The 55208-nt window shown below is 72.5% G+C and carries 59 protein-coding genes, 1 tRNA gene and 1 pseudogene (1 of these 61 only partly in view); 40 read left to right on the top strand and 21 right to left on the bottom strand.

Going from position 1 to position 55208, the window contains the following annotated elements; translation table 11 throughout:
* The 4 genes in view from IEX42_RS09985 to IEX42_RS09970 are tightly spaced (at most 57 nt apart) and all read left to right on the top strand, a layout consistent with a single transcriptional unit that may run on beyond the window.
* A protein-coding gene (locus IEX42_RS09985) for a circularly permuted type 2 ATP-grasp protein (RefSeq protein WP_188779642.1) crosses the window boundary here: on the top strand, positions 1-670 show its end. The gene continues 1793 nt to the left of window position 1, outside the view; only the last 670 of its 2463 coding nucleotides appear in the window; the start codon falls outside the window, past its left edge; the stop codon is at positions 668-670.
* Positions 667-1551 carry a transglutaminase family protein gene (locus IEX42_RS09980; protein WP_188779641.1) on the top strand — a complete coding sequence of 295 codons (885 nt, stop codon included), beginning with the start codon at positions 667-669 and terminating at the stop codon, positions 1549-1551. The genes IEX42_RS09985 and IEX42_RS09980 overlap by 4 nt, the downstream gene beginning before the upstream one ends.
* Before the next feature lie 57 nt (positions 1552-1608).
* Positions 1609-2625 carry a zinc-binding metallopeptidase family protein gene (locus tag IEX42_RS09975; protein WP_188779640.1) on the top strand — a complete coding sequence of 339 codons (1017 nt, stop codon included), beginning with the start codon at positions 1609-1611 and terminating at the stop codon, positions 2623-2625.
* Positions 2626-2642: 17 nt separating this feature from the next.
* The gene (locus tag IEX42_RS09970; RefSeq protein ID WP_188779639.1) at positions 2643-3569 is read left to right on the top strand and encodes a hypothetical protein; all 927 of its coding nucleotides are present in this window, start codon (positions 2643-2645) and stop codon (positions 3567-3569) included.
* A 2-nt stretch (positions 3570-3571) separates the two neighbouring features.
* Here the strand turns inward: IEX42_RS09970 and IEX42_RS09965 are convergent, their stop codons facing one another.
* Positions 3572-4717, bottom strand: a complete 1146-nt coding sequence (locus IEX42_RS09965) for a glycoside hydrolase family 3 N-terminal domain-containing protein (RefSeq protein WP_188779638.1) — start codon at positions 4715-4717, stop codon at positions 3572-3574.
* Positions 4718-4754: 37 nt separating this feature from the next.
* On the opposite strand from IEX42_RS09965, the gene IEX42_RS09960 reads away from it, so the two are divergent.
* Positions 4755-5732, top strand: coding sequence for a glutathione S-transferase family protein (locus tag IEX42_RS09960; RefSeq protein ID WP_188779637.1), 978 nt, complete (start codon positions 4755-4757; stop codon positions 5730-5732).
* An 8-nt stretch (positions 5733-5740) separates the two neighbouring features.
* Here IEX42_RS09960 and IEX42_RS18160 read toward each other — a convergent pair.
* The 3 genes and pseudogenes from IEX42_RS18160 to IEX42_RS09950 all read right to left on the bottom strand — a co-directional run.
* Positions 5741-6070, bottom strand: a pseudogene (locus IEX42_RS18160) (ester cyclase); the annotation flags it as partial.
* A gap of 15 nt (positions 6071-6085) precedes the next feature.
* Positions 6086-6292 carry a hypothetical protein gene (locus tag IEX42_RS18155; protein WP_229660758.1) on the bottom strand — a complete coding sequence of 69 codons (207 nt, stop codon included), beginning with the start codon at positions 6290-6292 and terminating at the stop codon, positions 6086-6088.
* Positions 6289-6996 (bottom strand): SDR family oxidoreductase, encoded by a 708-nt coding sequence (locus tag IEX42_RS09950; RefSeq protein WP_188779636.1) that lies wholly within the window; start codon positions 6994-6996, stop codon positions 6289-6291. Before IEX42_RS09950 ends, IEX42_RS18155 begins: the two co-directional genes overlap by 4 nt.
* Before the next feature lie 107 nt (positions 6997-7103).
* On the opposite strand from IEX42_RS09950, the gene IEX42_RS09945 reads away from it, so the two are divergent.
* A complete protein-coding gene (locus IEX42_RS09945; protein WP_188779635.1) occupies positions 7104-8009 on the top strand; it encodes a LysR family transcriptional regulator in 906 nt (301 codons plus the stop codon).
* 3 nt (positions 8010-8012) lie between these two features.
* Here the strand turns inward: IEX42_RS09945 and IEX42_RS09940 are convergent, their stop codons facing one another.
* Genes IEX42_RS09940 through IEX42_RS09930 form a run of 3 tightly spaced genes read right to left on the bottom strand, consistent with a single transcriptional unit; the run spans position 8013 to position 10499 of the window.
* Positions 8013-8348 carry a VOC family protein gene (locus IEX42_RS09940; protein ID WP_188779634.1) on the bottom strand — a complete coding sequence of 112 codons (336 nt, stop codon included), beginning with the start codon at positions 8346-8348 and terminating at the stop codon, positions 8013-8015.
* Between the two features lie 50 nt (positions 8349-8398).
* Entirely contained in the window at positions 8399-8785 is a 387-nt protein-coding gene (locus tag IEX42_RS09935; RefSeq protein ID WP_188779633.1) for a PPOX class F420-dependent oxidoreductase, read from the bottom strand.
* Complete coding sequence (locus tag IEX42_RS09930) at positions 8769-10499, bottom strand: MFS transporter (RefSeq protein ID WP_188779632.1); 1731 nt, start codon at positions 10497-10499, stop codon at positions 8769-8771. Before IEX42_RS09930 ends, IEX42_RS09935 begins: the two co-directional genes overlap by 17 nt.
* Positions 10500-10584: 85 nt before the next feature.
* Here IEX42_RS09930 and IEX42_RS09925 point away from each other — a divergent pair, with 85 nt between their 5' ends.
* The 3 genes from IEX42_RS09925 to IEX42_RS09915 are packed head-to-tail and all read left to right on the top strand — an operon-like array spanning position 10585 to position 12826.
* A complete protein-coding gene (locus tag IEX42_RS09925; protein WP_188779631.1) occupies positions 10585-11469 on the top strand; it encodes a MarR family winged helix-turn-helix transcriptional regulator in 885 nt (294 codons plus the stop codon).
* A gap of 25 nt (positions 11470-11494) precedes the next feature.
* Positions 11495-11878: an iron chaperone gene (locus tag IEX42_RS09920; RefSeq protein WP_188779630.1), complete on the top strand. Its 384-nt coding sequence runs from the start codon at positions 11495-11497 to the stop codon at positions 11876-11878.
* Positions 11879-11902: 24 nt separating this feature from the next.
* Positions 11903-12826, top strand: coding sequence for a DMT family transporter (locus tag IEX42_RS09915; RefSeq protein ID WP_188779629.1), 924 nt, complete (start codon positions 11903-11905; stop codon positions 12824-12826).
* Positions 12827-12866: 40 nt separating this feature from the next.
* Here the strand turns inward: IEX42_RS09915 and IEX42_RS09910 are convergent, their stop codons facing one another.
* The gene (locus IEX42_RS09910; RefSeq protein ID WP_188779628.1) at positions 12867-13868 is read right to left on the bottom strand and encodes a hypothetical protein; all 1002 of its coding nucleotides are present in this window, start codon (positions 13866-13868) and stop codon (positions 12867-12869) included.
* Positions 13869-14181: 313 nt separating this feature from the next.
* On the opposite strand from IEX42_RS09910, the gene pdhA reads away from it, so the two are divergent.
* The 3 genes from pdhA to IEX42_RS09895 are packed head-to-tail and all read left to right on the top strand — an operon-like array spanning position 14182 to position 17742.
* Positions 14182-15342 (top strand): pyruvate dehydrogenase (acetyl-transferring) E1 component subunit alpha, encoded by a 1161-nt coding sequence (gene pdhA / locus IEX42_RS09905; RefSeq protein WP_188779627.1) that lies wholly within the window; start codon positions 14182-14184, stop codon positions 15340-15342.
* Positions 15342-16319 carry an alpha-ketoacid dehydrogenase subunit beta gene (locus IEX42_RS09900; protein ID WP_188779626.1) on the top strand — a complete coding sequence of 326 codons (978 nt, stop codon included), beginning with the start codon at positions 15342-15344 and terminating at the stop codon, positions 16317-16319. Before pdhA ends, IEX42_RS09900 begins: the two co-directional genes overlap by 1 nt.
* A gap of 10 nt (positions 16320-16329) precedes the next feature.
* Positions 16330-17742, top strand: coding sequence for a dihydrolipoamide acetyltransferase family protein (locus tag IEX42_RS09895; protein WP_188779625.1), 1413 nt, complete (start codon positions 16330-16332; stop codon positions 17740-17742).
* A 12-nt stretch (positions 17743-17754) separates the two neighbouring features.
* Here the strand turns inward: IEX42_RS09895 and IEX42_RS09890 are convergent, their stop codons facing one another.
* Positions 17755-18462, bottom strand: a complete 708-nt coding sequence (locus IEX42_RS09890) for a FadR/GntR family transcriptional regulator (protein ID WP_188779624.1) — start codon at positions 18460-18462, stop codon at positions 17755-17757.
* 77 nt (positions 18463-18539) lie between these two features.
* Between IEX42_RS09890 and IEX42_RS09885 the strand changes: the two genes are divergently transcribed.
* From IEX42_RS09885 to IEX42_RS09850, 8 genes are read left to right on the top strand one after another with little or no spacing between them, the layout of a single operon-like run.
* The gene (locus tag IEX42_RS09885; protein WP_229660757.1) at positions 18540-19634 is read left to right on the top strand and encodes a mandelate racemase/muconate lactonizing enzyme family protein; all 1095 of its coding nucleotides are present in this window, start codon (positions 18540-18542) and stop codon (positions 19632-19634) included.
* 12 nt (positions 19635-19646) lie between these two features.
* Positions 19647-20675, top strand: coding sequence for a C40 family peptidase (locus tag IEX42_RS09880; protein WP_188779623.1), 1029 nt, complete (start codon positions 19647-19649; stop codon positions 20673-20675).
* A gap of 8 nt (positions 20676-20683) precedes the next feature.
* A complete protein-coding gene (locus IEX42_RS09875) occupies positions 20684-21847 on the top strand; it encodes a DUF819 family protein (RefSeq protein ID WP_188779622.1) in 1164 nt (387 codons plus the stop codon).
* Between the two features lie 9 nt (positions 21848-21856).
* The gene (locus IEX42_RS09870; protein WP_188779621.1) at positions 21857-22534 is read left to right on the top strand and encodes a CDP-alcohol phosphatidyltransferase family protein; all 678 of its coding nucleotides are present in this window, start codon (positions 21857-21859) and stop codon (positions 22532-22534) included.
* A complete protein-coding gene (locus IEX42_RS09865) occupies positions 22531-23004 on the top strand; it encodes a hypothetical protein (protein ID WP_188779620.1) in 474 nt (157 codons plus the stop codon). Before IEX42_RS09870 ends, IEX42_RS09865 begins: the two co-directional genes overlap by 4 nt.
* On the top strand, positions 23001-23420 hold the full coding sequence (locus IEX42_RS09860; RefSeq protein ID WP_188779619.1) for a GNAT family N-acetyltransferase: 420 nt from the start codon (positions 23001-23003) through the stop codon (positions 23418-23420). Before IEX42_RS09865 ends, IEX42_RS09860 begins: the two co-directional genes overlap by 4 nt.
* Before the next feature lie 10 nt (positions 23421-23430).
* Positions 23431-23997: a DUF305 domain-containing protein gene (locus IEX42_RS09855; protein ID WP_188779618.1), complete on the top strand. Its 567-nt coding sequence runs from the start codon at positions 23431-23433 to the stop codon at positions 23995-23997.
* Positions 23998-24046: 49 nt separating this feature from the next.
* Positions 24047-25918, top strand: coding sequence for a TolB family protein (locus tag IEX42_RS09850; RefSeq protein ID WP_188779617.1), 1872 nt, complete (start codon positions 24047-24049; stop codon positions 25916-25918).
* A 4-nt stretch (positions 25919-25922) separates the two neighbouring features.
* On the opposite strand, the gene IEX42_RS09845 is transcribed toward IEX42_RS09850, so the two are convergent.
* Positions 25923-26735: a maleylpyruvate isomerase family mycothiol-dependent enzyme gene (locus tag IEX42_RS09845; protein WP_188779616.1), complete on the bottom strand. Its 813-nt coding sequence runs from the start codon at positions 26733-26735 to the stop codon at positions 25923-25925.
* Positions 26736-26817: 82 nt separating this feature from the next.
* Here IEX42_RS09845 and sfnG point away from each other — a divergent pair, with 82 nt between their 5' ends.
* The 7 genes from sfnG to IEX42_RS09810 all read left to right on the top strand — a co-directional run bounded on the left by sfnG (position 26818) and on the right by IEX42_RS09810 (position 32763).
* Positions 26818-27915, top strand: coding sequence for a dimethylsulfone monooxygenase SfnG (sfnG, locus tag IEX42_RS09840; RefSeq protein WP_188779615.1), 1098 nt, complete (start codon positions 26818-26820; stop codon positions 27913-27915).
* Positions 27912-29141: an SfnB family sulfur acquisition oxidoreductase gene (locus IEX42_RS09835; RefSeq protein ID WP_188779614.1), complete on the top strand. Its 1230-nt coding sequence runs from the start codon at positions 27912-27914 to the stop codon at positions 29139-29141. The genes sfnG and IEX42_RS09835 overlap by 4 nt, the downstream gene beginning before the upstream one ends.
* A 30-nt stretch (positions 29142-29171) precedes the next feature.
* Positions 29172-29723 (top strand): NADPH-dependent FMN reductase, encoded by a 552-nt coding sequence (gene ssuE, locus IEX42_RS09830; protein ID WP_188779613.1) that lies wholly within the window; start codon positions 29172-29174, stop codon positions 29721-29723.
* Positions 29720-30901, top strand: a complete 1182-nt coding sequence (locus IEX42_RS09825; RefSeq protein ID WP_188779612.1) for an LLM class flavin-dependent oxidoreductase — start codon at positions 29720-29722, stop codon at positions 30899-30901. The genes ssuE and IEX42_RS09825 overlap by 4 nt, the downstream gene beginning before the upstream one ends.
* A gap of 90 nt (positions 30902-30991) precedes the next feature.
* Complete coding sequence (locus IEX42_RS09820; protein ID WP_188779611.1) at positions 30992-31453, top strand: MarR family winged helix-turn-helix transcriptional regulator; 462 nt, start codon at positions 30992-30994, stop codon at positions 31451-31453.
* 60 nt (positions 31454-31513) lie between these two features.
* On the top strand, positions 31514-31966 hold the full coding sequence (locus IEX42_RS09815; protein ID WP_188779610.1) for a group I truncated hemoglobin: 453 nt from the start codon (positions 31514-31516) through the stop codon (positions 31964-31966).
* Between the two features lie 29 nt (positions 31967-31995).
* The gene (locus tag IEX42_RS09810; RefSeq protein WP_188779609.1) at positions 31996-32763 is read left to right on the top strand and encodes an SGNH/GDSL hydrolase family protein; all 768 of its coding nucleotides are present in this window, start codon (positions 31996-31998) and stop codon (positions 32761-32763) included.
* 63 nt (positions 32764-32826) lie between these two features.
* On the opposite strand, the gene IEX42_RS09805 is transcribed toward IEX42_RS09810, so the two are convergent.
* Positions 32827-34719 carry an acyl-CoA dehydrogenase gene (locus tag IEX42_RS09805; protein ID WP_188779608.1) on the bottom strand — a complete coding sequence of 631 codons (1893 nt, stop codon included), beginning with the start codon at positions 34717-34719 and terminating at the stop codon, positions 32827-32829.
* A gap of 220 nt (positions 34720-34939) precedes the next feature.
* Between IEX42_RS09805 and IEX42_RS09800 the strand changes: the two genes are divergently transcribed.
* From IEX42_RS09800 to IEX42_RS09765, 8 genes are all read left to right on the top strand, one after another.
* Positions 34940-35629, top strand: coding sequence for a GAF and ANTAR domain-containing protein (locus IEX42_RS09800; RefSeq protein WP_188779607.1), 690 nt, complete (start codon positions 34940-34942; stop codon positions 35627-35629).
* A 176-nt stretch (positions 35630-35805) separates the two neighbouring features.
* Positions 35806-36120, top strand: a complete 315-nt coding sequence (locus tag IEX42_RS09795) for a response regulator transcription factor (protein ID WP_188779606.1) — start codon at positions 35806-35808, stop codon at positions 36118-36120.
* A gap of 34 nt (positions 36121-36154) precedes the next feature.
* Positions 36155-37294, top strand: coding sequence for an acyl-CoA dehydrogenase family protein (locus tag IEX42_RS09790; protein WP_188779605.1), 1140 nt, complete (start codon positions 36155-36157; stop codon positions 37292-37294).
* 40 nt (positions 37295-37334) lie between these two features.
* Positions 37335-37637, top strand: a complete 303-nt coding sequence (locus IEX42_RS09785) for a metal-sensitive transcriptional regulator (RefSeq protein ID WP_268236437.1) — start codon at positions 37335-37337, stop codon at positions 37635-37637.
* A 25-nt stretch (positions 37638-37662) separates the two neighbouring features.
* On the top strand, positions 37663-37866 hold the full coding sequence (locus IEX42_RS09780; RefSeq protein WP_188779603.1) for a heavy-metal-associated domain-containing protein: 204 nt from the start codon (positions 37663-37665) through the stop codon (positions 37864-37866).
* Positions 37867-37869: 3 nt separating this feature from the next.
* A complete protein-coding gene (locus IEX42_RS09775) occupies positions 37870-40077 on the top strand; it encodes a heavy metal translocating P-type ATPase (RefSeq protein WP_188779602.1) in 2208 nt (735 codons plus the stop codon).
* Between the two features lie 11 nt (positions 40078-40088).
* Positions 40089-41297: a YibE/F family protein gene (locus IEX42_RS09770; RefSeq protein ID WP_229660756.1), complete on the top strand. Its 1209-nt coding sequence runs from the start codon at positions 40089-40091 to the stop codon at positions 41295-41297.
* 26 nt (positions 41298-41323) lie between these two features.
* Positions 41324-41782, top strand: a complete 459-nt coding sequence (locus IEX42_RS09765; protein ID WP_188779601.1) for an RrF2 family transcriptional regulator — start codon at positions 41324-41326, stop codon at positions 41780-41782.
* A 16-nt stretch (positions 41783-41798) separates the two neighbouring features.
* Here IEX42_RS09765 and IEX42_RS09760 read toward each other — a convergent pair whose 3' ends face one another.
* The 5 genes from IEX42_RS09760 to IEX42_RS09740 all read right to left on the bottom strand — a co-directional run bounded on the left by IEX42_RS09760 (position 41799) and on the right by IEX42_RS09740 (position 45989).
* Positions 41799-42860, bottom strand: coding sequence for a hypothetical protein (locus tag IEX42_RS09760; protein ID WP_188779600.1), 1062 nt, complete (start codon positions 42858-42860; stop codon positions 41799-41801).
* 63 nt (positions 42861-42923) lie between these two features.
* On the bottom strand, positions 42924-43418 hold the full coding sequence (locus IEX42_RS09755) for a hypothetical protein (RefSeq protein WP_188779599.1): 495 nt from the start codon (positions 43416-43418) through the stop codon (positions 42924-42926).
* Positions 43419-43425: 7 nt separating this feature from the next.
* Positions 43426-43905 (bottom strand): XdhC family protein, encoded by a 480-nt coding sequence (locus IEX42_RS09750; RefSeq protein WP_188779598.1) that lies wholly within the window; start codon positions 43903-43905, stop codon positions 43426-43428.
* A gap of 15 nt (positions 43906-43920) precedes the next feature.
* Positions 43921-45309, bottom strand: a complete 1389-nt coding sequence (locus IEX42_RS09745) for a sensor histidine kinase (protein WP_188779597.1) — start codon at positions 45307-45309, stop codon at positions 43921-43923.
* Positions 45306-45989 carry a response regulator transcription factor gene (locus IEX42_RS09740; RefSeq protein ID WP_188779596.1) on the bottom strand — a complete coding sequence of 228 codons (684 nt, stop codon included), beginning with the start codon at positions 45987-45989 and terminating at the stop codon, positions 45306-45308. Before IEX42_RS09740 ends, IEX42_RS09745 begins: the two co-directional genes overlap by 4 nt.
* 133 nt (positions 45990-46122) lie before the next feature.
* Here IEX42_RS09740 and IEX42_RS09735 point away from each other — a divergent pair, with 133 nt between their 5' ends.
* Positions 46123-46656 carry a hypothetical protein gene (locus IEX42_RS09735; RefSeq protein WP_188779595.1) on the top strand — a complete coding sequence of 178 codons (534 nt, stop codon included), beginning with the start codon at positions 46123-46125 and terminating at the stop codon, positions 46654-46656.
* A 27-nt stretch (positions 46657-46683) separates the two neighbouring features.
* On the opposite strand, the gene IEX42_RS09730 is transcribed toward IEX42_RS09735, so the two are convergent.
* The 3 genes from IEX42_RS09730 to IEX42_RS09720 all read right to left on the bottom strand — a co-directional run bounded on the left by IEX42_RS09730 (position 46684) and on the right by IEX42_RS09720 (position 49050).
* The gene (locus IEX42_RS09730; protein ID WP_188779594.1) at positions 46684-47664 is read right to left on the bottom strand and encodes an esterase/lipase family protein; all 981 of its coding nucleotides are present in this window, start codon (positions 47662-47664) and stop codon (positions 46684-46686) included.
* Between the two features lie 64 nt (positions 47665-47728).
* Positions 47729-48358 (bottom strand): DUF2461 domain-containing protein, encoded by a 630-nt coding sequence (locus tag IEX42_RS09725; RefSeq protein ID WP_188779593.1) that lies wholly within the window; start codon positions 48356-48358, stop codon positions 47729-47731.
* Positions 48355-49050 (bottom strand): TetR/AcrR family transcriptional regulator, encoded by a 696-nt coding sequence (locus tag IEX42_RS09720; RefSeq protein ID WP_188779592.1) that lies wholly within the window; start codon positions 49048-49050, stop codon positions 48355-48357. The genes IEX42_RS09725 and IEX42_RS09720 overlap by 4 nt, the downstream gene beginning before the upstream one ends.
* Before the next feature lie 91 nt (positions 49051-49141).
* Between IEX42_RS09720 and IEX42_RS09715 the strand changes: the two genes are divergently transcribed.
* A complete protein-coding gene (locus IEX42_RS09715) occupies positions 49142-50638 on the top strand; it encodes an MFS transporter (protein ID WP_188779591.1) in 1497 nt (498 codons plus the stop codon).
* Position 50639: 1 nt separating this feature from the next.
* On the opposite strand, the gene IEX42_RS09710 is transcribed toward IEX42_RS09715, so the two are convergent.
* Positions 50640-50715: transfer RNA gene (locus IEX42_RS09710), tRNA-Gly, on the bottom strand.
* Positions 50716-50774: 59 nt separating this feature from the next.
* On the opposite strand from IEX42_RS09710, the gene dcd reads away from it, so the two are divergent.
* From dcd to IEX42_RS09695, 3 genes are all read left to right on the top strand, one after another.
* Positions 50775-51353, top strand: a complete 579-nt coding sequence (dcd, locus tag IEX42_RS09705; RefSeq protein WP_188779590.1) for a dCTP deaminase — start codon at positions 50775-50777, stop codon at positions 51351-51353.
* Positions 51354-51771: 418 nt separating this feature from the next.
* Positions 51772-53181, top strand: coding sequence for an HNH endonuclease signature motif containing protein (locus IEX42_RS09700; RefSeq protein ID WP_188779589.1), 1410 nt, complete (start codon positions 51772-51774; stop codon positions 53179-53181).
* A 10-nt stretch (positions 53182-53191) separates the two neighbouring features.
* A complete protein-coding gene (locus IEX42_RS09695; RefSeq protein ID WP_188779588.1) occupies positions 53192-54157 on the top strand; it encodes a hypothetical protein in 966 nt (321 codons plus the stop codon).
* A gap of 58 nt (positions 54158-54215) precedes the next feature.
* Here IEX42_RS09695 and IEX42_RS18150 read toward each other — a convergent pair.
* The coding region (locus IEX42_RS18150) for a prolipoprotein diacylglyceryl transferase (RefSeq protein WP_229660755.1) at positions 54216-55208 on the bottom strand (993 nt) is incomplete at its 5' end.

Genomic DNA, 55208 nt, shown 5'->3' with positions numbered 1-55208 from the left:
GGCGGACGTCTGGCGCGCCTTCGGGGTGCTCGACCGAGCTGCGGAGCTGGTCACGGACTCGCCGTACCGGCACCAGCTCGGTGAGGGCGCCGGCCGGATGCTCACCGGCGTGCTGTCGGTCGACGGCGTCGTCGCCAGCATGATGCGCGACCAGACGTGGCACGTGATCGAGGCCGGACGGTGCCTGGAGCGGGCCCTGCAGCTGGCCCACCTGCTGCGCGCCACCACGTGCGTACGACGTGGTCTCGACGTCGACCGGCGGGTCCTCGACGCGGTGCTGGTCGCGACCGAGTCGTCGGTGACGCACCGGCGTCGCTTCCGGGGCCACGTCCGTCCGGCGAGCGTCGTCGACCTGCTGCTCCTCGACCGTGCCAACCCCCGGTCGCTGCGGTTCGCCCTGGTCGCGCTGGCCGACCACCTCTCCGGGCTGGCCGGGTCCACGGGGTCGACCCGCCCCGAGCGGCTCGTGGCCGACCTGCTCACCCGCGTCGAGGAGACCGACACCGCGACCCTGGTGGCCATCGGCGGCGTCGACCGACCCCACCTGGCCGACCTGCTCGACGAGGTCCTCGCCCAGCTGTCCCGGACGGCCGACGCGATCGCCGAGCTGCACTTCTCCACCGGGCCCGCGCCGCGACCGTTCCCGCACCTCGTGGTGGCCGGACCATGAGGTGGGCCCTGTGGCACCGGACGACGTACACCTACGACGACGAGGTGACCGACAGCCTCGGTGTCCTGCACCTGAGGCCGCGGTCGCTGCCGTACCAGCGGGTGCTCGACCACGAGCTGTCGCTCACGCCGGTGCCGGGCGACGCGGCACCCGACGTCGACCACTTCGGCAACGAGACGACGTTCTTCCAGGTGCGCACCCCGCACACCGAGCTCGTCGTCCGTGCGGACAGCACCGTCGAGGTCGAGGACCGCGTCCACGACGACGCCGTGCTCGCCGTGCCCTGGGAGCGGGCCCGACCGGCCGAGCGGCGCGACCTGCCCGACGCCTGGCGCGCGATCGAGCTGGCGCTGCCGTCGCCGCGCGTCTCCCGCCACGCGGGTGCGGCGTCGTACGCCGCCGCGTCCCTCGCTCCCGGGCGACCGCTCGGCGAGGCGTCGTACGACCTGATGCACCGCATCCACGAGGACTTCGCGTACGACAAGACCGCGACGACCGTGACCAGCACGCTCGACGACGTGCTGGCCGAGCGCGCCGGCGTCTGCCAGGACTTCGCGCACCTGTTCCTGGCCGGCTGGCGCGCGCACGGCCTCGCGGCGAGGTACGTCTCCGGCTACCTCGCCACCACCCCACCCCCGGGCAAGGAGCGCGTCGTCGGCGCCGACGCGTCCCACGCGTGGGTGGAGGTCTGGCTGCCCGGCTCGGAGGGCGGCGGCGACTGGCTCGCGCTGGACCCGACGAACGACCAGCCCGCCGGCGAGCGCTACGTGACGGTCGCCTGTGGCCGCGACTACGGCGACGTGCCGCCGGTGCGCGGGATCATCTTCACCGAGGCCAGGTCCTCGAGCCTGAAGGTCGAGGTCGACGTCGCCCCGGGCTGAGGCTCCGGGCCAAGGCCGACTGGCTCACCCGGAGGGGTCGGGTGAGAGGGTCGCGGCATGAAGGCCTTCCGCTGCCGGGTCTGCGACTCGGCGCTGTACTTCGAGAACTCCCGCTGCATCCACTGCGGCACCCGGCTGGGGTTCTCCCGCGAGGAGCGGGCGATCGTCCCGGTCGACGACGAGGGTCGCTACGTCGACGCCGACGGGGGCGAGTGGCGGGTCTGCCGGAACCTCACGCTGTCCGGCTGCACCTGGCTGACCCGGGCGGAGACGGGCTACTGCTTCTCCTGCGAGCTGACCCGGACGCGGCCCAACGACGAGGACGCGATGGCGCTGGAGCAGTACCACCGCGCCGAGGAGGCCAAGCGCCACCTGGTCTTCGAGCTCGACGGTCACGGCCTGGACCTGCGCAGCAAGAAGCAGGACCCGGAGAACGGGTTGTGCTTCGACCTGATCTCCAGCATGTCCGAGGCCACCGACAACGTGGTGATCGGGCACGCCGACGGGGTGATCACGATCGACCTGGCCGAGACCGACGCGGCCTACCGCGAGCGGGTGCGCGCCAAGCTCGCCGAGCCGTACCGCACGATGCTCGGCCACTTCCGCCACGAGGTCGGGCACTACGTCGAGTGGCAGCTGGTGACCGACGACGAGACCGTGGCGCAGGCGCGCGAGCTGTTCGGCGACGAGACCGCCGACTACCAGGCCGAGATCAAGCGGCACTACTCCGAGGGCCCGCCCGCGGACTGGAAGAAGTCGTACATCTCGGAGTACGCCACCATGCACCCCTGGGAGGACTTCGCCGAGACCTGGGCGCACTTCCTGCACATCTCCGACACTGTCGAGACCGCGGCCGAGTTCGGCCTGACCGCGGTGAACCCGACCGCCTTCCGCAGCTTCCGCGACCTCGTCTCCGGGGTGTGGCTGCCGACCTCGACGGCGCTGAACCAGATCAACCGCTCGATGGGCAACGACGACCTCTACCCGTTCGTCATCCCCGCGCCGGTGCTGACGAAGCTGGACTTCGTCTCGACCCTGGTGACGAGAGCGCGGATCGCCCGAGACGCGGTCTGACGTGGTCTGATGTCGGGGTGGGTCTCTTCTCCCGCCGGCCCCGGCCGGACAGTCGCCCCGACGACGCCTTCCCCTTCCTGAGCACCGAGGAGGCCTCGCACCTGCGCGGTCTGGTCCTGACCACCTTCGCGGAGCGCGGCATCGAGGTGTCCCTCCACCCGGACTACGTGGAGGACGACGCCGGCACGCAGTACGGCCTCGCCAACCTCGCGGCCACCTGCCACCAGGAGGAGGCCGGGCGCTGGCCCGGGCTCGTCGCCGACCACGTCCGTCGGATCGTCGCGCGCATGAGTCAGCCCAGCGAGCTCGACACGATCGTCCCCGAGGAGCTGCGCCGCCGTGTCTACCCGCGCCTCGTCGGACGCGACCGGGCCGACCCGCGTCTGTTCTCCTACGCACGCGAGGTCGCCGACGACCTGGTCGAGGTGCTGTGCCTCGACCAGCCGGACACGGTCGCCTACCTGACGGACAAGGTCTTCCCGCGGCTGGGGCCGGCCGGGCCGCTCTACGACGCGGCGCGACAGAACCTGCGCGAGATCACGTTCGACGAGGCGGAGGTGGTGCCGGCCCAGGACTCGTCGTTCCACTGCGTGTTCGGGGACTCGGTGTTCACGGCGACCACCGCGCTGCAGCTGGGATCGATCGCCGACGCCGTCGGGGACCCGATCGACCCCGAGCGCGGAGCGTTCTTCGTGGTCGCCTGCCGCAACCAGGTCGCGTTCCACCCGTGGCGAGGCGACGACGCCTGGGCCACGGTCTTCTCCGGTCTGCTGCGCTGGGCCGAGCTCGGCTTCTCCGACGGCGCCGGCCCGGTCTCTCCCGAGCTGTACTGGTGGCGCCCCTCAGGCATCGAGCAGCTCTCGCGCCGCAACGACGTCGGCGAGGTCTCGGTCGAGCTGTCCGGCGACCTGGCCGAGCTGATCGAGGCCGCCGGGGGCGGCTGAGCTCAACCGATCAGCCCGAACCGCTCCTTGGCCTCGAGGACCCGCAGGACGTTGGCCTTCGTGGTCTTCGCGAACGCGGGGTCGTCCTGCGTCTCGCGCAGCACCGCGCGGGCCATCGGTCGCAGGTCGTCGGAGTTGGTGTCCAGCAGCAGCGTCCCGCCGGCACGGAAGAACCTCAGCGCGCGCTTGCCCGGCGGGTCGCCGGCCACGCTCGCGGACCCGAAGGAGTCGGAGACGATCACGCCGTCGTAGCCGAGGTCGCCGCGGAGCATCCCCTTGATGATCGTGGGGTTGAAGCAGGCGCGGGGGCCGTCGCTGATCTTCGGGTAGAAGCCCGAGGAGACCATCACCATCGCCGGGTCGCCGGCGAGCGCACCCTCGAAGGACCCGAGCAGCGGGTCGTTCCGCGTGGTCGGGTCGCTCACCTGAGGGTCGGAGTCGGTGTTCCCCGAGGCCCGGCCGATGCCGGGGAAGTGCTTGACGGAGGTGGCGACACCGGCGTCGGCCATGCCGCGCACGAACGCGGCGGCGTGCCGGCCGACGGGGGTCGGCTCGCTGCCGAGCTGCCGCTCGAAGTAGCCGATCGGGTCGTTGTCGGTGCCCACGTCGGTGGGCACGACGTCCGCGACCGGCGCGAGGTCGAGCGTGACGCCGGCGGCCTTCAGCTCCTCGCCCCAGGTCTTCGCCTCGCGGCGCAGCCGGGCCGGGCGCAGCTCGCCCTGCTCCAACCCGTCGGGCATGGCGGAGAAGCCGTCGCCGTCGAGGCTCTGCGCGTTGGCGCTCTCCTGGTCGGCGGAGACGAAGGGCCGCACACCGGCGTACGTCGTCACCTCGGCGATCGCGTCGCTCACCGCACGGGTGTCCTCGACGCTCAGGTCGGTCGGACCGCGCAGGAACGCGTTGCCCGCCGAGTCCTGCTGCAGCTGGCGCAGCTGCTCCTCGGTCGCGCCGGTGGACATCACGCCCAGGACGAAGAGCTGGCCGACGCGCTGCTGCGGCGTCATGCGGTCGTACGCCGCCTCCGCTGCGGACGGTGCCTGCGACTGAGCCGACGGGGCCGAGGACGAGGGTGACGAGCCGGTCGGTGCGGTCTCGCCTGCGCAGGCGGAGAGCAGCAGCAGCGGCACCAGGAGCAGAGGACGTCGCACCCCGCCAGCGTGCCAGGCGGCCGCCTAGGCTCGGCCCATGGCCTACGTCGAGAAGAGCTCGTTCGAGCGCGACATGAACTACATCCCCGACCGGATCACCGCCGAGCCCGGGAAGTCGCGCGACACGCTGGCTCACCAGGGCGTCGCCGGACCCGACGTGGAGCACACCACCTGGCCGGTCGAGCCGGGCCGCTACCGGCTGGTCGCGGCGAAGGCGTGCCCGTGGGCCAACCGGGCGATCATCGTGCGCGCGCTGCTCGGGCTCCAGGACGTCATCTCGCTCGGGATGCCGGGTCCGACCCACGACGAGCGGAGCTGGACGTTCGACCTCGACCCCGGTGGGGTGGACCCGGTGCTGGGCTACGAGCGGCTGCAGCAGGCGTACTTCGAGCGGATCCCCGACTACCCCCGCGGCATCACCGTGCCGGCGATGGTCGACGTGCCGTCCAAGGCGGTCGTGACCAACGACTTCCCGTGGATCACCCACGACCTCTTCTTCGAGTGGACCGAGCACCACAAGGAGGGCGCGCCCGACCTGTGGCCGGCCGAGGTCCGCGAGGAGATGGAGACCGTGATGAAGCGGGTCTTCACCGAGGTCAACAACGGCGTCTACCGCTGCGGCTTCGCCGGCACCCAGGAGGCGTACGAGGACGCCTACGACCGGCTGTGGACGGCGATGGACTGGCTCGAGGAGCGGCTGAGCGACCGCCGCTACCTGATGGGCGACGCGATCACCGAGGCCGACGTACGCCTGTTCACGACGCTGGCGCGCTTCGACGCGGTCTACCACGGCCACTTCAAGTGCAACCGGCAGAAGCTGACCGAGCTGCCGGCGCTGTGGGGCTACGCGCGCGACCTCTACTCGATCCCGGAGTTCGGCGAGAACACCGACTTCGAGCAGATCAAGCAGCACTACTACGTCGTGCACAAGGACGTGAACCCGACCGGCATCGTGCCCAAGGGCCCGGACCCGGCTGTGTGGCTGGAGCCGCACGACCGGGCCTCGCTCGGGTAGGTGCTGGGTCAGCTCTTCACGATCCCGGCCTGCTGGAGGAAGGTCAGGTTGTCCTCCAGGTGCCAGTCCTCGGTGATGGTGCGGCCGTTGCCGACGTGCTGGATGTCGATGGCGTCGAACCGGATGTCCTGGCCCTTGCCCTGCGTTCCCTGGTAGGTGCCGGTGAAGTGGCCGGTGAACACCAGCCGTGCGGTGAAGGTGTCGCCGGCGACGTAGAGGTCGGCGAGCTGGCAGTGCAGGTCCGGTACGGCGGCGCGGAACGTCTTCGACGCCGCGACCGGTCCGGCCGGACCCTGGGGGCGGCCGACGGGCAGCGTCCGGTCGCGGAACGAGGCGTCGACCGCATGGTCGAGTCAGCGGGTTCGGCCGGTGTCCCAGAACGTGTAGAGCTCCTGCGCGGTGTGCACGACCCGCTCGGCCCGGTCGTGGTCGGCACTGCTCTCGACGTGGATGCTGCCGGGACGAACCAGTCCCTGCGTGTGATCGACCAGCGCCTCGGGTCGAGTGCTCCCGCAGCCGGCGAGCAGCAGCGCGGCGACCACGAGTACGACGACCCTCATGCCAGCCGCCCGCCGCCGTCGACGTGCAGCGTGGTCCCGGTGACGAACGGGTTGACCAGCGCGAGCAGGACGACGCTCGAGACGTCCTCGGGGGTTCCGACCCGCCGTGCCGGGTTGCTCGCGGCGGTCTGCTCGAGGAAGCCGGCCTTGTCGTCCATCGCGTCCCAGGCGCCGGAGTCGACGATGCCGGGGGAGACCGCGTTGACCCGCAGCGGCGCCAGCTCGACCGCGAGCGCCTCGGCGAGGAACGCGACCGCTCCGTTGGTCGTGGCCATCACCGACAGCCCCGGTGCCGGCTTCCACGCCGCGACCCCGGAGAACAGCACGAACGAGCCGCTGGTGATCGGTGCGAAGTGCTTGGCCAGCAGCAGCGGCCCGACGACCTTGGCGTCGAAGGCGCCCGCGATCGCCTCGCGCTCCAGGTCGGCGAGCGGCCCGTTCGCGTGGTCGGCGGCCAGCGCGACCACGTGGTCGACCGCGCCGAGCGCGGCTGCCGCGGCGGCGATGCTGGTCTCGTCGGCGAGGTCGAGGCGTACGGCACGGGCGCCGAGGGCGTCGGCGGTGTCCTGCAGCGTGTCGAGGTGGCGCCCGGCGAGGACGACGTCGGCGCCGGCGGCGATCGCATCGGTGGCGACCTGCCGCCCGATGCCCGAGCCGCCCCCGACGACGAGGACGGTGGAGCCGGAGAGTGGTGTCGCGTTCATGGTGACCTCCTGGTCGAGTGGGTCGGACACCCGGCACAGCGACGGGGACGGACACATCTATCCCGTCCTGCAATGAAGGCTTTCGTGCTTTGCCATAGATTCAGCTCATGCCGACGCTGCGGGCCCTGGAGTGCCTGGTCGCCCTGGCCGACACCGGCTCGGTCACCGAGGCCGCGGCGCGGCTGCGCGCCTCGCAACCGGCGGTCTCCCACCAGCTCGCCGGGCTCGAGCGCGAGCTGGGGGCGCCGCTGGTGGAGCGGCTGCCCCGTGGCGTACGACTGACCGCCGCCGGCCGCGCGGCGCTGCCGCCCGCACGGGCGGCGCTCGCAGCGGCCGAGGAGGCGTCCGCCGCGGTGCGCGCGGTGGCGCGGGGTACGGCCGGGCGGCTGCGGATCGGGTGCGCCGAGACGCTGACCGGCGCCGTGCTGGCGCCGGTGCTGCGGGCGTGGCGGCGCCGCTACCCCGACGTCGAGGTGCTGCTGGACGAGCAGCGCAGCGCCGACGCCCTGGCCGAGCGGGTCGCCGACGGTGCGCTCGACCTGGCGCTGTGCCCCCGGCCGAGCCAGTGGTCCGGGCGGGTCGACGTCGTCGGACGCGAGGAGGTCGTGGTGGTCGCCGGCGCGAAGGACCCGTTGGCCGAGCTGGACGTCGTCTGCGCCGACGACCTGGCGGGGCACCCGGTGGTCGGCCTGCACCCCGAGCACGGGCTGGCCGGATGGATCGAGGCCGCGCTGGCCGCACGCGGCGCCGCGGCCGAGGTCGTCGTACGCACCGGGCAGCCGGGGTCCGCGGCTGCGCTGGCCGTCGCCGGGCTCGGCGCCACGCTGGTGCCGACCAGCGCCCTGTCACCCGGCGTCGGGGGCGCCGTGCGCCGCCTCGCCCCGCCGCTGTCGCGCGACCTCGTCGTGCTGCGCCCGGGCACCGCTGACGTGCTGGCCGGCGCATTCACCGAGCGGCTCGTGCGGCGCGGCGTGCAGGTGCCGTCGGCGCTGGCCCGGCAGCTCGACGGCTGAGGCTCAGACGCCGACCAGCACCACCCGGTTGCCGTCGGGATCACTCAGGCGGAGGATCCGCGACGAGCTCGCCTGCTCCGGTCCGTCATGGGCGACTCCCGCGGCGGCGAGGCGCTCGGCGGCCGCGTCCAGGTCGGACTCGGAGAGCACCGTCGAGCACCGTCCGGCGCGGTCGGGCTCGGACCAGACCTGGATGCCGAAGCCCTCCCCGAGGTGCCACTCGAGCAGCCCGGGCATCGGGGTCGCGTCGGGGCCGCGGCCGAGCAGCGCGGCGTACCACTTCTGCGCGGCGTCGAGGTCGGTGACGGTGGACTGGGCGAGGACTCCGGTGGTGCTCATGTCCGGTACGACCGCCTGCGCGGCGCGGACTCATCGCCCGGGCTCATCATTCAGGCGTCGACGACCCGCAGCGCGACCCGGTCGTGGCGCCCGCCCAGGACCGCGCCGATGCCCATCACGAACCGGAACTGCAGGCCGTACTTCGCCTTGACGCGCGCCGTGAGCGCCTCGACCCCGGAGGGGGACTCGACCACCTCGGCGCGCGCCTCGACCGTGGGGGCGCCGTCCTCGACCCGGCCGCGCCGGTCGCACGGGCGCAGCGTGACGTGCGGGTCCCGACGCACCCGCCGGACCTTGCCGCTGCCGTCCATCGTGGTGATCGCCAGCCCGTCGCCGTCGGCGGCGACCCACACGGGGGTCGCCACCGGCGCCCCGGACTGCCGGTACGTGGTCAGCGAGACGAAGGGCTCCTCGGCCAGGTCAGCGACGGTCGGCATCCTCCGAGGGTGGCACGTCCGCCTCGTGAGGAGTACCCGCGTGCGCGCCGGCGGCGTGGGCCCCACCGACGGCCACGGCGGCCTCCGGCTCCGGCTCGGGGGTCGCCGCGTGCTTGCCGAGCGTCTCGCCGTCGGCCGCGGCGACCGGCGGTCCGGCGGCGACGAAGTCCTTCTGCCGGATCAGCGCCAGGCAGATCACCGCGGCGACGAACGCGCCGATCGCGGCGATGAGGATGATGTGGTTCAGCGCGTCGACGACGCCGGAGGTGCCCACCCGCTGCACCAGCGCGTACGCCGAGGCGCCGTCGCCGCCGCTCTGGTCGGCGGCCTGCCGGGCCGCGCCGGCCGCGATCCGCACCTGCCCGCCGGACAGGGCCGCGCCGAGCGGCTCGAGAGCCTGCGCCGGGACCTTGCCGGACAGTGCCGGACGGACCGAGTCGAGGATCTCGTGGCTGAAGATCGAGCCGAGCGCCGCGATGCCGGTGGCGATGCCGACCTGCCGGAACGTCGAGTTCACGCCGCTGGCCATGCCGGAGCGGGCCACCTCGACGACACCGACCGCGGTCGAGGCCAGCGGTGGGTTGATCAGCCCGATGCCCACGCCGGCGACGGTCAGGCCGGGGATGAGGTGGGTCCACGACGAGTCGTCCTCGATGCCGAGGAGCAGCAGCAGGCCGACGCCGAGGATCAGGAAGCCGGGACCGATCAGCCACCTGACCGGGATGTGCTCCGTGAGCCGGCCGGCCACCGCCGCCACGACGAACGAGGCGCCGGAGAGGAACAGGAACCGCAGGCCGGTCTGGATCGCGTTGTAGCCGAGGACGTTCTGGACGTAGATCACCAGGTAGGTCAGCAGGGCGAAGATCGAGGCGGAGACCGCGAACGCCGCGACGAGGCCGCCGGTGAAGGTCGGCTTCCTCAGCAGCGACAGGTCGAACATCGGGTCCTTCTGCGCGAGCTGGCTGACCACGAAGACGACCAGCAGGACGCCCGAGGCGACCAGCGACCAGACGACGCGGTCGTCGCCCCAGCTGCGCTGACCGGCCTCGATCAGGCCGTAGACGAGTGCGCCGAGGGCCGCACTGAAGGTGACGAACCCGATCCAGTCCGGGCGACCGGCGCGCGGGTCGTGGGACTCGCGGACCTTGGTCTGGGCCACGACGACGGCAACGAGGGCGACCGGGATGTTGACGAAGAAGATCCACCTCCAGGACAGGCCGGTGGTGAGGATCCCGCCGAGCACCGGCCCGACGGCGACGGCGACGCCGGTGACGGCACCGAAGGCCCCGAAGGCGATGCCGCGGTCGCGGCCGTGGAAGGCGCTCGCCAGCAGCGCGAGCGCGGTGGCGAACATCGCCGCACCGCCGATGCCCTGGAAGGCGCGCGAGATGCTGAGCACGAGGATGTCCTGGGCGGCGCCGCAGGCGATCGAGCCGAGCGTGAACAGCACCAGCCCGATGGCGAAGACCCGCCGCCGGCCGTACAGGTCCGCGAGCGAGCCGGCGGTGAGCAGCAGGGCGGCGAGGCTGAGGGCGTACGCGTCGATCACCCACTGCAGGTCCGAGAGGGAGGCGTCCAGCTCGGTCTGGATGTCGGGCAGGGCGACGTTCACGATCGTCACGTCGAGCAGCAGCATGAAGACGCCGAGGAGGACCGCTGCGAGAGTCCACCACTTCGGGTCGCGGCCGGTGGTCTGCGGGGGTGCCTCTGTCATGGCGGGTCCTATCGTCACGTGGCTAACGATCAGGTACGTTACTCTTGATCGGGCAACCGTCAAGCGACTGACGATCAACCAGGGGATGAACGTGGGGAAGGTCACCGACTCGACCGAGCTGCTGCCTGACCTGGCGCGCTCGCTGGGCCACCTGCTGTGGCGCTGCGCGGCCAAGGTCGGTCAGTCGGTGTCGGACACCCTGCCCGAGGGGGTCGACCTCCACGGCTATTCCGTGCTGCTCGCGCTCTCCGACGGGGCGCCGCGATCCCAGCAGTCGCTCGCGGAGACCACGAGCGTCAGTCGTACGACGATGACCAGGGTCGCCGGCGACCTCGCCGCCGAGGGCCTCGTGACCAGGGTGCGCAACCCGGGCGACCGTCGCTCCTACGCGCTCTCCCGGACTGAGGCGGGGGTGCGCGCCGCCGAGGAGTGGCGAGCCCACGTCGAGCGGACCGAGGCCGCGCTGACGCCGTCGTTCACCGCGACCCGCCGTGACCGTCTTCGGTCACTGCTCCTGCGCATCGCCGAGCCCGACCTCGCGCCCGACACTCCTGAGCCACTGCGCACGAGCACCGGCTTCCTCATCACCCGGGTCCACCAGCGCGCCCACCGCGAGTTCGGCGAGATGCTCGAGCCGGTCGGTCTCGAGCCGCGGTTCCTCGGCTCGCTGATCGCCCTGACCGCGCTCGGGCCGGCCTCGCAGGCCGAGCTCGCTCGCGTGCTCGGGATGACCGGCGCGTCCATGGTGCCGATCGTGGACCTGATGGAGTCCCGCGGCCTGGTCGAGCGCCGCTCGCTGGACGGGGACCGGCGCACGTACGTCCTCCACCTCACCCGCCGGGCGCGCGCCGCGCTAGCGAAGGCGCGCCACCTCGCCGTCGGCGGTGGTGCTCCCTGCCTGCAGGTGCTCACCGACGACGAGCGGGACGAGCTCATCGCCCTCCTGGTGCAGCTGATCACCGCCGTCTGAGCCGGCGTGGATCTAGCATGGCGAGATGCCGATGCCGAAGCGCGCCAGCGTCGATGACTACTTCGCGCAGCTCGAGGACGTCCAGCGCCCGCACCTGGAGGATCTCCGGCGGATGAGCCTCGTGGCGGCCCCAGGGGCGCGCGAGGAGCTGAAGTGGAACCTCCCGGTGTACGTCGTCGACAAGAACACCAACCTGTGGATGCTGCAGAACTTCACCAAGCACTGCTCGCTGCGGTTCTCGCCGGACTTCTTCGCCACGCAGAAGGCCGCGGTGGAGGCCGCCGGCTTCGACTCCGGCGCCGGCTTCGTCAAGCTCCCGTACGACCGTGAGCTCCCGACGGACCTCCTCGAGTCGCTGATGCAGGCCCGTCTCTCGGACCACGAGGCGAGCACCGCCGACCAGGTGTGAGGTCCAGGCACTAGCGTCGCCCGGGTGGCGCAGACGTCTCGGGGGCTGCCGCTGCTTCCGGCGGCGGGGTTCGTCCTGGTGTGGTCGGCGGGCTACATCGCCGGACCGTACGGCGTCTCCGCGATGGCCCCGCTGTGGCTGGTGGCCTGCCGGTTCCTGCTCGCCGCGGTGCTCGCGGCGGGCCTGGCGCTGGTGCTCAAGCGGCCGCGGACGATGGACCGCCGCACGGCGCTGCGGGTGGCGGCGTCGGGCTTCATGCTCAACGCGGTGCAGTTCGGCGCGATCTACCTCGCCTTCGACTCCGGGCTCACCGGGACGCTGGCCTCCCTGGCGCACTCGCTGAGTCCCGTGCTGACGGCCCTGCTGGCCGCGGTGGTCTTCGGCGAGCGGCTCTCCGCGCTGCAGGTCGTCGGGTTCCTCATCGGGGTCGCGGGCGTGGTGCTCGTGCTCGGCCCCGACGTGGGGGCCGTGGGTGGGCTGGCAGCCGTCGCGCTGATGGTCCTCAGCGTGCTCGGCCTGAGCACCGGCACGCTGGGGCAGCGCTGGATCGGTACGAGCCCGGACCCGCTCTGGTCGGCGGCCCTGCAGTTCGCGGTGTCCGGCCCGCCCGTGCTCGTGCTCGCCCTCCTCGTCGAGGGGACCCACGACATCGTCAGCGACCCGGCGGCGGCCGGGATCTCGCTGGTCTACATCGCGGTGGTGAACTCCATCGTCGGGCTGTTCCTGCTCGGCGTCCTCGTCCGCGCCCGCGGGGCCGGCGCCGCGGCGAGCGTGTTCTTCCTGATGCCGCCGGTCACGGCGCTGCTCTCGTGGCTGGTCCTCCACGAGACCCTGAACGCCCGCGAGCTGGCCGGGCTGGTCGTCACCGTCGTGGGCGTCGCGGCAGCGACGCGCACACGCCGTGGAGGGCGTGGGGTGACGAGCGAAGAGCTCGACGCCCTCCGGTAGCCCTGGACGGGCTGCCGGAGGTGCTGCCGGCGTCGCCGGCTCAGGGGCGCGGTGTCTCCTCGGCGGGCGGCACCGTGGGCGTCAGGAGGTGCCGGACGACCAGCCCGACCACGATGGCGATGACCGCTACCAGTGCGAGGACCAGCGCGCCGGCGAGGCTGCCGTGACCGAGGAGCGCATCGGCGGCGGACATGACGACGGCGAAGCCGATCGGGACCACGACGAGCATCGCGACGACACCGAGCACCACCCGCAGCGGGCCGCGCCCTCGGGGGGTCGAGGTGGGCGTGGTGTCCAGCGTGGACGCCTGTTCTGCGGAGTTGGCGGCAGCCAGTGCGTCGATGAGGTCGAAGGCTTCGCGCATCCGGACGGGGTGATCGATCCCCAAGGGCTCGCTGCCGAACACGGTGAGCTCGTCGGCGGCGAGCTCGACCCGGTAGCGCTCGCCTGCGAACCGTCGGAGCCGCTGGGCGAGATCGGCCGGTACCCGGGCGCCGAGTGCGCGATCCCCTGCGGCGCCGCCGGCCAGGCGAGCCCGCAGGAACAGCTCGCGCTCGGCCAGCGCGCCCGGAGCGGTGGTCAGTGCGTCGAGGCGGAGGCGTCCGGCGACGGGGAACCGGTCACCGACCTCGACGAAGTCGCGGCCGCGCGTGCGCACGCTGCGGTCCACCGCGGCCACGCGGGTCGCGAAGAGACTGCCGGCGTAGTCCGGCGCGAGGGTGCCGGCCACGGTCAGCAGGTGGTTCTCGCGCGCGAACCGCGTGAGGGAGCCCGCCTCTCCCACCGTGCGCCAGATCGAGGTCAGGCCCCAGCACCCGACCACGACGAAGAACGCCGGCATCAGCCAGAAGGTGACGCTCTCGTCTGCGTGGCCGCCGGCCACCACGAAGGCCAGGACCCCGGCGAACGCCACCACCATCAGCACGAGGAGGACCGCGCTGAAGGTCATCAGCGGGCTGCCCCCGAGTGCCCGGAGGCGGTCGAGGACGCCGCTCGATGTCCGCAGGGGCTCGAGTCGCAGGGGTCGAGGCATCACCGTCACGCGCCACATCCTCCGGTGGTCGGGGCACACATGTCGACACCGACCCCGACGGCAGCCCCGAACCGGAGGTCGCGGTCCTCCTCGCCTCGATCGCACCCTGCCGTGGGTCCCTCCCGGCAGGACCCGGGCCAGCTGATTGGCCCCCGCCGACGGCGAGGGGTAGGTTCACCCCGAGCGTCGCCTGTGGCCCCGATCACAGGAGCGCTCGGGGCTCCCTCGTCACCGCGCCACCCCTGCGGTCCGAGGAGCCCGCGACCCACCACCTCCGGGCCCGCGACGACCTCCACGGCCCGAAGAGCGAAGGAGCCGTACGGTGACGCACGTACCCGACGGGGAGTTCGGCCCCGACCTGGCCGAGGTCTTCGGCCCCCAGCAGAGCGACGGCGGCCCCGAGCTGGTCCAGCTGCTGACGCCGGAGGGCGAGCGGACCCACCACGCCGAGTTCGACATGGACTTCTCGGCCGAGCAGCTGCGCGGCTTCTACCGCGACATGGTGCTCACCCGGCGCATCGACACCGAGTCGACGGCGCTGCAGCGCCACGGCGAGCTCGGGATCTGGGCCCAGCTGCTCGGCCAGGAGGCCGCGCAGATCGGCTCCGGGCGCGCGCTCCGGCCGCAGGACTTCGCCTTCCCGACCTACCGCGAGCACGGCGTCGCCTGGTGCCGCGGGCTGGACCCGCTGAAGCTGCTGGGGCTGTTCCGCGGCGTCGACCAGAGCAGCTGGGACCCCGCGGAGACCAACTTCGCGCCGTACACGATCATCATCGGCGCCCAGGCGCTGCACGCGACCGGCTACGCGATGGGCATCCAGCGCGACGGTGCCGTCGGCACCGGCGACCCCGAGCGCGACGCGGCGACCATCGGCTACTTCGGTGACGGCGCCTCCAGCCAGGGTGACGTCAACGAGGCGTTCATCTTCGCGGCGTCCTACAACGCGCCCGTGGTGTTCTTCTGCCAGAACAACCAGTGGGCGATCTCGGAGCCCTTCGAGCGGCAGAGCCGGATCCCGCTCTACCAGCGCGCACTGGGCTTCGGCTTCCCCGGCGTCCGCGTCGACGGCAACGACGTGATGGCGACGTACGCCGTCACCCAGGCCGCCCTGCAGCGCGCCCGCGAGGGCTCCGGGCCGACGCTGATCGAGGCGTACACCTACCGCATGGGCGCCCACACCACCACCGACGACCCGACCCGCTACCGGCTCTCCGACGACGTCGAGAACTGGAAGCTCAAGGACCCGATCGCGCGCGTCGAGGCCTACCTGCGTCGCAACGGGCTGATCGACGAGCAGTTCACCGATGCGCTCACCGTCGAGGCCGACCAGCTCGGCGAGCGGCTGCGGGCCGGGGTCAAGGAGCTGGCCGACCCGTCGCCGCTGTCGGTCTTCGACCACGTGTACGCCGAGCTGCCGCCCGAGCTCGCCGAGCAGCGCGACGGCTACGCCGAGTACCTCGCGTCCTTCGAGGGGGCCCACTGATGACCGAGAAGATGACTCTCGCGAAGGCGCTCAACGCCGGGCTGCGCCAGGCCATGGAGGACGACCCGAAGGTCCTGCTGATGGGCGAGGACGTCGGCAAGCTCGGCGGTGTCTTCCGGATCACCGACGGGCTGCAGAAGGACTTCGGTGAGGACCGGGTCATCGACTCCCCGCTGGCCGAGTCCGGGATCGTCGGCACCGCGGTCGGGCTGGCGATGCGCGGCTACCGCCCGGTGGTGGAGATCCAGTTCGACGGCTTCGTCTACCCGGCCTACGACCAGATCGTCAGCCAGGTGGCCAAGATCCGGTTCCGCACGCAGGGCCGCGTCGCGATGCCGATCGTCATCCGGATCCCGTTCGGCGGCGGCATCGGAGCCGTCGAGCACCACTCGGAGTCGCCCGAGGCGCAGTTCGCGCACACCCCGGGGCTGAAGGTGGTCGCCTGCTCCAACCCGGTCGACGGCTACTGGATGATCCAGCAGGCCATCGCCTCCGACGACCCGGTGATCTTCCTCGAGCCCAAGCGGCAGTACCACGGCGCCAAGTCCGAGGTCGACACCTCCGCGACGCCGGAGCCTCTGCACACCTCGCGCGTGGTGCGTGCGGGCAGCGACGTCACGCTGCTGGCGTACGGGCCGATGGTCCGCACCTGCCTGTCGGCCGCCGAGGCGGTCGAGGGGGAGCGGTCGGTCGAGGTGATCGACCTGCGCACGCTCTCGCCGCTGGACATGGGCCCGGTCGTCGAGTCCGTACGCCGCACCGGCCGCGCCGTCGTCACCCACGAGGCGCAGGTCAACCTCGGCATGGGCGCCGAGCTGGCCGCCCGGATCACCGAGCAGTGCTTCTACTCCCTCGAGGCGCCGGTGCTGCGTGTGGGCGGCTTCGACACGCCGTACCCGGCCAGCCGGATCGAGGAGGAGTGGCTGCCCGACCTGGACCGCGTCCTCGACGCCGTCGACCGCACCTTCGACTTCTGAGGAACCCCGGATGCCTGAGTTCAAGCTCCCCGACGTCGGTGAGGGCCTCACCGAGGCCGAGATCGTCGCCTGGCACGTCAAGGAGGGCGACACGATCGCCGTCAACGACGTGATCGTCGACATCGAGACCGCGAAGTCGGTCGTCGAGCTCCCCAGCCCGTTCGCGGGCGTCGTCGGCGCGATCCTCGTCGCCGAGGGGGAGACCGTCGAGGTCGGCACCCCGATCATCCGGGTCGGGGAGGCCGGTGCCGAGGCGGCGTCCGAGCCGGTCGAGCCTGCCGAGACCATCGACCTCTCCAACCCGGCCGCCAGCGGCGGCGGCGAGGGCGAGAGCCTCGTCGGCCGCAACAAGGCCGACCGGGGTCCGGTACGCCGGGCCCGCCACGGGTCCGCGTCTCCCGCCAGCCCGGCGGGCGAGGCGACCCAGCTCCAGGTCCAGGGGGCGTTCTCGCCTGGTGGTGCCCAGTCGGGCGAGGTCGCCCCCTCTGTCGAGGAGGCGCCGGTGCCCGCTGCGCCGGCGTCTGTGTCGGCGCCCTCCGACGTTCGGGTCCTCGCCAAGCCGCCGGTGCGCAAGCTGGCCCGCGACCTCGGTGTCGACCTGGCGAGCGTCACCGCGACCGGCCCGAACGGATCGGTGTCGCGCGAGGACGTCGAGGGCGCGGCGTCGGGCGCCGAGCCGGTGAGTGCTCCCGCGCCGGTCGCGCGTGGCGAGCGCGAGACGCGCGAGCCGATCAAGGGCGTCCGCAAGATGATGGGCGCCTCGATGGTGGAGTCCGCCTTCACAGCCCCCCACGTCACCGAGTGGGTGAGCGTCGACGTGACGCCGACGATGGAGCTGGTCGACCGCTTCCGCAAGCACCCGCGGATGCGCGACCTGCGGCTCTCCCCGCTGCTGGTGCTGGCCCGCGCGGTGTGCCTGGCGGTGCGTCGTACGCCCGAGATCAACTCGTGGTGGGACGAGGCGGCCCAGGAGGTCGTGCTCAAGCACTACGTCAACCTCGGCATCGCCGCGGCGACCCCGCGCGGCCTCGTCGTACCCAACGTCAAGGACGCAGACTCCCTCGACCTGCCCGACCTGGCCCGCGCGCTCAACGAGCTCACCGACACCGCCCGGGCGGGCAAGACCCAGCCCGCCGAGATGTCGGGCGGCACCTTCACGATCACCAACGTCGGCCCGTTCGGCGTCGACGGCGGCACCCCGATCATCAACCCGGGCGAGTCCGCGATCCTCTGCTTCGGCGCCGCGAAGCGGCAGCCGTGGGTGGTCACCGGCCCGGACGGCGCGGAGAGCCTGGAGATCCGCGACGTGTGCACGCTCTCGCTGTCCTTCGACCACCGTCACATCGACGGGGAGAAGGGCTCGCGCTTCCTCGCCGACGTCGCCGGGGTGATGAGCGACCCGGGGACCGCGCTGCTGTTCTGACGGGGCCCGCGGCTACCGCCCCGCCAGTGCGCGCAGGTTCTCGGCGGTGATCGCGAAGTGGGTGCGCGCCACCTCGGCCGCACGGTCGGCGTCGCCGGCGACGACGGCCTCGACCAGGTCGCGGTGCTCGCCGCGGGAGCGGTCGGTGAGCCGGCCGAGGTAGGGCTCGACCGGCAGGCCCTGGTTGGCCTGCGCCAGCAGCTGGCGGCTGTACGTCGCCAGTCGTCCCGCGCGCGCCGCCGTGTCGACGGCGGCGTGCAGGGCCGCGGAGGCGCGGCGTACGTCGGCCGGCTCCTCGGCCGCCTCGTTCGCGGCCAGCGCCTCGCGCAGGGCCGCGACGTCGTCGTCGGTACGACGCTCCGCCGCGGTCCGCGCCACGAGCGACTCCACCAGGCAGCGGGTGTCGAGCAGGTCCTCGACCTCGTCCCAGCGGGAGGCGAGCGTGCGGCGCACCGCCTCCTCGGACCCCTCGGCCCAGCTGGCCTGCACGACGTGCCCGCCGTTGCGCCCGCGCACCACCTCGAGTGCACCGATCCCTCGCAGGTGCGCGACCGCCGAGCGGACCGTCGGCCGGCTGACCCCGAGCATCCGCGCCAGCTCGCGCTCGGCCGGCAGCCGCTCGCCCACGGACACCTCTCCCGACGCGATCGTGGTGAGCAGCCGGTCGACCACCTCGTCGACTGCGGTCCGGACGGTGACCGGAGCGATCTCGGGCGGCATGGCGCCATGCTCTCAGGCGGCATCACGATCACGTAAAGGGTCTGGACATCTGACCATTTCTGGACCACAGTGCAGGGGTGACCCGCAGCACACGCATCGTCGACGTGCGGACCCACCCTGTCCGGGTGCCGCTGCGCGAGCCGTTCGTCACCGCGGTCCGTCGGGCCACCGAGGTCGAGGCGGTGCTCGTCGAGGTGGTCGACGCCGATGGCGTCTCCGGCTGGGGCGAGGGCACCGAGTCGTGGCGGGTGACCGGGGACAGCCTGGTCGGCATCACCGCCGCCGTGACGGGTCCGCTGAGCGCCGTCGTCCTCGGCCGCGACCCGGACGACCTGACCACCCTGCGCCGCGAGGTCGCCGCCGCGGTCGTCGGAAACACCGCCGCCAAGTCGGCCGTCGACGTCGCCCTTCACGACCTCGCCGCTCGCCGCCTGGGCGTGCCGCTGACCCGGCTGCTGGGTGGGACCTCCCGCTCGGTCGCCACCGACGTCACCCTCTCCGTCGACACCCCGGACGCGATGGCCGACGCCGCGGTGAAGCGGGTGGCCGAAGGATTCCCGGCGCTGAAGCTCAAGGTCGGAGGAGGAGGCGACGACCTGGCCCGCGTCCGCGCGGTGCGCGAGGCGGTCGGCGCGGATGTCGACGTACGCCTCGATGCGAACCAGGCCTGGACGCCCAAGCAGGCGGTGCGCACGATCCGCGCGATCGAGGACGCCGGTCTCGGGGTCGCGCTCGTCGAGCAGCCGGTCGCCGCCCAGGACCTCGACGGTCTGGCCCGCGTGACGGCGGCCGTCGCCACACCGGTCATGGCCGACGAGTCGGTCCGCACCGCCGCCGACGTGCTGGAGGTGGCCCGCCGTGGCGCGGCCGACCTCGTCAACCTCAAGCTCACCAAGTGCGGCGGCCTGGGCCCCGCCCGCGACTTCCTCGCCGTCGCCGACGCCGCCGGTCTCGGCGTCGTCGTCGGCGCGATGATGGAGACCCACCTGGCCATCGGTGCTGCCGCCGCCCTGGTCGCCGCCTCGCCCGCCGTCCTGCCGGTCACCGACCTCGACTCCGCGTGGTGGCTCACGCACTCGCCCCTCGACGCAGGCGCCCGGTACGTCGGCGCGTCCGTGGAGCTCCCCGACCAGCCCGGGCTCGGCGTCCGCCGTGCTCGCGGACCCCACTGAGGAGGAACACCGATGAGAACCCCTGCCCGACTCGCCGCGGCCGTCATCACGGCCGCCTTCGGCGCCAGCGTGCTCGCCACCCCCGCCCAGGCCGACGGGCCCGGTGGTGGCCGGCCCGGCGACGGGCACAGTGACGACACCGCCGTCGTCGACGTGTCGGTGGCCACCGTGTGGACCTCGCCGGACAGCCCGCGCCCGGTCGACGCGCCCGCGCTCGGCGACCCGGCGCACCCCACCCGGTGGGCGAACGCGATGACGCTCGCGCAGAAGCTCGACCTGTCGGAGAGCAACGTGACCCAGACCCAGGCGCTGTACGGCACCGAGGTCCACGTCCTGCAGCGGCAGGGTGACTGGACCGAGGTGGCGGTGCCCGGGCAGCCGACGCCGAAGAACGACCTCGGCTACCCCGGCTGGATCCCGACGACCCAGCTCACCACCGACCGGGCGTACGAGGCGGTCGCCGACCGGCGTCCCTTCGCCTTGGTCGACGAGGGCAACACGACGCTGTTCCGCGACCCGGCGCTGCGCCACCGGCTGCTGCGGGTCAGCACCAACACCCGGCTCCCGGTGCTCGCGCAGGCGCACGGCCGGGTCCTGGTCGCGACGCCGGGCGACGGCCCGGCCTGGCTCGCGGCGAGCGCCGTCGGCGTCTACCGGAGCGACGCGCAGATCCCCAAGGCCACCGGCGCGGAGCTGGTGCGCTGGGGCAAACAGTTCCTCGGCCGGCCGTACGTCTGGGCGGGCCGCTCCGGCTTCGGCTTCGACTGCTCGGGCTTCACCGGCACGATCTACCAGACCCACGGCATCACGCTCCCGCGCGACTCCGGCGCCCAGATGGACTCCCCGCTGGGGCGTACCGTCGCGGACTCCGACCTGAAGCCCGGCGACCTGCTCTTCTACGGCACGCCGGGTCACATCCACCACGTCGCGATGTACGCCGGCGACGGCCGGATGATCGAGGCCTACAGCTCCGAGGAGCCGGTGCGCGAGACCGCCGTGCGACTCGGCGGCGACTACGCCGGCGCCAAGCGCTACCTCTGAGTGCCGCGATGATCGACGACGGATTCACCTACCTCGGCGTCCTGCTCGGGCTCGCCGCCGCGATCGTGCTGTTCAAGCAGCGCGTGCAGTGGAAGGCACTGGCCTACGTCCCCGGCTTCGTGCTGCTCTACATCCTCGCGGCGCTGCTGAACACGGTCGGTCTCTTCGGCGACTCCGACGCCGTCACGACCATCGGCTCCGAGGTGCGCGGGGCGCTGCTGCCGGCGATGATCCTGCTGTTCCTCCTGCGCTGCGACCTGCGCCAGATCGTCAGGCTCGGTCCCAAGCTGCTGCTCACCTACGTGGTCGCGACGCTCTCCATCGTCGTCGGGTTCGTCGTAGCGTACCTCGTCCTGCAGGCGGCGCTCGATCCCGGCGCCTACAAGGCGCTCGGCGCGCTGACCGGCTCGTGGACCGGCGGGTCGGCCAACATGGTCGCCGTCCAGGATGTCGTCGAGGCGCCGCAGACGCTCTTCGGGTACGCGCTGATCACCGACACGATCATGTACTCGGTCTGGCTGCTGGTGATGTTCGGCTCGGTCGGGATCTCCGACCGGTTCAACCGCTGGACGCGCGCGGACACGTCGTACCTCGACCGCGACCTCGAGGCCGAGGGCATCGGCGTGGACGACGGGGGCAGGCGCACCGGTTTGGTGCAGCTGATGACCCTGGTGGGCTTCAGCCTGTTCGTCTCCGCGATGGCCTCGCAGGTCGGCGGCCTGCTGCCGACCTTCGGTGACGTCGTCGACCAGACCACGTGGACGATCCTGATCGTCAGCGTGCTCGGCCTGGTCGCCGCGACGACCCCGGTCGGGAAGGTCCCCGGCTCCGAGGACGTCGGCCAGGTGATGCTCTACGTCATCATCGCGATCATCGCCTCGGGCTCGGACTTCTCCTCGATCGCCCAGGCGCCGCTCTACCTCGTGTTCGGCGCCATCGTGCTGGTCGTGCACGCCGTGGTCGTGGTGGCGTACGCCAAGCTCACCCGGACCGAGCTGTTCAGCCTCGCCGTGGCCAGCACCGCCAACATCGGCGGTGTCGCCTCCGCCCCGGTCGTCGCCGGGGCGTACGACAAGCGGATGGTGCCGGTCGGCGTGCTGTTCGCGCTGATCGGCTCGTTCCTCGGCACCTTCATCGGCCTCGGGACCGTGCAGCTGTTGTCCGTGATCTAGCGTGCAGGTATGGCGCTGACCCTGTCCCGCCGGATCCACGCGGACCCGGCGCGGGAGCGGATCTGGACCGAGGCCACCGTGGTCACGGTCGTCCGTACGATCCTGTGCGTCGCCCTGGCCGGGGCGGCTGCGTACTCCCACGAGCTGTGGCTCCTGGTCGCGGCACTGGTCGTGCACTGGGTCGGGGACTCCATCGACGGCTGGTGGGCCCGGGTGCGCGACTGCGAGACCCGCACCGGCGCGACCCTCGACATCCTCTCGGATCGCTTCGACCTGGCCGCGTTCTACATCGGGCTCGCCTGGCTGCAGCCGGACCTGATGCCGGCGGTGCTGATCTACCTCGCCGAGTTCCTCGTCGTCGACTGCTTCATCTCGCTGGCCTTCCTCTTCTGGCCGATCACGAGCCCCAACTACTTCTACGTCGTCGACCGCACCATCTGGCGCTTCAACTGGTCCAAGCCCGCGAAGGCGGTCAACTCGGCGCTGTTCGGGGTCCTCCTGCTGCTGACCCGTGAACTGTGGTGGGGCGTCTGGCTCGGTGGCGCGATCGCGGTGGCGCTGCTGGCGTACAAGTGCCTGGCTACCGCGCAGCTGATGCGGCTCGGTCTGCCGATGCCGACCGCGGACCTGCCGAACGCCGACCCGGCCGACGACGGGGCCGCCGAGACCGCGGGCTCGAACCGGTGAAGCTCATCCTGACCAGCCTGCTGGTCGGGTTCGGGTCGGCGCTCCTGCCGTTCATCAACATCGAGGCCTACCTCGGCGGCATCGGGGTCGCCCAGCTCGGTGGTGACGCGGTGACGGTCACGGTCGTCTCCCTCGTCACCGCGGTCGGCCAGACCGCCGGCAAGGTGGTGCTCTACTACGCCGCCGACCGCGTCATGGCGCTGCCGTGGATGCGCAGGCGGATGTCCGGGCCGAAGTGGACGGCCGCGTACGAGCGCTGGCAGACCCGGATCGCCGAGCACCCGACCCAGACCGCGCTGCTGCTGCTGGCCTCCTCCGGCCTCGGGTTCCCCCCGCTGCTGGTGATCGCCGTCCTCGCGGGGCACCTGAGGGTCAACATCTGGCTGTTCGTCAGCACCTGCCTGGTGGGCCGCTGGCTGCGGTTCCTGGTGATCCTCGGGGCGGCGGACTGGCTGGTGGGCCTGGTATGACGACCTGGACGGTCCGCACGGTCACGGCCGCGGACACCGCCGACCTCCGCCGCGAGGTGCTCCGCGGCGGCAAGGACCACCCGCCGCTCGGCGACGACCCGGCCGATCACAGCCTGCACCTCGGAGCGTACGACGGCGAGCTCCTGGTCGGCTCCGGCAACGTCCGCCCCCTGCCCGACGGCTCCTGGCGGGTGCGCGGGATGGCCGTCGAGCCGGCGTACCGGGGGAGGGGCGTGGGCGCGGAGGTCCTCGCCGGCCTGCTCGCGCACGTCGCGGCGAGCGGCGGCGGCCCGGTCTGGTGCCACGCCCGGACCGGCGCCCGTTCGCTGTACGAGCGTGCCGGGTTCGTCGCGGTGGGCGAGCCCTGGGTCGACCCCGACATCGGGCCGCACGTCCGGATGGAGCGGCCAGCCTAGGCTGGCGCGCATGCGACGTACCGCCCTCGCCCTGGCCTCGGCCGCCTTGCTGCTTTCGGTCGCCGCCTGCGGGTCGAGCGACGGCCAGGCCGGCTCGGGCTCGAGCGCGAAGGCGGTCGACGCCGGACCGCACAACGCCGCCGACGCCACCTTCGCCCAGGAGATGGTCCCGCACCACCGGCAGGCGGTGGCGATGGTCGAGATGACGAAGGGTCACGACCTCGATCCGGAGGTGCAGCGGATCGTCGACGCCATCGGCAGCACCCAGAGCGGCGAGATCGACCAGATGGTCGGCTGGCTGAAGGGGTGGGGGGAGAAGGTCCCCGCGGAGGACTCCCCGATGCGGATGCAGGGGATGCTCTCGAGCGACGAGCTCGACCAGCTGCGCGAGACGGGGGACCCGGCCTTCCAAGGGCTCTGGCTGTCCCGGATGGTCGGTCACCACCAGGGCGCGATCCCGATGGCGCAGACCGAGATCGACGACGGTGAGAACCCGAAGGCGATCCGTCTCGCCCGCGAGATCATCGAGACGCAGAAGGCCGAGCTGGACGAGATGGCCGGATTGATCGGACAGTAGGAGCATTCGCCCCTACGCTCCCCCTGGCGGATCGAGCGTGGAGGCAATGATGATCGCGGTTCCTCGGGGTGGCCGACTGCTGCTCGCCGTCGTGCTGGCGGCCGTCCTCTGCGTGTCCGGCGCGGGGCTGCTCGCCACACCGGCCGCGGCCGCGCGCCGCATCGACACCCTCCAGCTCAACCAGCTCGGGGACGCCGTCCCGAAGCAGGGATCGAAGCTCTTCACCGGACGTGTCTTCCCTCGTGCCTCGGGGTACCCGGTCCTGATCGAGCGGTACGTCGGCTCCGGTCGCTGGCAGTCGGCGGGCAGGGCGGTGACGTCGTCCACGGGCGAGTACGCCGTCCGTGTCCCACTTCCGGGCTACGGCCCGACGAGCTATCGCGCCCGCATCGCTGCGAGCAGGACGACACCGGCGGCGGTGTCGATGACGCAGACGCTCACGGTGCTCCGCTCGTGCCTGGTGACCCTCGACTCGTACGGGACCCTGCTCGGTCGGGGGACCGTGCTCACCATCACCGGCACGGTCTCTCCACCGCCTCCCGGCGCACGGATCCAGCTCTGGCGCCGCTCGGACGACCGCTGGCACGTCGTCGAGGCGACCGTGCCCGTCTCGGCCGACGGCTCGTTCACGCTCTCGAGGCGCATGCAGGTGACCAGCAGCAAGGACTACGACATCCGGCTGATCCCGGGCGACGGGTACACCTACGACGCAGCCCCCGCCCCGCGGATCCACGTCGACGTGGTCGACCTCGCGCCGGTGGGCGGGGTGCGGACGACGAAGGTCCCGGTCCCGGGCCTGCTCCAGCCGTACGGCTCCTCGATCAGTGCCGATGCGCAGGTCCTCGCCTCCACCGGTGTGAACCACACCACTCAGGTCTGGGTCACCGACCGCTCGACCGGGCAGAGCACCTATCCCGTCACCGGCCTGGGCGGGGCGCTGCCCGACAAGCCGTCGGGGAGCCCGTCGCTCAGTGCGGACGGCCGCTACCTCGCCTTCTCGTCCACGGCGACCAACCTGGTGGCGGACGACACGAACAAGGCCACCGACGTGTTCGTCCTCGACCGGGCGACAGGCCGCGTCGAACGCGTGTCCCCGCTCGCGGAGGGGTCGCAGGCCGAGGGATCCTCGACGTACCCCTCGATCAGCGGCGACGGGCGCTACGTCGCCTACGCCACCAGGGCCTCGAACCTCGACCCGAGCGACACCACGCACTCGTCCGTCGTGGTCACCGACCGCACGACCGGCAGTACCCGCACGATCTTCACCGAGCGCGACTCCTGGGAGGGCTCGCAGCGAACCGTGCGCCCGGTGATCAGCGCCGACGGCAGAGTCGTCAGCTTCGCCTCCGGTGCGCCGGACGTCGTCCCGGGTGACGACGACGAAGCGATCGACGTCTTCCTCGCGGACCGGGAGACCGGGGCGATCCAGCGGGTGCCGGCCTACCTCGAGCTCGCCGGAGCCGTCGTGACGTGGTCGCTGAGCGCCGACGGCGGTGTCGTCGCGTTCGAGGCGCCGAGCTACCGGGTGCCCGGCGCAGGGGACAGCGAGGCCAGCCGCGACGTCTTCGTGTGGGACCGGTCCACGGGGTCGACCCAGCAGGTCAGCGTCCGCGCGCCGAGGACCTACGGCTACCACGGCGACTCGACGCTGCCGCAGATCAGCGCGAACGGCCGCTACGTCGTGTACCGCGCCAGCGGCATGCTGGTCCAGGGCGACAACAACGGCAAGGCCGACATCGTCGTGCACGACCGCGTCGCGGGCACGACCCGGGTGCTCTCGGTGGCCACCGGCGGCGACCAGGCCGACGCCGATGCCGACTGGCCCTTCATCAGTGCCGACGGCCGCACCGTCATCTACTACTCGGGGGCCACCAACCTCACCTCGGAGAGCGCCCCGGGCACCTTCGCCGCCCAGTGGTGAACCGCTACGGCGTCAGCGCCATCGCTCCGAGGATCCGCTCGGCCAGCCCCGAGTCGTCCCCGGAGACCTCGACGTCCAGCGCGGCAGGGTCGCGTCGACCGGCGCTGAGGAGGACGTACGTCTCGGTGTCCATGCGCAGCGTGACGTCCGGCTCGGTGTCGACGGTGGCGGCGACCCCCCGGCCGTTCTCGTCCACGGTGACGACGACGCGCTCGGGGTCGTCGGTGATCTCCAGCGCCACGACCTGGCCGGGTCGGGCCTTCGCCCGCTTCGCGACGACGAGGCCGAAGGAGCCGGTGAAGGTGGCGACCACGTGCCGGGAGGCCGCGCAGTCGAGGTTGACGGACCGGCCGACGGCGTGGCGGAGGTCCTGCTCGTGGACCCACACGTCCAGCGGCCGGTTGCCGAGCAGCACCTGCCAGGTCCAGCCCAGTGCACCGAAGCCGCCGGGTGCCGGGGACGAGAGGTCGGGCGGGTCGGCGCGCAGCGCGGAGGTCCGGCGAGCGGTCGCGTCCTCGATCTCGTCGGCCAGCGACGCGAGGCTCCGGTCGCGGCGGGCGATCACGCCCTGCTCGGTGTAGGTGCCCATCGTCCCGCGGACGTGCTCCAGGTCCTCGGGGACCTCGACGGTCTCCTCGGGCGCCCCGGCGAGGACCGCCTCGAGGTGCGCGGTGTGGGCCACGACGTCGCGAACGCTCCACCCGGCGAGGTCGGTCGGGAGGTCGCCCTGCGACTCCTCGAGGGAGCGGACGAACGACACGAGGTCTCCCACCGCCTGCTCGCCCAGGTCCAGCAGGTCGCTCAGCTGATCGCCCATGCCGGCCAACCTAGGCGATCCGGGGAGCGACTCGCTGCACGCCCAACTTGCTTAACTAAAGTGACTTGCTAGTTTAAACGCCATGACCTCTCCTCTGTCCTTCGCCTACTGGGTCCCGAACGTCTCCGGGGGCCTCGTGGTCAGCAAGATCGAGCAGCGCACCGACTGGGGCTACGACTACAACAAGCGGCTCGCGCAGACCGCGGAGCGCGTCGGCTTCGAGTACGCCCTCACCCAGGTGCGGTACATGGCCTCGTACGGCGCGGAGAACCAGCACGAGTCGACGGCGTTCTCGCTCGCGCTGCTCCTCGCGACCGAGCGGCTGAAGGTGATCACCGCGATCCACCCCGGCCTGTGGCACCCGGCGGTGCTGGCGAAGTGGATCGCCACCGCCGACCACCTCTCCGGAGGGCGGACGGCGATCAACGTGGTCTCGGGCTGGTTCAAGGGCGAGTTCACCGCGCTCGGCGAGCCGTGGCTCGAGCACGACGAGCGCTACCGGCGAAGCGAGGAGTTCATCGCCGCGGTCCGCGAGATCTGGACGCAGGAGAGCGCGACGTACGCCGGCGACTTCTACCGGATCAAGGACTTCTCGTTGAAGCCCAAGCCGCTGCAGGACCCGCACCCGACGATCTTCCAGGGCGGCAACTCCCACGCCGCGCAGGAGATGGCGGGCCGGGAGTCCGACGTCTACTTCATGAACGGCGGCAGCCCGGAGAAGATCGGCGGGCAGATCGACCGGGTCGCCGATCTCGCCGCCGACGCCGGCCGCGCCGGAGAGGTCGGCTTCGCCCTCAACGGCTTCGCCCTGGTCCGCGACACCGAGGAGGAGGCCCGCCGGGTGCTCGCCGACATCATCGACCAGGCCGACCACGAGGCCGTCGAGGGCTTCGGGGCGTCGGTCACGCAGGCGGGCAGGTCGACCGCCGACGGGTCGGGCATGTGGCAGGACTCCACGTTCGAGGACCTGGTGCAGTACAACGACGGCTTCCGTACCGGCCTGATCGGGACGCCCGAGCAGGTGGCGGAGCGGATCATGACCTACAAGCGGCTCGGTGTGACCACCCTGCTGCTCGGCTTCCTGCACTTCCAGGAGGAGCTGGAGTACTTCGGCGAGCGGGTCATCCCGCTCGTCCGCGAGCTCGAGGCGGCCGAGGCGGCCGCAGAGGTCTCGGCATGAGCGCGCCCGCGCTGGAGCGGGCGGGGCGGGTGCTGCGTACCCGCGAGGAGGCGCTCGAGACCGCGCATCGGCTCGCGGCGGTCTTCGCCGAGGGCGCCGTACGACGCGACCAGGAGCGCCGTCTCCCGCACGCCGAGGTCGACCGGCTGAAGGCGTCGGGGCTGCTCGCGATCGCCGTCCCCACGGCGTACGGCGGTCCCGGCCTGCCCCCGAGCGTCGCGGCGGAGGTCTTCGCGGTCCTCGCGTCCGCCGACCCGAACCTCGCGCAGATCCCGCACAGCCACTTCGTCTACCTCAACCTGGTCCGGGTCGCCGGCACGGAGGAGCAGTGTCGCCGCCTCTTCGGCCGGGTGCTCGACGGTGCGCTGCTGGCGAACGCCCAGTCCGAGCGGGGCGGCAAGACCCTCACCGACATCCGCACGACGCTCTCACCGGACGGGCACGGCGCGCTCGTGGTCGAGGGCACGAAGTACTACTGCACCGGCACGCTGTTCGCGGACATCGTCCCGACCCTGACCCGGTTGGACGACCCGCGGGGCGTGAGCGGTCTGCCGGAGGGCGACCACGTGGTGCTGCTCGACGCCACCAGCTCGGGGCTCGCGATCAGCGACGACTGGGACGCCGTCGGCCAGCGGACCACTGCGAGCGGCACCGTGACCCTGCAGTCCGTCCAGGTCCACCCCGACCAGGTGATCACGCGCGCGAAGGCCTTCGACGACCCCGGCGGGTACGGCGCGTACGCACAGCTGCTGCACACCGCGATCGACGTCGGCATCGCCCGCGGCGCCCTCGAGGCGGCGGCGGAGTTCGTCCGCACGAAGAGCCGCCCGTGGTTCGAGGCAGAGGTCGACGAGGCCGTCGACGACCCGTTCACCGTGCAGCGCTTCGGTGAGCTCGCGGTCGACGTGGCCGGCGCCGACGCCCTGCTCGAGCGCGCCGGCCGCGCCGTCGACGCGGTCTTCGCCGCACCCGGGCGCGACCTCGCCGCCGCCGCCTCGCTGGCGGTCGCCGCGGCGAAGGTGGTCGGGGAGCGCAGCTCGCTGTCGGTCTCGAGCGGTCTCTTCGAGGTCTCCGGCACCCGGTCGGCGGCCGGCCCGGAGGCGCTGGACCGCTACTGGCGCAATGCGCGCACCCACACCCTGCACGACCCCGTGCGCTGGAAGATCCAGCACCTCGGCCGGCACGCGCTCACCGGAGCCCTGCCGCCCTCGCACGGCACGATCTGACCCTTCCCCGACGCCCCACCAGGAGCCCGCATGTCCCGCATCCTCACCGTCTCCGGCAGCCCCAAGGAGGTCTCCCGGTCGACGATCCTGCTCGACCACGTCGCCCGGCTGCTCGCGGCCCAGGGCCACACCATCGACCAGCTCTCGCTGCGTGAGCTCTCGGCCGAGGCGCTGCTGCTCGCCGACTTCGAGCACCCCGACGTCACGGCCTCGATGGGCCGTCTCGCACAGGCCGACGCCGTCGTCATCGCGACGCCGGTCTACAAGGCGGCGTACTCCGGCCTGCTGAAGACCTGGCTCGACCTCGCCCCGCAGTTCGGGCTGGAGGGCAAGGTCGCCCTCCCGCTGGCCACCGGCGGCAGCGCCGCCCACGCGCTGGCGCTGGACTACGCGCTGCGCCCGGTGCTGACCTCCATGAACGCCCGCCACGTGGTCAACGGCTTCCTCGTCCTCGACCGCTACATCGACGCCCCGACCGCCACCGGGCCGGCGGCCATCCACGACGACGCGGCCCCCGGGCTCGGCCAGGTGGTGGACGCCTTCCTCGAGGCGCTGCACGTGGTGCGGGTGAGCGCGGCGTGACCGGGCGTCGAGGCACGATCACGGCCCACTGGTTCCTCCCGACGTACGGCGACTCCCGCGGGCTGATCGCCGGCGGTCACGGCACCGGGATGGCGGGCGACCGCGTCGGCACGCTTCCGTACCTGCGCCAGCTCGCGCAGGCGGCGGAGTACTCCGGCTTCGAGTCGATGCTGATCCCCACGGGGCTGTGGTGCGAGGACGCCTGGGTCACCGCGGCGCTCCTGACCGAGGCGACCTCGACGCTGAAGTTCCTCGTGGCGCTGCGGCCCGGGCTGATGAGCCCCACGCTCGCCGCGCAGATGGCCTCGACGCTGCAGTGGCAGTCCCAGGGGCGGCTGCTGCTCAACGTGGTCACCGGCGGCGAGGCGCACGAGCAGGCGGCGTACGGCGACGACCTGGACAAGGCCGCGCGCTACGCCCGCTGCGACGAGTTCCTCGACATCGTCACCCGGCTGTGGCGCGAGGACGGCCCGCTGACCGTGACGGGGGAGCACGAGCACGTGAGTGGCGCGAGCCTGCAGCGGCGGCCGGCCCCGGTGCCGCCGCTGTACTTCGGCGGCTCCTCGGCGGAGGCCGGCCCGGTGGCCGCGCGGCACGCCGACGTCTACCTGACCTGGGGCGAGCCGGTGCCCGCGGTGGCGGAGAAGCTGCAGTGGATCCGTGGCCTGGCCCGACGGCAGGACCGCACGCCCGAGTTCGGCATCCGCCTGCACGTCATCTCCCGCGACACCTCCGAGGAGGCCTGGGCCGAGGCCGACCGGCTGCTGCGGGGGATCGACCCCGCCGAGGTGGACCGCGTCCAGCAGAACCTCGCGCGCAGCCAGTCCGAGGGCCAGCGGCGGATGAGCGAGCTGCACGCGGGGCGTACGCGCGACGTGCGCAGCCTGGAGGTCGCCCCGAACCTGTGGGCAGGCGTCGGCCTGGTCCGCGGTGGCGCGGGCACGGCGCTGGTCGGCTCGCACGACGAGGTCGTCGACCGGATCGCGGAGTACGCCGACCTCGGCATCACCCACCTGATCCTGTCCGGCTACCCCCACCTCGAGGAGTCGCTGCGCGTCGGGGAGGAGGTGCTGCCGCGGCTGGGCGAGCGCGGCCTGTGGAACGCGCCCGACGCGGGTCGCTACACGGAGACCGGGCAGAGCGAGCCCGCGGTGCCTTTCGCCGTCGGCGCCCGCTGAGGCCGCGCATCGACTACCCTCGGACGGGTCATTGACGTGATCTGTCGCATGTGAGGTGTCGGGGATCACAGCACACGGAACGGTGATCCCTTGACGCAGCACAGTGAGCCCGGCCACGTGCGGCTCGACGACCAGCTCTGCTTCGCGCTGTACGCGGCGACGAACGCCGTGACCCGGGTCTACCGCCCGCTCCTCGCCGACCTCGGGCTGACGTACCCGCAGTACCTCGTCATGCTCGCGCTGTGGCAGGACGGCGAGGGGACGGTCGGGGAGATCGCTGCCCGCCTGCAGCTGGACTCCCACGCGGTCAGCCCGCTGGTCGGCCGCCTGGTCGCCGCAGGGCTCGTCGACCGGGTGCGTGGGTCGGACCGCCGCCAGGTCGTGGTGTCGCTGACCGAGCAGGGCCGGGACCTCGAGCAGGAGGCCGTCGCCGTCCAGACCGAGGTCGCCTGCGCGTCGGACCTGGACGCGGAGGAGCGCGCCCGGATGCGCGAGGAGCTGCTCGCACTCGCGGACCGGTTGAGCGTTCCGGGGCTCCTCGCCGTCAAGTAGGGGTTGACGCGTTCACTCACGCGTGATGTGTTGTGGGTCACACTGCCGTGGAGGCGACCGATGACCCAGACCGTGCCCGACACCCGCCGACTTGCTCCCGAGGCCGACCCGGCCACCGCCCCCGACCACGGCGGCACCGCGACGCTGTACGAGCGCCTGGGCGGTGCGTACGGCATCTGCGGGGCCGTCGACGTCCTGGTCGACCGGCTCTTCGCCAACGTCAAGGTGAACGCGAACGAGAAGGTGCACGAGCACCACGGCAACCCGGCCAACGCCGCGGGCTACAAGTTCCTGGTCTCGGCGTGGTCGATCGAGGCGGCCGGCGGCCCGAAGTGCTACATCGGGCACGACATGCAGGTGGCCCACGAGCACCTCTCGATCGACGAGGACGGCTTCAACGCGGTCTACTTCGAGATCGAGGCGACCCTGCACTACCTGGGCGTCCCCGAGCCGGAGACGGCCGAGTTCATGGCGATCATCGAGTCCTACCGCTCGATGGTGGTCCAGGCCTGAGGGTTCCGCCGGCGGGCTAGTCTCCGAGCGTGCCCACGTCCTACCGCCGCTTCGTCGCGCTGGGGGACAGCCAGACGGAGGGGACGGGCGACTGGGACGACGACGGCAACGCCGTCGGGTGGGCCGACCGGCTGGCCACGCACCTCGACGGGACGAGCAGTCCGGGACTGGCGTACGCCAACCTCGCCGTCAACGGCTGCCGGGCCGCCCACGTGCGCCGCGAGCAGCTCCCGGTCGCGCTCGACCTCGCACCCGACCTCGCCTCCGTGGTGGTCGGCATGAACGACGTGCTCCGGCACGACTACGACGAGGACTCCGTCGTCGCGGACGTCGAGGCGGTGGTGGCGGCGCTGCGTGGGGCCGGGTGCGACGTCGTGACGATGACCTTCCCGGACGTGGGCCGGATGCTTCCGGTGATGGCGTGGCTGCGCCCCCGCGAGCGGCGGCTCAACGCGCGTCTGGTCGAGGTCGCGCGGGCGTACGACGTGCCGGTGCTCGACCTGTTCCCGCTGGCCATGTGCGGCGACCCGGTGATCTGGAGCCACGACCGGATCCACGGCAGCAGCGAGGGACACCGCCGGATCGCGGACGGAATGGCCTCCCTGCTCGGGCTCCCCGGGAGCGACCCCACGTGGGCCGACCCGCCCGGCACCCGCGTCGACCCGCTGCGTGCGGTCGCGCGCGACGCCTGGTGGGTCGCGACCTTCGTCGCGCCGTTCCTCTACCGCCAGCTGCGTGGCAGAGGTCCGACCGCCGGCCACGCCGCCAAGCGGCCTGCTCTCCAGACGGTCGGCTAGCCGGTACGACGAACGGCCGGCCACCGCAGCTGCGGTGACCGGCCGTCGTACGGACGCCTGCGCCTAGAAGGAGGCCTCGTCGAGATCCATCAGCGACAGGTCGGTCGCCTCGGCGATCTGCCGCTCGGCCGTGAGCCGGGGGAGGTTGGTGCGGGCGAAGAACTGGGCCGCGGCCACCTTGCCCTCGTAGAAGGCCTTGTCCTTCTCGGACACCTCGCCGGACAGCTTCTCGAGCGCGACCTCGGCGCCGCGCAGCAGCAACCAGGCGCAGACGACGTCACCGAGCGCCATCAGCAGGCGGCTGGTGTTCAGCCCGACCTTGTAGATGTTGCGGATGTCGCCGCCCTCGGCGGACTCGTCGGCGCTCATCAGGGTGGTGATGAGGTGGCCGACCAGTGCCTGGCCGTCGTCGAGCGCGGTGGCGAGCAGCTCACGCTCGACCTTGAGCCGGCCATCAACGGCGCCGTCCGCCTCGGAGGCTCCCCTGTCTACGAACGACTGGACCTCACCGGCGATGTGGCCCAGCGCGGCGCCCTGGTCCTTGACGATCTTGCGGAAGAAGAAGTCCTGGCCCTGGATCGCGGTGGTGCCCTCGTACAGCGTGTCGATCTTGGCGTCGCGCACGTACTGCTCGATGGGGTACTCCGCGAGGAAGCCGGAGCCGCCGAAGGTCTGCAGCGACTCGGTGCCCAGCAGCACCCAGGAGCGCTCGGAGCCGTAGCCCTTGACGATCGGCAGCAGCAGGTCGTTGACCTTCATGGCCAGACGGGCCTCGTCGGTGTCGGTCTCGCCGGCGTGCTCGGCCATCGCGACCCGGTCCTGCCAGGTGGCGGTGTATAGCACCAGCGCGCGCATCGCCTCGGCGAACGACTTCTGCGTCATCAGCGAGCGGCGCACGTCCGGGTGGTGGGTGATGGTGACGCGCGGGGCGGTCTTGTCCGCCGACTTCGCCAGGTCGGCACCCTGCTTGCGCTCCTTGGCGAACTCCAGGGCGTTCAGGTAGCCGGTCGACAGGGTCGCGATGGCCTTGGTGCCGACCATCATCCGGGCGTTCTCGATGACCTGGAACATCTGCGCGATGCCGTCGTGCACCTCGCCGAGCAGCCAGCCGACGGCCGGCTCCTTCTCACCGAAGGTGACCTCGCAGGTGTTGGAGACCTTGATCCCCATCTTGTGCTCGACGTTGGTGACGTGGGCGCCGTTGCGCTCGCCGGTCGGCTCGCCGGTCTCCAGGTCGAAGTGGTGCTTGGGGACGAGGAACAGGCTCAGGCCCTTGGTGCCCGGCCCGCCCGCACCCTCGACGCCGACCGGGCGGGCCAGCACCAGGTGCATGATGTTCTCGGACAGGTCGGACTCGGCCGAGGTGATGAAGCGCTTGACGCCCTCGATGTTCCAGGTGCCGTCCGCGTTGGGGGTCGCCTTGGTACGACCGGCGCCGACGTCGGAGCCCGCGTCCGGCTCGGTGAGCACCATCGTGGTGTTCCACTCGCGGTCGACGACGTGCTGGGCGATCTGCTTGTCGCGCTCGTTGCCGTTGCGGGCGATGACGCCGGCGAACATCGGGCCGGCGCCGTACATCCACAGGGCGGGGTTCGCGCCCAGCACCAGCTCGCCCATCGCCCACTGCACGCTGGAGGGGGCGGGTGTCCCGCCCAGCTCGGCCATCGTGCCGAGGCGCCAGTACTCGGCGTCCATCCAGGCGCGGTAGCTCTTCTTGAACGACTCCGGCAGCGGTGCCTCGCCGGTGGCCGGGTCGAAGACAGGAGGGTTGCGGTCGGCGTCCTCGAACGACTCGGCGAGCTCCTCGCGAGCCATCCGGTCGACCTCGCCCAGGATCGAGCGGGCCGTCTCACCGTCGATCTCGGCGAACGGGCCCTGGCCGAGGACCTCGTCGCGGCCGAGCACCTCGAAGAGGTTGAACTCGATGTCGCGGAGGTTCGACTTGTAGTGCGTCACGGGACATGCCCTCTCTGCGGGAGAAGTGGTTACTGAGCGGTAGGAAGCCTACCTACCGACGAGTAACCCCAGCAAGGCGAGCGGCATTGCGGCAGGCCCGGGTGCCTGCGCCGATTCGGCTCCCGCGGCACGGTCCGGCCCGGGTAGGCTCGAGCGTCATGGACGACCTGCTCCCCCAGCCCCCGAGGTAGGCATGGTGACGACCGAGAGCCCGCAGCTGATGACTGAGTACGGCGCCCGCATGGGCGAGCTGGCCCGGGCCCTGCGCTCGGAGGGCTCCTCGCTGAGCACCCTGCAGCACGTGGTCACGGCGACCTCGGAGATGGTCAAGGGCTGCGACGACGTGGCGATCTCGCTGGCGCGCGACGACGGCGCGGTCGAGACCCGGGCCTCGCTGGGCAACGGCCTCGCCGAGGCGGCCGACCGGCTCCAGCAGGAGTACGGCGAGGGCCCGTGCGTGGACACGGGGTGGGACCACCCGCTGGTCCGCGCCAACGAGCTCCCGGTCGACGGCCACTGGCCCCGGTGGAGCCCCGCGGTCGCCGACGAGCTCGGGCTGCGCAGCCTGGTCTGCGTCCAGCTGTTCACCCACGAGGAGCATGAGCTGGGTGCGCTCCAGGTCTTCTCGACGCGGCCGCACGCCTTCGGCGACGAGGCGGCCGCGGAGCTGCTGGGCATCGCGGCCCACGCAGCGGTCGCGCTCGGCACGGTGATGCATCACGAGTCGATGCAGTTCGGCCTGGTCCGCCGCACGATGATCGGTCAGGCGACCGGCATCCTGATGGAGCGCTACGGGCTGGACGCCCGTCAGGGCTTCGAGGTCCTGCGACGGACGTCGCAGGAGACCGGCCGCAAGGTCTACGACCTCGCCATCGACCTGGTCAACGGCAAGACCCCCGCTGGTCTGTAGGTCACATCTCACCCCTGCGAGGGTTGCCCGCGCTATGGTAAGGACGTCGATCGGTCGCCCGTGACCGGTCACCGCGTGTCGGCGGAAACCACGTCGACGTCGCGCTTCTCCGTCGGGTGTAGACATCGTCCGACGCGGCACGACCCGCCGGATCATCCGGCACCCGAGGTGACGACATGTTCACTGATGTGCACTCCTTCTCGACGCTGCCGCTGCGCAGCAACCACCCCGTTCCCGGTCAGGACTGGCCGGGACGGCACGAAGGACTCACTGTTCGTGAGTCCGACATCCTGCTCCTGGTGGCGCACGGTCTGTGCAACCAGGACATCTCGGAGCGGCTGTTCCTCTCCATCAACTCGATCAAGTCCTACATCCGCTCGGCCTACCGCAAGATGGCCGTCGAGAGCCGCACCCAGGCGGTGCTGTGGGCGATCGAGCACGGGTTCCGTCCCGACCTGACCGTGGTCGAGGAGCACCGACCCGCAGTGTGAGGTAGGCGCACGCGGACGGTCGTACGGTGAGGGCATGCCCGTCGACCGGATGATGCCCACCGAGGAGTCCCGCGACCTGATCGAGCTCACCCGCTCGCTGGTCGACAAGGAGCTCCGCCCGAAGGTCGACGCGGCGGAGCGTTCGGCCACCTTCCCCCGCGAGGTGTTCCAAACGCTCGGCCGCGCCGGCCTGCTCGGGCTGCCCTACCCGGAGGAGGTGGGCGGCGCCGGCCAGCCGTACGAGGTCTACCTGCAGGTCCTCGAGGAGATCGCGAGCGCGTGGGCGTCGGTCGGCGTGGGCGTCTCGGTCCACGCGCTGTCCTGCTTCGGACTCTTCACCCGGGGCACGGAGGAGCAGAAGCGGCGCTGGCTGCCCGACATGCTCGGCGGCGAGCAGCTCGGCGCGTACTGCCTCTCGGAGGCCCATGCCGGGTCCGACCCCGCCGCGATGCGCGCGAAGGCGGTCCTCGAGGGCGACGAGTACGTCCTCTCCGGAGCCAAGGCCTGGACCACCCACGGCGGCGAGGCCGACTTCTACAAGGTCATGGCCCGCACCTCCGAGGACGGCGGCCGCGGCATCTCCTGCTTCCTCGTGCCGGCCGACGCCGAGGGGCTGTCCGCGTCGGCACCCGAGGACAAGATGGGCCTGACCGGCTCGACCACGGCGACGATGAACTTCGACGACGTCCGGGTGCCGGTCGAGCGCCGGCTCGGCGAGGAGGGGCAGGGCCTGCCGATCGCCCTGGCCGGCCTGGACGCCGGCCGGCTCGGTATCGCCGCCGTCGCCACCGGCGTCGCGCAGGGCGCGCTCGACGCGGCGGTGTCGTACGCCCGGGAGCGGGAGACCTTCGGCCGGCCGATCATCGAGCACCAGGGACTGGCCTTCCTGCTGGCCGACATGGAGGCGGCGGTGCAGTCGGCGCGGGCCACGTATCTCGCCGCGGCCCGGCGCCGTGACGCCGGGCTCGCCTTCGGCCAGCAGGCGTCGGTGGCGAAGCTGGTGGCGACCGACAACGCGGTCAAGGTGACCGCCGACGCCGTCCAGGTGCTCGGCGGCGCCGGCTACACCAAGGACTTCCCGGTCGAGCGCTACATGCGCGAGACGAAGGTGATGCAGATCTTCGAGGGCACCAACCAGATCCAGCGGATGGTGATCGCGCGGGGTCTGCGCTGACCGGTTGAGCGGCATACCCCCTGGGGGTATGGTCGACGGTGTGGAGACCGACACCGCCGTGACCCCTGGCTACTCCGAGCGCAAGGAGGACTACGCCCGCCGCATGCGCCGGATCGAGGGCCAGGTGCGCGGCATCGCCCGGATGGTCGAGGAGGAGAAGTACTGCATCGACGTCCTCACCCAGGTCTCCGCCGTCACCAAGGCGCTCCAGGCGGTCGCGCTCGGCCTGCTCGACGAGCACATGGCGCACTGCGTCGTCGACGCCGCCAGGGCGGGTGGCCCCGAGGCCGAGGAGAAGCTGGCCGAGGTCTCCGCGGCCGTCGGTCGCCTGGTGCGTTCCTGATCTGCAGCCTCGAGGAGGAGAAGGCATGTTCACCACGTCGTACACCGTCACCGGCATGACCTGCGAGCACTGTGTCGCATCCGTCACCGAGGAGGTCGAGGAGATCGCCGGCGTGACCGACGTCCTCGTCGACCTCGGCACCGGCGCCCTCACCGTCAGCAGCGACCGCGACCTCCCCGAGGCCGAGGTGCGCGTGGCGGTCGAGGAAGCCGGCTACGCGCTGGACTGAGCCATGAGCGACCTCCAGCTCGAGATCGGCGGGATGACCTGCGCGTCGTGCGCGAACCGCGTCCAGCGCAAGCTGGGCAAGCTGCCCGGGACGACCGCGGAGGTGAACTACGCCACCGAGAAGGCGACCGTGAGCACCGACGTCCCCGTCGAGGAGCTGATCGCCGCGGTCGAGGCGGCGGGCTACACCGCAGCCGTCCCGGCCGCGGAGCCCGACGAGGAGCGTGAGGACCCCGAGGACGTACGGCTCGGGCTGCTGCGCCAGCGGCTGGTCGTCAGCGCCGTGCTGACCCTGCCGGTGGTGCTGCTGGCGATGGTGCCGCCGCTGCAGCTCGACGGCTGGCAGTGGCTCTCGCTGACGCTGGCCGCGCCGGTGGCGGTGTGGGGTGCGCTGCCCTTCCACCGGGCCGCGTGGACGAACCTGCGCCACGGCGCGACGACGATGGACACGCTGGTCTCGGTCGGCGTCCTGGCCGCCTTCGGCTGGTCCCTGTGGGCGCTGTTCCTCGGCACCGCGGGGGCGCCGGGGATGCGGCACGGCTTCGAGCTCACCGGGAGGGCCGGCGACGGCGCGGGGAACATCTACCTCGAGGCAGCGGCCGGGGTCACGACCTTCCTCCTCGCCGGGCAGTACCTCGAGGCCCGCTCGAAGCGCACCGCCGGGGCAGCCCTGCGTACGTTGCTCTCGCTGGGGGCCAAGGACGTCGCGGTGCTGCGCGAGGGTCGCGAGGTGCGGGTTCCCGCGTCCGCGCTCGCCGTGGGCGAGGCGTTCGTCGTACGCCCCGGGGAGACGGTGGCCGCCGACGGCGTGGTCGAGGACGGCTCCTCCGCGGTGGACGCCTCGATGCTGACCGGTGAGTCCGTGCCGGCCGAGGTCGGGCCCGGTGACCCCGTCGTGGGGGCGACGGTCAACGCCGGCGGTCGGTTGGTCGTCCGGGCCACGCGGGTCGGTGCCGACACCCAGCTCTCCCGGATGGCGCGGCTGGTCGAGCAGGCGCAGAGCGGGAAGAGTGCCGCGCAGCGCCTCGCCGACCGCGTCTCGGGATGGTTCGTCCCCGCGGTGATCGCGCTCGCGGTGGCGACGCTGGCCGGGTGGGTGCTGCTCGGGGGCACCTGGACCCAGGCGTTCACCGCGGCCGTCGCGGTGCTGATCATCGCGTGCCCCTGCGCGCTGGGGCTGGCGACGCCGGTCGCGCTCATGGTCGGCACCGGCAGGGGGGCGCAGCTGGGCATCCTGATCAAGGGCCCCGAGGCGCTCGAGCAGACGCGGACGGTCGACACGGTCGTCCTCGACAAGACGGGGACGGTCACCACCGGGGTGATGAGCCTGCTCCGCGTGGTCGCGGGCCCGGGGGAGGACCGGGCCGACGTGCACCGGGTGGCCGCCGCGCTGGAGTCGGCCTCCGAGCACCCGATCGCACGGGCGGTGGCGGCTGGCGTCGCGCCCGAGGACACCGCGCGGGTCGGCGACCCGCAGGCGCTCGCCGGTCTCGGGGTGACCGGCCGGGTCGGGTCGCGCGAGGCCGTCGTCGGTCGGCCGCGGCTCCTCCGCGAGCGCGGGCTTGAGCTGCCACCGGCCCTCGAGGACGAGCTGTCCCGTGCCGAGGACACCGGCGCCACCGCCGTGCTGGTCGGGTGGGACGGGGCCGCGCGCGGCGTGCTCGTCGTGGGCGACGAGCTGAAGCCCACCTCCGCCGAGGCGGTGCGCCGGCTCCGCGCCCTGGGCCTGCGACCGATGCTCCTGACCGGCGACAACGAGCGGGCGGCCCGCGCGGTGGCCGTCGAGCTCGGCATCGACGACGTCGTGGCCGGGGTGCTTCCCGAGGACAAGGTCGAGACCGTGCGCCGGCTCCGGTCGGAGGGCCGCCGCGTGGCCTTCGTCGGCGACGGGGTGAACGACGCCGCGGCGCTGGCCACCGCCGACCTGGGCCTGGCCATGGGCACCGGCACCGATGCCGCCATCGAGGCCGGCGACCTGACGCTGGTGCGCGGCGACCTGATGGTGGCCGTGGACGCGCTGCGGCTCTCGCGTCGTACGCACGCGACCATCCGGGAGAACCTGCTCTGGGCGTTCGGCTACAACGTCGCCGCACTGCCGGTCGCGGCCGCCGGCCTGCTGAACCCGATGCTGGCCGGCCTCGCGATGGGTCTGAGCAGCGTCGCGGTCGTCCTCAACTCGCTGCGCCTGCGACGGTTCCGGCCACTCGCGTAGCGTCTGGCCTCGTGGGCGCTGGTCACGGGCACGGTCATCTCGACGAGCAGGTCGCGCCGGTGCGGGCACGCCCGTGGCCCGCGGCACTGCTGCTGGGCTTCCTCGCGGTCGTCGGCGTGGCCGCCGTGGTCGCGATGGTGGTGATGTGGCCGGGACGCCCGGACATCGACGCGAAGTACATCGCCGATGGCGCGAGACTGGTCAACGCCGAGGTCACGTCGGTGAAGGACAGCTGCGCGGGGCAGCAGACGCAGGACGGGGCGCCCGAGTGTGCCGAGCTCCGCGTCCGGCTGCTCGAGGGCAGTGAGAAGGGGACGCCGGCGACCGTGCAGGTCCCGCCCCAGGTGGCCGAGTCGGGGCTGGCCAAAGGTGACGAGGTGCAGGTGCTGCAGACGCCGGGGACACCGCCGTCGTACTCGTTCCAGAGCGTCAACCGCAACGTGCCGCTCGGGGTGCTGGCCGCGATCTTCGTGATCGTCGTGGCGCTGGTCGCGCGGCTCCGGGGGCTGCTGGCGATCGTCGGCCTCGCCTTCGGGGCGTTCGTGCTCGTGAGGTTCATGATCCCGGCGCTGCTGGAGGGCTCCTCGGGTCTGCTGGTGGCCCTGGTGGGGTCGACCGCGATCATGTTCGTGGTGCTCTACCTCGCCCACGGGCCGTCGCTGCGGACCAGCGCCGCGCTGGCCGGGACCCTGGTCGGGGTGGCGTTGACCGGCGGCATCGGGCTGGTGATGATCCGCGAGGCCCGGCTCAGCGGAGTGGCCGACGAGGGCGCGGCCTTCCTGACCACCTTCGTCCCCGACCTGGACTTCCGCGGCCTGCTGCTCTGCGCGGTCATCGTCGCCGGGCTCGGCGTGCTCAACGACGTCACCATCACCCAGGCCTCCGCGGTCTGGGAGCTGCGCGGCGTGGCGCCGCACCTGACCAGACGGGAGCTGTTCTCCCGCGGCATGCGGATCGGCCGGGACCACATCGCCTCGACGATCTACACCATCGTCTTCGCGTACGCGGGCGCGACGCTCGCGGTGCTGCTGCTGGTCTACATCTACCGTCAGCCGGCCGACGACCTGCTCTCGCTGGAGCAGTTCGCCGAGGAGGTCGCCCGGACGCTGGCCTCCGCGATCGGCCTGGTGCTCGCGGTCCCGATCACCACCGCGATCGCCGTGCTCACCGTCGGCGAGCCTGTCGACGAGGTGCCGGCCGTACGAGGCAAACACGTGTGAGCCGCTGGATCTGACAGACTCGGTGCATGCGCGTCTCTGCCAAGGCCGACTACGCACTGCGTGCGCTCATCGAGATCGCCGGGCGGGACGGGGCGAAGCCGGTCAGCGCCGAGGAGCTCGGGCGTACCCAGGACATCCCGCACGGCTTCCTCCAGGCGATCCTCGCCGACCTGCGCCGGGCGAGCATCGTGGTCAGCCAGCGCGGGCAGTCGGGGGGCTGGCGGATGGCACGTCCCGCCTCCGAGGTGTCCGTGGCCGACGTCATCCGCGCGGTGGACGGCCCGCTGGTCAGCGTCTACGGCCTCCGCCCGGAGTCGGTGGACTACTCGGGGTCCGCGGAGATCCTGCAGCTGGTGTGGATCGCGGCCCGCAGCAGCCTGCGCGACGTCTTCGAGAGCGTCTCGATCGGCGACCTGGCGCAGTCGTCGCTGCCGGAGACGGTCCGGGCGCGCACGCTGGACGAGGACGCCTGGCAGCCGCACTGACCTGCGGCGGGCCGCCCTAGCGGTGGTCGTCGAGCCTCTCGGCCAGCTTCTTCGCCCGCGTCTTGTGCTTGCGGCGCTTCTTGTCGAGGTGCTCGTTGCGCGCCTCGAGATCGGCGTTCTGCTCGCGCAGACGAGCCACCTCGACCAGTGCCTCGGCCAGCGCCGCGGAGGCGGACTCCTGGCTGCTGATCGGGCGGCGGCCGCCGTCCTCGCGGTCGGTGCGCAGGGTGCCTTGCACGTCGTACCCCTCTCGGTGACAGAAGTCGGTCCACTCGGCGGCCCGCGCTCGCAGGGAGTCGTCGAGAGCCCCCGGCAGCCTGTCGAACCCGCCGCCGGGCTGGCGGGCGAGCACCGCGCGGCTGAGCCAGTCGCGCAGCGTCGTCCGACGCTCCGCCTCGCTCAGCCGGCCCTCGAGCCCGATCACGACCTCCCGCAGCACGGTCAGCTGGCTCGGGCCCAGGTCGCTGCGCACGGCGCCCTCGGGCAGCGGCAGGTCGGCACCGAGCAGCCCGACCAGCCGCTTCCAGATCAGGTCCGGCGAGGCCTCGGCGACCACGTGGACGTTCTCCGGGAACACCAGGCGTGTCCAGCGGCCGAGGATCCCCGGGAGGTCGCCGACGCCGTCCGCCTCCTCCAGCGCACGGGCGACGTACTGGTCGGCGCGGGTGCTGGTGCCACGCTCGAGCGAGGCCTGGGCGCCGGCATACAGCTGGCTGGTGAGGTCACGCTCGACCAGCACCACGTGGTGCTCGGCGCCTCGCGTGCCGTCCATCGCCATCGCGACCTGCTCGGGCGTGGCGCCGGCGAGACCGGGGAGGCTCACGATCGTGGTGCCGCGGTGCTTCCACAGCTCGTGCACGAGGCGGGCGCTGGCGCCCTCGACGTCACGGCAGCGCAGGCCGAGGTCGTGCGCGGTCCCGCGCAGCTCGGCGGTGACGCGCTCACGCTCCGGGGCGGTGCCGGCGACGTGGACGCCGGCCTCGGCCAGTGCGGCGCGCGAGGCGTCGAGCGCGGTCCCGATCCAGGCGGCACCGACGTCGTCGGGACCGATGTGCCAGAAGATCCTGCGGCGTGCCATACGTCCAGGTTCCCGCACCGAGCCGACGAGTCGGTGAACTCCGGGTGTCGGCGGGTCGACGGGTCAGGACAGCGGTGCCAGGCCGCGCTCGTCGTGGGCCGCCACGGGCCAGGGACGACGCGCGGTCTCGAGGACCCGGCCGGCTGCGTCGGCGATCTCGTCGGCGAGGTCGGCCACCGCCCCGGCGTCGGCGCTCCAGCGTCCCAGGTCTGCGAGGAAGGCCCGGAGCCAGCCGGCCGGGTCCTGCGGCATCGTGACGTCGAAGGTCCGGTCCCCGGGCTCGCCGTCGTGCATCGTCGGGTGCCAGTGCATCCGGTCCGCGGCCCCCGGGGCCGACTCGAGCAGGTCCACCCGGACCACGGCGGGACCCAGCGCGACGGGGTCGGAGGCGTAGACCGAGCCGGTGCGGCTGCTCGTCCGCGGGCGCACCTCCAGGCGCGCCCCCCGCTCGCGCACGTCCGGCTCGCCGGCCAGCGCAGGGTCGGCGAAGTCGACGCCGGTGAGGGTGATCGCCGTCGTGCCGATGATCCAGATGCGGTCGGTGCCGGTGGCGCTCATCGCGGGCTCACCCCGCCGGGCAGAAGGCCTCGCCAGGGCCCAGCTCGGGATGGATCGGGCCGGCGGAGTCCTTCAGCGAGCCGGCGGAATCGCGACCACGTGCGACCGCGACCAGCTCGGCGAGGATCGACAGCGCGATCTCGGCCGGGCCGTCCGCGCCGATGTCCAGCCCGGCCGGGCCGTGGATGCGCTGCTGCAGGGCCTCGGGGACGTCGTTGGCGGCGAGCCAGTCGCGACGGCGCTGCTGGGTACGGCGCGACCCCATCGCGCCGACGTACGTCACCGAGCCGGTCCCCAGTGCGGCGGCCAGCACCGGCGCGTCGACACCCTCGTGGTGGCTGGTGACGACGACGGCGGACGCGGCGGGGAGCTCGGCGAGAGCCGGCTCGAGGTCGTCGACGACCCGGCACTCCCAGCCCAGGACCTCGGCCATCGGCTGCAGCGCGGCCGAGACGGGGCCGACGCCGACGACGAGGAGGAGGTCCACACGGGAGACGGTACGTCAGTCGCTGCGCGGCAGCGAGAGCCGGAAGCGTGCACCGGCGGCGCCCGGGTCGACCAGCTCCAGGTCGCCGCCGTGGGCGCGGGCCAGCCCGCGGGCGATCGGCAGGCCGAGCCCGGCGCCACCGGCGTGCCGCGCCCGGGAGGCGTCCAGCCGGACCAGCCGGTCGAAGATCCGGTGTGCGTCGGCCAGGGGGACGCCGGGGCCGTCGTCGACCACGTCGACCCCGACCCGCTCACCGTCCGCCCACGGCTCGACGAGGACCGAGGTGCCGGCGTGGTGGGCGTTGTCCAGCAGGTTGCCCAGCACCTGGGCGAGCCGGTCCGCGTCACCCCGGACCGGCAGCGACGGGCTGTCGCCCAACGTCGCCTCCGCCTCCGGGTGGCGGACGGCGTCGCGGGCCACGGCGTCGCGCGCGACCTCGTGCAGGTCCAGCGGCTCGCCGTCGACCGGCAGGCCCTGGTCGATCCGCGCCATGGTCAGCAGGTCCTCGACCAGCCGGCCCGCCCGCCGGGTCTCGCGCACCAGGCCGAGCATCGCCTCCTCCCGCTCCGCCCGCGGTGGCTCGTCGCGCAGCACCCGCTCGGCCGAGACCTGGATGCCGGCCAGCGGGGTGCGGAGCTCGTGGGCAGCGTCGGAGACGAACCCGCGCAGCCGCTCCTCCGACGCCACCGCCCGTGTCTCCGCCCCGACCACGGCGTCGAAGGCGTCGTCGAAGGCGCTCGCCGCGCGTCCGAGGTCGGTGTCGGGGGAGCGGGGGAGCAGCCGTCGCTCGCGGTCCCCGGCGGTGATCGACCGGGCGACCGCGGTCATCTGCTCCAGCGGGCGGAGCGCGCGGCGGACCACCAGGGGGACACCGACCGCGGTGGCGACCAGCACCACGGCGGCCGCGATCGCCAGGGCGAGGCGCACCTGGTCCTGGGTGCGTCGTACGTCCGCGGCGTCGGCCAGCAGCGTCACGGTGTCGCCGCCGGCCAGCCGGGTGACGAGGCTCAGCCGGTCCCCGGTCTGCACGACGTCCTTGCCGGCGGCGGGCCCGGTGAGCGGTGTCGGGGGAACCGGGGCAGGGCGGTCGGTCGGCGGCTCGACCCGGGTCGTCCCGCCGGCGAGCGGGCCCTCGGCGTACGTCTGCCCGCCCGAGGTGCGGACGACCACCGAGACCCCGTCGCCCTCCAGCCGGCGGGCCAGGTCGCGGGCGTCGACCTGGTCCACGAGCGCCGAGGCGACCGTGGCCCGGTCGGCGAGCCGCTGGCGCAGCTGACCCTCCAGCCGGTCGCCGAGCACGACGTCGGTGACGACCGCGAGCACCAGCAGCAGGACTCCGATCAGCAGCACCGCCATCACGGTGACCCGCCGCCGCAGCGACGGCGAGGGGAGCGGCGCGCTCACGGCGTCACCCGGGGTGCGCGCAGGACGTACCCGAGGCCGCGCTCGGTGTGGATGAGTCGCTCGCCGTACGCCTCGGTCTTGCGGCGCAGAGCACTGATGTGGACCTGGACGAGGTTGTCGGCGTACGCGTCGTACCCCCAGACCTGGCTGAGGATCTGCGCCGTCGAGAGCACCCGGTCGCGGTGGGACGCGAGGAACAGCAGCAGCCGGAACTCGGTCGCGGTGAGGGTGATCGGGTGGCCGTCGCGCTCGACCCGCGCGGCGCCCTCGTCGAGGGTGAGGTCGCCGATCCGCAGCACGCTGGGCACCGCGCCGAGACGCCGCAGGACCGCGCGGACGCGCGCCAGGAGCTCCTCCATCACGAACGGCTTGGCCACGTAGTCGTCGACGCCGAGGTCGAAGCCGTGCAGCCGGTCCTCGATGCCCTCGCGGGCGGTGAGCATCACGATGCCGGCGTCGCTGCGCGAGCGGACCACCTCGACGAGCGCGGGCCCGTCGCGGCCCGGCAGCATCCAGTCGAGCACGACGAGGGCGGGCCGCTCGTCCTGGAGGGCCTGCTCGAGGTCGCTGCCGTCGACGAGGCCCCTCGCGGAGAGGCCGCTGCCGGTCAGGGTCGCCACCAGGGCCTCGCGGATCACGTCGTCGTCCTCGACGACGAGGACGCGGGGAGGGGTGGGCACCTGCCCAGTCTGCCGTCGCGAGGCTGAAGGAACCCTCAAGAAGCGGGGTGGACAGCGGCTTCTTGAGGTCGCCTTCAGGTACGCGGGTCAGGTTCTGGGGCGTAGGACACCCCACTCACACGAGGAGCACAGCATGGACGACGACACCCGACCGATCCGACCGGTCGAGCAGAGCGACGGGCACACGACCGAGCTCGCCACCACCCCGCGGCCCGGACGTGGCCGGCGGCTGCTGATCGGCGGCCTGGCCGCCGGGGTGCTGGCCGGCGGAGCGGCCGCCGTGGCGGTCCCCGCGCTCGCCAGCGGCAGCGGCGACTCCGCCGCGGTCAGCAGCCAGGCGCGTACGGGAGGGTCCGGCGAGACGCCCGCTCCGGTCGCCTCGAGCGACGACGACGAGTCCGCCTCGTCCAACGCGAACGGCGGGCCGGCCTGCGGCCCGGACGGCAAGGACGCGCCGGCGCCGCCGGCGCCGCCGGCGCCGCCCGCAGCGGGCAAGGACGACAAGGCGGCTCCGAAGCCGCCCGCGCCGGGGAAGGACGCGCCGAAGCCGCCAGCACCCGGGAAGGACGCGAAGGCCGCCCCGACGCCGCCGACGCCGCCGGCTGCGGGCAAGGACGGCAAGCCCGCGCCGACGCCGCCGACGCAGCGTCAGCCCAGCGAGTCGTGAGCCGGACCGGCGTACGCCTCGCGCGACTCAGCGGGCGTACGCCGGCAGCTCCGGCTCGGCGGGCACGTGCTTCGCGGTGAGCACCTGGTCGACGGCCAGCCCGGCGACCCGCGGGAAGTTCCTCGCGAACGACACCGCGGTGACCCCCGGGAGGAACGGCTGCGCGCACACGCTGCGCGGCACCCGCGAGGCCTGGGCGGGCCCGGCGTGACCGAGCGCGTCCTGGACCAGCGCGTAGCCGACGGCGTCACTGGTGCCCATCGTGAGGTGGTCGGCGACGTGGACCGGGCAGATCGACTGCACGAGGGTGTTCGACCTGGCCCCCGCTCCGGTGGTGAGCGCACTGCTCGGCGCGGGGCCGAGGTTGGGGACGACGATCTCGTCGGTCGCGGTGTACATCTGCGTGTACGAGATGCCGGCGTAGGTCTCCTGCTCGGCGTTGAGCGCCTTCAGGAAGCGCGACCCGGTCTGCTGCTGCCAGAAGGCGGGGGCGCAGCCACCGACGGCGCAGACGGCGTACGCGTCGAGCGTGCCGTGGTTGGAGGGGTCGATCCCGACCATGTCGTCGACCATCGCGCGGGTGTCGGGGAAGTACTTCAGCGACCAGCGCGGCACCATCCCGCCCTGGCTGAAGCCCACGACGGAGACCTTCCGGCCCGCCTTCGCGTGCAGGGTGCGGATGCCGTTGGTGACGTACTCGGCGGCGACGGCGATGTCGCCCATGCCGAACGCCGGCAGACGTACGGCGCACCACGCCCGGCCCTGCGCGGTGAACGCGGGCTCGTAGTTCCAGTCGAAGTTCGCCTCGGGGCTCTGCGTCGTCCCCGGGACCAGCAGCACGGGGGCCGGCCCCTTCGTCGGGTCGCCGACGCAGTGCAGCGAGGCCGCGAGGTCACCGGCCGGGACGGAGTACGCGGGACCGCTCGCCGCCTGCGCGGGTGCGGTGGTGAGGCCGAGAGCGACGCACAGTGCCGCGACGGCGCCGGCGAGTACACGAGACGGGCGCATGGACCGACTTTCCACGAAGGGACGTTGTTGCCGGGCTCAACGATCGGGTGTGGCTGTGGTCACGTCAACGGGTGCGGTCGGTGACCCAGTCGACGTACGGTCGCAGCGCCTTCCAGTCGGCCCGCACCCGCTCCAGCAGCTCACCGGTGTGGATGACGGGCTCGAACCCGTAGCTGCGCGAGAGGCTCAGCGAGCGGTGGCGCAGCAGGTCGATGCGCGGGTGGTCGGCGGCGTACCCGCGCGGTGACGTCTTGAGCCGGTCGCCGGCCCGCTCGAAGCCGGCGCGCTCGAGCCTGCGGACGATGCGCAGCACCTGGGGGCCGGTGCGGTCGTCGTCCATCGCAGCGCGGATCCGGGCCAGTGCGTCGGCCTCGGCGTGGTAGAAACCGCCGGCCACGCGGACCCCCGGTGCGCCGATCTCGACGTACCAGCCGGTGGCCGGGCCCGCCGCGACGAACGCGCCCTGGTGGGTCTTGTACGGCGTCTTGTCCTTCGCGAAGCGCACGTCGCGGTAGGGCCGGAAGATCTTCGCCGGGCCGAACTCCTTCTCGAGCGCGGCGGTCAGCGCCTCCATCGGCGCGCGCACGGCCTCGTCGTACGTCTGCTTGTGCGCGGTCCAGAACGACTTGGTGTTGTCGATCTCGAGGTCGTCGTAGAAGTCCAGCGCCGCGACCGGGAAGCCCTCGAAGCTCATGAGCGTCCCGCCTGCTGGCGCAGGCCGGCGAGGATCAGGTCCAGGCCCGCCTCGAACTGGTCGGCGTCGTCGTGGCCGACGAACTCCCCGGACACGTGGTGCAGGAACGGGTAGTCCGCCCGGTCCAGCGCGCGCCACGCCTCGGCGGTCCGCTCGAGGTAGCTGTCCCGGTCGACCGCGCCGTCGAGCATCTCCTGCGAGGGTCGCTGGCCGAGGTCGGCGGCGGTGCCGATCACGAAGCCGAAGACCGCGGAGACGGCGTGGAAGCTCTGGCGCGGGGTGAGCTCCAGCCGCATGACGTGCTCGCCGACCAGCTCGTAGAGGCGCAGGGCGTGGGGCTGGACGGTCGTGTTGCGCAGGAAGTAGCCGGCCAGCCACTGCCGCTGCTCGACGGTGGCGAAGAGCATCAGCGCGCTGGCCCGGATGTCGGCGAGGGGGTCCGCGGTGCTCGGCTGCTCCTCGACGGCGTGCAGCAGTGGTGCGAGCACGTGGTCCGCGGCCCGCTCGAGCAGCTCGTCCTTCCCGGTGACGTACCAGTAGATGCTGCCGACGCCACCGCCCAGCCGCGCGGCCAGCGCGCGGAAGGTCAGGGCCTGCTCGCCGGCCTCGTCGAGGAGGGCGACGGCACCGTCGAGCACGGTCTCCAGGGAGTGGGAGGCGCGGCGTCGGGGTCCGGCGGAGGAACGAGGCACGCGGCCATCTTGCCATGCACCGAACAATGTTCTAGTCTTCGAACGTCGTTCGAGAAACGAACGATGTTCGAATTCTCAGGAGGTGTTCCCCATGAGCTCCACCACCACGACTTCTTCCCGCGGATCGGCCTCGCCCCGGACGACGTACCCGTCGCTGCGTGCCGCCTGGATCCCGATGCTCGCCCTGTGCCTGGCCTTCTTCGTCGAGATGGTCGACAACACCCTGCTCACCATCGCGCTGCCGACGATCGGCCGTGATCTGGGCAGTGGCACGACCGCGCTGCAGTGGGTCACCGGCGCGTACTCCCTGACCTTCGGCGGGCTGCTGCTGACCGCCGGCTCCGCCGCCGACCGGCTCGGCCGCCGACGCGTGCTGATGGTCGGTCTGGCGGCCTTCGGGCTGATCAGCCTGCTCGTCGCCCTCGTCGAGTCGGCCGGTGAGCTGATCGCGCTGCGGGCCGCGCTCGGCGTCGCCGCAGCCGCGATGGCGCCGATCACCAACTCGCTGGTCTTCCGGCTCTTCGAGGGCGCCGAGCTGCGCCGCAAGGCGATGACGGTGATGATCATCGTCGGGATGAGCGGCTTCATCCTCGGCCCGCTGCTCGGCGGTACCGCACTCGCGCACGTCCGCTGGGAGTGGCTGCTGCTCGTCAACGCACCGATCGCCCTGATCGCGTACGTCGGGGTCCGGCTCGGCGTCCCGGCCGACCGCCCCGAGGACCTCACCACCGACCGGCTCGACCTCCCCGGCGCGGCCCTGTCCATCGCCACCATCGGCCTGGGCTGCTGGACGCTGACCAGCGGTGTCGAGAACGGCTGGCTCTCGGTCGCGACGGTCGGGTCGGTGCTCGGCGCCGTCCTCGCACTCGCTGCCTTCGTGTGGCACGAGCGGCGCACCCCCGAGCCGATGCTCGACCTCGCCGTCTTCCGCGGCAGCACCGTCCGCGGCGCCGCGATCGCGCAGATCGGCACCTCGATCGCGATGGCGGGGGTGATGTTCGGCCTGATCCTGCACTTCCAGTACGCCTACGGCTGGAGTCCCGTCCGCGCCGGCCTGGCCAACCTCCCGCTGATCATCACGATGATCCTGGCGACCCCGCTCTCGGAGACCCTGGTGACCCGGTGGGGTCACCGCGTCGCGTGCCTCGTCGGTGCCGGCTTCCTGGCCGGGTCGCTGGCCGGCATGGCGTGGGGTGTCGAGCACGGCTACGTCGCGATCGCGGTCTTCATGGTCACCTTCACCATCGGGCTGCGCACCGTGATGACCACCTGTGCGATCGCCCTGGTCGACGCGATGCCGGAGAACCGCACCTCGCTCGCCGCCTCGCTCAACGACGCGGCGCAGGAGGTAGGCACCAGCGTCGGCACCGCGGTCGTCGGCACGCTGATCGCTGGGTTGGTGACCGCCAGCCTGCCCGCCGGCGTGTGGAGCGACGCGCTGGTCTCGTCGTTCTTCTCCGGCGAGCGGATCACGTACGCCGCGCTGGCTGTCGTCGTCGGCCTCGTGGCGGGCTTCGGCGCGCTGACGCTGAGCGACTCGCGATCGACCGAGGAGCACGAGGCGGAGCCCGAGCCGGCGACGGTGTGAGTGGAGCGGATGACGAGATTCGAACTCGCGACATCGACCTTGGGAAGGTCGCGCTCTACCAGCTGAGCTACATCCGCGCGTGCCCTCGCGGGCAACGGGTGCGAGCGTACCCGACGTCGCGGGTAGGTTGTGCGCCGTGCTGCTCTCCGACCGTGACATCCTGGCCGAGGCCGACTCGGGGCGGGTCGTGCTCGACCCGTGGGACCCGGGCATGGTGCAGCCCTCCAGCGTCGACGTACGCCTGGACCGGTTCTTCCGCGTCTTCGACAACCACCGCTTCGCCTTCATCGACCCGGCCGAGGAGCAGGAGGAGCTGACCCGGAAGGTCGAACCCGAGGGGCAGGAGCCGTTCATCCTGCACCCGGGCGAGTTCGTGCTGGGCTCGACGTACGAGGTGGTCACCCTGCCCGACGACGTCGCCGCCCGCCTCGAGGGCAAGTCCTCGCTCGGTCGGCTCGGGCTGCTGACCCACTCGACCGCCGGCTTCATCGACCCCGGGTTCTCCGGGCACGTGACCCTCGAGCTGGCCAACGTCGCCAACCTGCCGATCAAGCTGTGGCCGGGGATGAAGATCGGCCAGCTCTGCTTCTTCCGGCTCTCCTCCGCGGCGGAGCACCCGTACGGCTCCCAGCGGTACGGCTCGCGCTACCAGGGGCAGCGCGGTCCCACCGCGAGCCGGTCCTTCGCGAACTTCCACCGCACGCGGATCCAGTAGGTCGCTGGCGCCGGGTGAGGGCGACCCGGTTGTAGGGCTGTCGTGCGGCGCCGAGCCTGCGCTCCTGACCGCCGCGCGCGACTAGCGCGCCACCGCGACCGTGGCGATCGCCCGACGACGTGGCGTGGGAGGGGCGCGCCGCCGACGACACCGCGCCGCCTCGTAGCAAGTGGACCTGGGTCGGCGAACCGGTGCCGTTCGTCCCTCCCGTCCCGCTCGGGCTGCATGCTCAGCCCGCGTCCCGCACCCGGTGGTGCCGGTTGCCGCGGAGGTCGAGACCAAACCGGCGACAACCACCACCGGTGGTCGAGCCTGACTGAGCCCTAGCGAAGGAGGACGTCGAGACCCCCGCACCCGGAAAAGGACTCCGAACCGCCGACTCTTGCTCCTCGAACACATGTTCGATACCATGATGTCCGTGACCACCTCTTCCACCGCTCCAGCGCCCACAGCGGCGTTGAGTGCGACGGGCCTGCTCGACCAGGTCCGAGCCTCGCGGGCGGCCAGGGACGCCGAGGAGGTGCGGATCATCGAGCTCGCGCTGGAGTGGGCGCACCGGCACGTGATCGCCCCGGCCGAGCCCGAGCCGCGGCAGGTGTCGCACCTGGAGAGGCAGCCCTCAGGGCAGGGGTCCGAGAGCGCGATCGACACCTTCGAGCGTCTGGGGCTGCCCGAGATCGTCTGGCACGCCGGCGCCTCGTTCGCCACCGCGCTCGGGTTGTCCACCGGCGCGGGGGACACGCTGCTGCGCGACGCGCTGGTCCTGTCGCTGCGGCTGCCGCTGGTCTGGGACCGCGTCCTGGCCGGACAGGTCCCGGTGTGGCGGGCACGGCGGGTCGCCACCGCCGCGGTCGGTGCGCCCCGTGACGTGTGCACCTACCTCGACCAGAAGACCGCCCCCGTCGCGGAGAAGATCGGCCTCGCCGGACTGGACAAGCTCATCGACGCAGCCATGCTCGACCTCTATCCCGAGGAACGCGAGAGCGCCCAGCTCGAGGACCTCGACAAACGGTTCGTGAAGCTCGACGAGACCAGCATCAACCACACCGGCATCGCCGAGCTCGTCGTGCGTGGCGACTGGGCCGACCTCTCCGCGTTCGACGCCACCTGCTCCGACATCGCCCGGCTCCTCGGCCGCGCCGGGGAGGACGGGCGGTACGAGACCTTCGAGGCACGCCGGTCCATAGCCCTCGGGGTCCTCGCCGACCCTGCACGAGCCGCCGCCATGCTCGCCGACGCAGAAGCCACCGGCATCGCTTCACAGCGCACACGTGTCTTCGGGCTCATCGCCCACCTGACCGAGACCAACCTGCTCAACATGAACCCCGCCGCCTCCGACGACCAGCAGCGGGCCTGGCTGATCGACGTCCTGCACCGCTGGGTCGGCCGCTCCGACCTCAAGGTCCACGTCCAAGGCATCGTCCACTGCGGCGGATGCGCCGACTGCGACCACGACACCACCAACACCCGCACGATCCGACCCGGCCAGCACGCGACCCACGTCGACCTCGACCGCTACGCACCCAGCAGCGATGACCGAGCCGTGGTCTGGGCCCGCGACCCCGTCTGCATCTTCCCCTGGTGCGACCGGCCGGCCCGACGATGCGATCTCGACCACCGCGAGGCGTTCGACCACGACCACCCCGCGGACGGCGGACCCACCTGCCCCTGCAACCTCGCGCCCCTGTGCCGGCGACACCACCGCCTCAAGACCCACGCCGGCTGGACCTGCACCACCATCGAACCCGGCGTACACCTCTGGACCGACCGCTACGGCCAGAGCTACCTCCACACCCGAGGCGGCACCATCGACCTCAATTCGTCGTAGTCTGCGCGGGGTGGATCGGCGCTGGGTCGGCATCGTGGTGGTGCTGCTGCTCGCGCCGGTGACGGCCGAGCTGCTCCAGGCGTACCTGCGAGACCTCGGTGGCCCGCTCGGGCTGGTCTCGTTCGTGATCTTCCTGGCGCCGCTCTACGGCGGCGCCGCCCTGCTGATCCGCGAGGTCTGCGTGCGTACCGGTCGTGGTTGGCCGGGGCGGCTGCTGCTGGCGGCAGCCTTCGGCGTGGCGATGCCGACGTACGTCGACCAGTCGCTGTTCATCGCCAACCGCGCAGACATCGCAGGGTGGGGAGACCTGGTGCACGCGGCGTCGCTGGGCGGGATCGGGCTCTACCCCGCCGTCACCTGGGTGGCCGGACACATGCTGCTGAGCATCGCCGCGCCGACCGTCATCGCCGAGACCGTCACGCGACGCTCGGGCCCCTGGCTCGGCTGGATCACCGGCCCGGCCCTCCTGATCGCGATGGCGGTGGTCGTCGTCCTCCTCCACCGTGACCCCGAGGGAACCGTGTCCGCCACCCTCACGCAGCGCGTCGTGGCCGGCGTCGTCATCGCGGGCCTCGCCGGCGCGGCCTTCACTCCCTGGGGGAGACCTCTCCCTCGGACCGGCGGCGGTCGTACGCCGTGGGCCACCCTCGTCGGTGTCACGTCGTTCTTGCTGCTGATGGTCGCCGACTTCACTCCGCCCGGCTGGCTCGGGCTAGGGGTGCTGGTGCTGGTGCTCGCGGTGCTCGCCGCGTTCGTCGCTCGCGGCGTACGGACCGTCGGCTGGAGCCAGCGTCACTCGGCGGCCCTCGTGATGGGCTTCGTGCTCGAGCGCACCGTCATCGGCATCGTGTCGTTGAGCGAGACGGGAGACGCAACGCTGGCGGAGTACGCCCAGAGCGCGGTCTACCTCGTGCTGCTCCTCGCTCTCGGCGCGGCGATGCTCCGCGCGACCAGGGTCTCTGCGGCTCCGGCCTGACAACGCACGAGGCGCCGACCGTTCCGCAGAACGGCCGACGCCTCGACAGCGGTGCGACTCAGAGGTCGAACAGGGAGCTTTCCTCGCCGATCTCGACGTCGGTACGGGGGGTATGCGCCTCTCCGGACGACGCGGGCCTCGGCCTCTCCGCCTGCTCCTGCCCGCCCGACTCTGCCGGCTCGTCCGTGTCGTCGGTGGACTCGGCCTTCTCCTCGACGGTGTTGGTCGAGGTGTCCGCGTCGTCCACCTCGCGGTCGACCGTCTCGTCGGTCGTCGAGTCCCCGGCCTTGTCCTCCGGCTCCTTGCTCTCCGGCTCCTCGGTGGACGACCCGCCGGCCGCGCCCTTCTTGATGTCGTGCAGCGAGCGGAACGTCGGCTCGGTGCCGGCCGACGAGCCCGACCCCTCGTCGTCGTCCGACGCGCCGGACTCGGTCTCCGTGGTCGCGACCTCCGGCTCGGGCTGTGACGTCGCCTCCTGCGTCGGCTCGGACTTCGTCGCCGGGGAGCCCGAGCGGGCGATGTCGAACATCGAGCCGCCGCCGGAGTACTTCTTGCCCGACGTGGTCGCGCTGGTCTCGACAGGCTCGACCACCGTGGTCTCGGCCTGTGCCTTCTCCTCGTCGGTCTCGGTGGAGGTGTCGGCGTCGTCGGCGGTGCGGTCGACGTTCTCGTCCGTGGTGGAGTCGCCGGCAGTGTCCTCCGGCTCGTCCTCGTCGTTGCTCGTCTCCTGCGCGGCCGGTGCTGCCGTGGCGGGGGCGTCGGTCTCGGTGGCTTCGAGGTCGAACAGGGAGCCGCCGTCGGGGATCTCGGTGGCGGGGGTGGAGACGGTGCCGGAGGTGGTGGCGGGGGCTGGGGCGGTTGCCTGGGTGTCGGTGGTCTCGTCGTCCTTGCTCGCTGCGCTCGCGTCGGGCTCGACCGCCTCCGTCTTCGGCTCGGCCTCGTCCTCGGCCTCGTCCTCGGCCTCGTCCTCGGCCTCGTCGGTCTCGGTGGAGGTGTCGGCGTCGTCGGCGGTGCGGTCGACGTTCTCGTCCGTGGTGGAGTCGCCGGCAGT

The sequence above is a fragment of the Marmoricola endophyticus genome (genome assembly GCF_014644415.1).
Taxonomy (GTDB): domain Bacteria; phylum Actinomycetota; class Actinomycetes; order Propionibacteriales; family Nocardioidaceae; genus Marmoricola; species Marmoricola endophyticus.
The sequence above is the reverse complement of the archived record's forward strand: the minus strand, read 5'-3'. Positions and strand labels throughout refer to the sequence as shown.

Bases quoted from the DNA above. Each gene is read 5' to 3' on its own strand.
- IEX42_RS09980 (WP_188779641.1), top strand. From the start codon at position 667: ATGAGGTGGGCCCTGTGGCACCGGACGACGTACACCTACGACGACGAG.
- IEX42_RS09975 (WP_188779640.1), top strand. From the start codon at position 1,609: ATGAAGGCCTTCCGCTGCCGGGTCTGCGACTCGGCGCTGTACTTCGAG.
- IEX42_RS09960 (WP_188779637.1), top strand. From the start codon at position 4,755: ATGGCCTACGTCGAGAAGAGCTCGTTCGAGCGCGACATGAACTACATC.
- IEX42_RS18155 (WP_229660758.1), bottom strand. From the start codon at position 6,292: ATGAGGGTCGTCGTACTCGTGGTCGCCGCGCTGCTGCTCGCCGGCTGC.
- IEX42_RS09950 (WP_188779636.1), bottom strand. From the start codon at position 6,996: ATGAACGCGACACCACTCTCCGGCTCCACCGTCCTCGTCGTCGGGGGC.
- IEX42_RS09945 (WP_188779635.1), top strand. From the start codon at position 7,104: ATGCCGACGCTGCGGGCCCTGGAGTGCCTGGTCGCCCTGGCCGACACC.
- IEX42_RS09940 (WP_188779634.1), bottom strand. From the start codon at position 8,348: ATGAGCACCACCGGAGTCCTCGCCCAGTCCACCGTCACCGACCTCGAC.
- IEX42_RS09935 (WP_188779633.1), bottom strand. From the start codon at position 8,785: ATGCCGACCGTCGCTGACCTGGCCGAGGAGCCCTTCGTCTCGCTGACC.
- IEX42_RS09930 (WP_188779632.1), bottom strand. From the start codon at position 10,499: ATGACAGAGGCACCCCCGCAGACCACCGGCCGCGACCCGAAGTGGTGG.
- IEX42_RS09925 (WP_188779631.1), top strand. From the start codon at position 10,585: ATGAACGTGGGGAAGGTCACCGACTCGACCGAGCTGCTGCCTGACCTG.
- IEX42_RS09920 (WP_188779630.1), top strand. From the start codon at position 11,495: ATGCCGATGCCGAAGCGCGCCAGCGTCGATGACTACTTCGCGCAGCTC.
- IEX42_RS09900 (WP_188779626.1), top strand. From the start codon at position 15,342: ATGACCGAGAAGATGACTCTCGCGAAGGCGCTCAACGCCGGGCTGCGC.
- IEX42_RS09895 (WP_188779625.1), top strand. From the start codon at position 16,330: ATGCCTGAGTTCAAGCTCCCCGACGTCGGTGAGGGCCTCACCGAGGCC.
- IEX42_RS09890 (WP_188779624.1), bottom strand. From the start codon at position 18,462: ATGCCGCCCGAGATCGCTCCGGTCACCGTCCGGACCGCAGTCGACGAG.
- IEX42_RS09880 (WP_188779623.1), top strand. From the start codon at position 19,647: ATGAGAACCCCTGCCCGACTCGCCGCGGCCGTCATCACGGCCGCCTTC.
- IEX42_RS09875 (WP_188779622.1), top strand. From the start codon at position 20,684: ATGATCGACGACGGATTCACCTACCTCGGCGTCCTGCTCGGGCTCGCC.
- IEX42_RS09870 (WP_188779621.1), top strand. From the start codon at position 21,857: ATGGCGCTGACCCTGTCCCGCCGGATCCACGCGGACCCGGCGCGGGAG.
- IEX42_RS09860 (WP_188779619.1), top strand. From the start codon at position 23,001: ATGACGACCTGGACGGTCCGCACGGTCACGGCCGCGGACACCGCCGAC.
- IEX42_RS09855 (WP_188779618.1), top strand. From the start codon at position 23,431: ATGCGACGTACCGCCCTCGCCCTGGCCTCGGCCGCCTTGCTGCTTTCG.
- IEX42_RS09850 (WP_188779617.1), top strand. From the start codon at position 24,047: ATGATCGCGGTTCCTCGGGGTGGCCGACTGCTGCTCGCCGTCGTGCTG.
- IEX42_RS09845 (WP_188779616.1), bottom strand. From the start codon at position 26,735: ATGGGCGATCAGCTGAGCGACCTGCTGGACCTGGGCGAGCAGGCGGTG.
- sfnG (WP_188779615.1), top strand. From the start codon at position 26,818: ATGACCTCTCCTCTGTCCTTCGCCTACTGGGTCCCGAACGTCTCCGGG.
- IEX42_RS09835 (WP_188779614.1), top strand. From the start codon at position 27,912: ATGAGCGCGCCCGCGCTGGAGCGGGCGGGGCGGGTGCTGCGTACCCGC.
- ssuE (WP_188779613.1), top strand. From the start codon at position 29,172: ATGTCCCGCATCCTCACCGTCTCCGGCAGCCCCAAGGAGGTCTCCCGG.
- IEX42_RS09815 (WP_188779610.1), top strand. From the start codon at position 31,514: ATGACCCAGACCGTGCCCGACACCCGCCGACTTGCTCCCGAGGCCGAC.
- IEX42_RS09800 (WP_188779607.1), top strand. From the start codon at position 34,940: ATGACTGAGTACGGCGCCCGCATGGGCGAGCTGGCCCGGGCCCTGCGC.
- IEX42_RS09795 (WP_188779606.1), top strand. From the start codon at position 35,806: ATGTTCACTGATGTGCACTCCTTCTCGACGCTGCCGCTGCGCAGCAAC.
- IEX42_RS09790 (WP_188779605.1), top strand. From the start codon at position 36,155: ATGCCCGTCGACCGGATGATGCCCACCGAGGAGTCCCGCGACCTGATC.
- IEX42_RS09780 (WP_188779603.1), top strand. From the start codon at position 37,663: ATGTTCACCACGTCGTACACCGTCACCGGCATGACCTGCGAGCACTGT.
- IEX42_RS09775 (WP_188779602.1), top strand. From the start codon at position 37,870: ATGAGCGACCTCCAGCTCGAGATCGGCGGGATGACCTGCGCGTCGTGC.
- IEX42_RS09765 (WP_188779601.1), top strand. From the start codon at position 41,324: ATGCGCGTCTCTGCCAAGGCCGACTACGCACTGCGTGCGCTCATCGAG.
- IEX42_RS09760 (WP_188779600.1), bottom strand. From the start codon at position 42,860: ATGGCACGCCGCAGGATCTTCTGGCACATCGGTCCCGACGACGTCGGT.
- IEX42_RS09755 (WP_188779599.1), bottom strand. From the start codon at position 43,418: ATGAGCGCCACCGGCACCGACCGCATCTGGATCATCGGCACGACGGCG.
- IEX42_RS09735 (WP_188779595.1), top strand. From the start codon at position 46,123: ATGGACGACGACACCCGACCGATCCGACCGGTCGAGCAGAGCGACGGG.
- IEX42_RS09730 (WP_188779594.1), bottom strand. From the start codon at position 47,664: ATGCGCCCGTCTCGTGTACTCGCCGGCGCCGTCGCGGCACTGTGCGTC.
- IEX42_RS09725 (WP_188779593.1), bottom strand. From the start codon at position 48,358: ATGAGCTTCGAGGGCTTCCCGGTCGCGGCGCTGGACTTCTACGACGAC.
- IEX42_RS09715 (WP_188779591.1), top strand. From the start codon at position 49,142: ATGAGCTCCACCACCACGACTTCTTCCCGCGGATCGGCCTCGCCCCGG.